At 68.8% G+C, this 55,558-nt stretch carries 51 protein-coding genes (2 of these 51 cut by a window edge); 23 read left to right on the top strand and 28 right to left on the bottom strand.

What is annotated here, in order from left to right; translation table 11 throughout:
- Nucleotides 1-45, bottom strand: the beginning of a protein-coding gene (locus tag A3AG_RS0121825) for a universal stress protein (protein WP_018007484.1). 798 nt of this gene lie to the left of the window's left edge; only the first 45 of its 843 coding nucleotides appear in the window; the start codon lies at nucleotides 43-45; its stop codon lies beyond the left edge, outside the window.
- A gap of 386 nt (nucleotides 46-431) precedes the next feature.
- Here A3AG_RS0121825 and A3AG_RS0121820 point away from each other — a divergent pair, with 386 nt between their 5' ends.
- From A3AG_RS0121820 to A3AG_RS0121810, 3 genes are read left to right on the top strand one after another with little or no spacing between them, the layout of a single operon-like run.
- Nucleotides 432-887 (top strand): universal stress protein, encoded by a 456-nt coding sequence (locus A3AG_RS0121820; RefSeq protein ID WP_018007483.1) that lies wholly within the window; start codon nucleotides 432-434, stop codon nucleotides 885-887.
- 19 nt (nucleotides 888-906) lie between these two features.
- Complete coding sequence (locus A3AG_RS0121815; RefSeq protein ID WP_018007482.1) at nucleotides 907-1,920, top strand: zinc-dependent alcohol dehydrogenase family protein; 1,014 nt, start codon at nucleotides 907-909, stop codon at nucleotides 1,918-1,920.
- Nucleotides 1,921-1,940: 20 nt separating this feature from the next.
- Nucleotides 1,941-3,263: a phosphoribosyltransferase gene (locus A3AG_RS0121810; protein WP_018007481.1), complete on the top strand. Its 1,323-nt coding sequence runs from the start codon at nucleotides 1,941-1,943 to the stop codon at nucleotides 3,261-3,263.
- Between the two features lie 245 nt (nucleotides 3,264-3,508).
- On the opposite strand, the gene A3AG_RS0121805 is transcribed toward A3AG_RS0121810, so the two are convergent.
- Nucleotides 3,509-4,432 (bottom strand): LysR family transcriptional regulator, encoded by a 924-nt coding sequence (locus A3AG_RS0121805; protein ID WP_018007480.1) that lies wholly within the window; start codon nucleotides 4,430-4,432, stop codon nucleotides 3,509-3,511.
- Between the two features lie 141 nt (nucleotides 4,433-4,573).
- Between A3AG_RS0121805 and A3AG_RS0121800 the strand changes: the two genes are divergently transcribed.
- From A3AG_RS0121800 to A3AG_RS0121785, 4 genes are all read left to right on the top strand, one after another.
- Nucleotides 4,574-5,662: a tartrate dehydrogenase gene (locus A3AG_RS0121800; RefSeq protein ID WP_018007479.1), complete on the top strand. Its 1,089-nt coding sequence runs from the start codon at nucleotides 4,574-4,576 to the stop codon at nucleotides 5,660-5,662.
- Nucleotides 5,663-5,819: 157 nt separating this feature from the next.
- Nucleotides 5,820-7,091: a glycerate kinase type-2 family protein gene (locus tag A3AG_RS0121795; protein ID WP_026164382.1), complete on the top strand. Its 1,272-nt coding sequence runs from the start codon at nucleotides 5,820-5,822 to the stop codon at nucleotides 7,089-7,091.
- 12 nt (nucleotides 7,092-7,103) lie between these two features.
- Nucleotides 7,104-8,522: a pyruvate kinase gene (gene pyk, locus A3AG_RS0121790; RefSeq protein WP_018007477.1), complete on the top strand. Its 1,419-nt coding sequence runs from the start codon at nucleotides 7,104-7,106 to the stop codon at nucleotides 8,520-8,522.
- 172 nt (nucleotides 8,523-8,694) lie between these two features.
- On the top strand, nucleotides 8,695-9,687 hold the full coding sequence (locus tag A3AG_RS0121785) for a Bug family tripartite tricarboxylate transporter substrate binding protein (protein ID WP_018007476.1): 993 nt from the start codon (nucleotides 8,695-8,697) through the stop codon (nucleotides 9,685-9,687).
- A 65-nt stretch (nucleotides 9,688-9,752) separates the two neighbouring features.
- On the opposite strand, the gene A3AG_RS0121780 is transcribed toward A3AG_RS0121785, so the two are convergent.
- Nucleotides 9,753-10,163: a VOC family protein gene (locus tag A3AG_RS0121780; RefSeq protein ID WP_018007475.1), complete on the bottom strand. Its 411-nt coding sequence runs from the start codon at nucleotides 10,161-10,163 to the stop codon at nucleotides 9,753-9,755.
- 75 nt (nucleotides 10,164-10,238) lie between these two features.
- Entirely contained in the window at nucleotides 10,239-10,679 is a 441-nt protein-coding gene (locus A3AG_RS0121775; protein WP_018007474.1) for a helix-turn-helix transcriptional regulator, read from the bottom strand.
- A 294-nt stretch (nucleotides 10,680-10,973) separates the two neighbouring features.
- On the opposite strand from A3AG_RS0121775, the gene A3AG_RS0121770 reads away from it, so the two are divergent.
- Nucleotides 10,974-11,456 carry a hypothetical protein gene (locus A3AG_RS0121770; RefSeq protein ID WP_018007473.1) on the top strand — a complete coding sequence of 161 codons (483 nt, stop codon included), beginning with the start codon at nucleotides 10,974-10,976 and terminating at the stop codon, nucleotides 11,454-11,456.
- Between the two features lie 33 nt (nucleotides 11,457-11,489).
- Here A3AG_RS0121770 and A3AG_RS0121765 read toward each other — a convergent pair whose 3' ends face one another.
- The 5 genes from A3AG_RS0121765 to imuA all read right to left on the bottom strand — a co-directional run bounded on the left by A3AG_RS0121765 (nucleotide 11,490) and on the right by imuA (nucleotide 19,281).
- Nucleotides 11,490-12,143, bottom strand: coding sequence for a YajG family lipoprotein (locus A3AG_RS0121765; RefSeq protein ID WP_018007472.1), 654 nt, complete (start codon nucleotides 12,141-12,143; stop codon nucleotides 11,490-11,492).
- An 11-nt stretch (nucleotides 12,144-12,154) separates the two neighbouring features.
- Nucleotides 12,155-13,108 (bottom strand): 5'/3'-nucleotidase SurE, encoded by a 954-nt coding sequence (locus A3AG_RS0121760; protein WP_018007471.1) that lies wholly within the window; start codon nucleotides 13,106-13,108, stop codon nucleotides 12,155-12,157.
- A 272-nt stretch (nucleotides 13,109-13,380) separates the two neighbouring features.
- Nucleotides 13,381-16,851 carry an error-prone DNA polymerase gene (locus tag A3AG_RS0121755; protein ID WP_018007470.1) on the bottom strand — a complete coding sequence of 1,157 codons (3,471 nt, stop codon included), beginning with the start codon at nucleotides 16,849-16,851 and terminating at the stop codon, nucleotides 13,381-13,383.
- Nucleotides 16,848-18,416: a Y-family DNA polymerase gene (locus tag A3AG_RS0121750; RefSeq protein WP_018007469.1), complete on the bottom strand. Its 1,569-nt coding sequence runs from the start codon at nucleotides 18,414-18,416 to the stop codon at nucleotides 16,848-16,850. The genes A3AG_RS0121755 and A3AG_RS0121750 overlap by 4 nt, the downstream gene beginning before the upstream one ends.
- A complete protein-coding gene (gene imuA / locus A3AG_RS0121745; RefSeq protein ID WP_018007468.1) occupies nucleotides 18,349-19,281 on the bottom strand; it encodes a translesion DNA synthesis-associated protein ImuA in 933 nt (310 codons plus the stop codon). Before imuA ends, A3AG_RS0121750 begins: the two co-directional genes overlap by 68 nt.
- Nucleotides 19,282-19,582: 301 nt before the next feature.
- Between imuA and A3AG_RS0121740 the strand changes: the two genes are divergently transcribed.
- The 3 genes from A3AG_RS0121740 to A3AG_RS0121730 all read left to right on the top strand — a co-directional run bounded on the left by A3AG_RS0121740 (nucleotide 19,583) and on the right by A3AG_RS0121730 (nucleotide 22,156).
- Nucleotides 19,583-19,870, top strand: coding sequence for a helix-turn-helix domain-containing protein (locus A3AG_RS0121740; protein ID WP_026164380.1), 288 nt, complete (start codon nucleotides 19,583-19,585; stop codon nucleotides 19,868-19,870).
- Nucleotides 19,867-21,186, top strand: coding sequence for a type II toxin-antitoxin system HipA family toxin (locus A3AG_RS0121735; protein WP_018007466.1), 1,320 nt, complete (start codon nucleotides 19,867-19,869; stop codon nucleotides 21,184-21,186). Before A3AG_RS0121740 ends, A3AG_RS0121735 begins: the two co-directional genes overlap by 4 nt.
- Before the next feature lie 61 nt (nucleotides 21,187-21,247).
- Nucleotides 21,248-22,156: a DMT family transporter gene (locus tag A3AG_RS0121730; RefSeq protein ID WP_026164379.1), complete on the top strand. Its 909-nt coding sequence runs from the start codon at nucleotides 21,248-21,250 to the stop codon at nucleotides 22,154-22,156.
- 25 nt (nucleotides 22,157-22,181) lie between these two features.
- On the opposite strand, the gene A3AG_RS0121725 is transcribed toward A3AG_RS0121730, so the two are convergent.
- From A3AG_RS0121725 to A3AG_RS0121710, 4 genes are all read right to left on the bottom strand, one after another.
- Nucleotides 22,182-24,461, bottom strand: a complete 2,280-nt coding sequence (locus A3AG_RS0121725; protein ID WP_018007464.1) for a xanthine dehydrogenase family protein molybdopterin-binding subunit — start codon at nucleotides 24,459-24,461, stop codon at nucleotides 22,182-22,184.
- A complete protein-coding gene (locus tag A3AG_RS0121720; RefSeq protein ID WP_018007463.1) occupies nucleotides 24,458-25,558 on the bottom strand; it encodes an FAD binding domain-containing protein in 1,101 nt (366 codons plus the stop codon). The genes A3AG_RS0121725 and A3AG_RS0121720 overlap by 4 nt, the downstream gene beginning before the upstream one ends.
- Entirely contained in the window at nucleotides 25,555-26,097 is a 543-nt protein-coding gene (locus A3AG_RS0121715) for a (2Fe-2S)-binding protein (RefSeq protein ID WP_018007462.1), read from the bottom strand. The genes A3AG_RS0121720 and A3AG_RS0121715 overlap by 4 nt, the downstream gene beginning before the upstream one ends.
- A 176-nt stretch (nucleotides 26,098-26,273) precedes the next feature.
- Nucleotides 26,274-27,242 (bottom strand): AraC family transcriptional regulator, encoded by a 969-nt coding sequence (locus A3AG_RS0121710; RefSeq protein WP_035849401.1) that lies wholly within the window; start codon nucleotides 27,240-27,242, stop codon nucleotides 26,274-26,276.
- A gap of 202 nt (nucleotides 27,243-27,444) precedes the next feature.
- Here A3AG_RS0121710 and A3AG_RS0121705 point away from each other — a divergent pair, with 202 nt between their 5' ends.
- From A3AG_RS0121705 to A3AG_RS0121690, 4 genes are read left to right on the top strand one after another with little or no spacing between them, the layout of a single operon-like run.
- Nucleotides 27,445-27,789 (top strand): hypothetical protein, encoded by a 345-nt coding sequence (locus A3AG_RS0121705; protein WP_018007460.1) that lies wholly within the window; start codon nucleotides 27,445-27,447, stop codon nucleotides 27,787-27,789.
- Nucleotides 27,779-28,438 (top strand): Dabb family protein, encoded by a 660-nt coding sequence (locus tag A3AG_RS0121700; protein WP_018007459.1) that lies wholly within the window; start codon nucleotides 27,779-27,781, stop codon nucleotides 28,436-28,438. The genes A3AG_RS0121705 and A3AG_RS0121700 overlap by 11 nt, the downstream gene beginning before the upstream one ends.
- Nucleotides 28,435-29,313: an SDR family NAD(P)-dependent oxidoreductase gene (locus A3AG_RS0121695; protein ID WP_018007458.1), complete on the top strand. Its 879-nt coding sequence runs from the start codon at nucleotides 28,435-28,437 to the stop codon at nucleotides 29,311-29,313. The genes A3AG_RS0121700 and A3AG_RS0121695 overlap by 4 nt, the downstream gene beginning before the upstream one ends.
- Before the next feature lie 5 nt (nucleotides 29,314-29,318).
- Complete coding sequence (locus A3AG_RS0121690; RefSeq protein ID WP_018007457.1) at nucleotides 29,319-30,317, top strand: NADP-dependent oxidoreductase; 999 nt, start codon at nucleotides 29,319-29,321, stop codon at nucleotides 30,315-30,317.
- A gap of 25 nt (nucleotides 30,318-30,342) precedes the next feature.
- On the opposite strand, the gene A3AG_RS0121685 is transcribed toward A3AG_RS0121690, so the two are convergent.
- The 7 genes from A3AG_RS0121685 to A3AG_RS0121655 form a co-directional block, all read right to left on the bottom strand.
- Complete coding sequence (locus A3AG_RS0121685; protein ID WP_018007456.1) at nucleotides 30,343-30,966, bottom strand: 2-hydroxychromene-2-carboxylate isomerase; 624 nt, start codon at nucleotides 30,964-30,966, stop codon at nucleotides 30,343-30,345.
- Complete coding sequence (locus A3AG_RS31855; RefSeq protein WP_051073553.1) at nucleotides 30,963-32,285, bottom strand: MFS transporter; 1,323 nt, start codon at nucleotides 32,283-32,285, stop codon at nucleotides 30,963-30,965. Before A3AG_RS31855 ends, A3AG_RS0121685 begins: the two co-directional genes overlap by 4 nt.
- Nucleotides 32,286-32,327: 42 nt before the next feature.
- Nucleotides 32,328-33,107 carry an aldolase gene (locus tag A3AG_RS0121675; protein ID WP_018007454.1) on the bottom strand — a complete coding sequence of 260 codons (780 nt, stop codon included), beginning with the start codon at nucleotides 33,105-33,107 and terminating at the stop codon, nucleotides 32,328-32,330.
- A gap of 115 nt (nucleotides 33,108-33,222) precedes the next feature.
- Nucleotides 33,223-34,116 (bottom strand): LysR family transcriptional regulator, encoded by an 894-nt coding sequence (locus tag A3AG_RS0121670; RefSeq protein WP_018007453.1) that lies wholly within the window; start codon nucleotides 34,114-34,116, stop codon nucleotides 33,223-33,225.
- A gap of 196 nt (nucleotides 34,117-34,312) precedes the next feature.
- Nucleotides 34,313-34,792, bottom strand: a complete 480-nt coding sequence (locus tag A3AG_RS34595) for a hypothetical protein (protein WP_240619921.1) — start codon at nucleotides 34,790-34,792, stop codon at nucleotides 34,313-34,315.
- A 179-nt stretch (nucleotides 34,793-34,971) separates the two neighbouring features.
- Nucleotides 34,972-35,478, bottom strand: a complete 507-nt coding sequence (locus A3AG_RS33545; protein WP_081610759.1) for a hypothetical protein — start codon at nucleotides 35,476-35,478, stop codon at nucleotides 34,972-34,974.
- A gap of 574 nt (nucleotides 35,479-36,052) precedes the next feature.
- Nucleotides 36,053-39,619 carry an indolepyruvate ferredoxin oxidoreductase family protein gene (locus tag A3AG_RS0121655; protein WP_018007450.1) on the bottom strand — a complete coding sequence of 1,189 codons (3,567 nt, stop codon included), beginning with the start codon at nucleotides 39,617-39,619 and terminating at the stop codon, nucleotides 36,053-36,055.
- 130 nt (nucleotides 39,620-39,749) lie between these two features.
- Between A3AG_RS0121655 and A3AG_RS0121650 the strand changes: the two genes are divergently transcribed.
- On the top strand, nucleotides 39,750-40,685 hold the full coding sequence (locus tag A3AG_RS0121650; RefSeq protein WP_018007449.1) for a LysR substrate-binding domain-containing protein: 936 nt from the start codon (nucleotides 39,750-39,752) through the stop codon (nucleotides 40,683-40,685).
- Between the two features lie 343 nt (nucleotides 40,686-41,028).
- Here the strand turns inward: A3AG_RS0121650 and A3AG_RS0121645 are convergent, their stop codons facing one another.
- On the bottom strand, nucleotides 41,029-42,129 hold the full coding sequence (locus tag A3AG_RS0121645) for a LysR family transcriptional regulator (protein ID WP_018007448.1): 1,101 nt from the start codon (nucleotides 42,127-42,129) through the stop codon (nucleotides 41,029-41,031).
- 284 nt (nucleotides 42,130-42,413) lie between these two features.
- On the opposite strand from A3AG_RS0121645, the gene A3AG_RS0121635 reads away from it, so the two are divergent.
- The 3 genes from A3AG_RS0121635 (at nucleotide 42,414) to A3AG_RS0121625 (ending at nucleotide 44,860) form a co-directional block, all read left to right on the top strand.
- Complete coding sequence (locus tag A3AG_RS0121635; protein WP_018007446.1) at nucleotides 42,414-43,442, top strand: GlxA family transcriptional regulator; 1,029 nt, start codon at nucleotides 42,414-42,416, stop codon at nucleotides 43,440-43,442.
- A gap of 143 nt (nucleotides 43,443-43,585) precedes the next feature.
- A complete protein-coding gene (locus A3AG_RS0121630) occupies nucleotides 43,586-44,344 on the top strand; it encodes an SDR family oxidoreductase (protein ID WP_018007445.1) in 759 nt (252 codons plus the stop codon).
- Nucleotides 44,345-44,359: 15 nt separating this feature from the next.
- On the top strand, nucleotides 44,360-44,860 hold the full coding sequence (locus tag A3AG_RS0121625) for an Ohr family peroxiredoxin (protein WP_018007444.1): 501 nt from the start codon (nucleotides 44,360-44,362) through the stop codon (nucleotides 44,858-44,860).
- Between the two features lie 27 nt (nucleotides 44,861-44,887).
- Here A3AG_RS0121625 and A3AG_RS0121620 read toward each other — a convergent pair whose 3' ends face one another.
- The 6 genes from A3AG_RS0121620 to A3AG_RS0121595 all read right to left on the bottom strand — a co-directional run bounded on the left by A3AG_RS0121620 (nucleotide 44,888) and on the right by A3AG_RS0121595 (nucleotide 50,338).
- Nucleotides 44,888-45,628 (bottom strand): GntR family transcriptional regulator, encoded by a 741-nt coding sequence (locus A3AG_RS0121620; protein ID WP_018007443.1) that lies wholly within the window; start codon nucleotides 45,626-45,628, stop codon nucleotides 44,888-44,890.
- Nucleotides 45,629-45,765: 137 nt separating this feature from the next.
- Entirely contained in the window at nucleotides 45,766-46,788 is a 1,023-nt protein-coding gene (locus A3AG_RS0121615; RefSeq protein WP_081610758.1) for a Bug family tripartite tricarboxylate transporter substrate binding protein, read from the bottom strand.
- Between the two features lie 57 nt (nucleotides 46,789-46,845).
- Nucleotides 46,846-47,868, bottom strand: a complete 1,023-nt coding sequence (locus A3AG_RS0121610; protein WP_018007441.1) for an Ldh family oxidoreductase — start codon at nucleotides 47,866-47,868, stop codon at nucleotides 46,846-46,848.
- Complete coding sequence (locus tag A3AG_RS0121605; RefSeq protein ID WP_018007440.1) at nucleotides 47,865-48,800, bottom strand: hydroxyacid dehydrogenase; 936 nt, start codon at nucleotides 48,798-48,800, stop codon at nucleotides 47,865-47,867. Before A3AG_RS0121605 ends, A3AG_RS0121610 begins: the two co-directional genes overlap by 4 nt.
- Entirely contained in the window at nucleotides 48,800-49,975 is a 1,176-nt protein-coding gene (locus A3AG_RS0121600) for a UxaA family hydrolase (protein WP_018007439.1), read from the bottom strand. Before A3AG_RS0121600 ends, A3AG_RS0121605 begins: the two co-directional genes overlap by 1 nt.
- 81 nt (nucleotides 49,976-50,056) lie before the next feature.
- Nucleotides 50,057-50,338, bottom strand: a complete 282-nt coding sequence (locus A3AG_RS0121595; protein ID WP_012355675.1) for a UxaA family hydrolase — start codon at nucleotides 50,336-50,338, stop codon at nucleotides 50,057-50,059.
- Nucleotides 50,339-50,626: 288 nt separating this feature from the next.
- On the opposite strand from A3AG_RS0121595, the gene A3AG_RS0121590 reads away from it, so the two are divergent.
- Nucleotides 50,627-51,595, top strand: a complete 969-nt coding sequence (locus tag A3AG_RS0121590) for a tripartite tricarboxylate transporter substrate binding protein (protein ID WP_051073552.1) — start codon at nucleotides 50,627-50,629, stop codon at nucleotides 51,593-51,595.
- Here the strand turns inward: A3AG_RS0121590 and A3AG_RS0121585 are convergent.
- Nucleotides 51,567-52,559 (bottom strand): LysR family transcriptional regulator, encoded by a 993-nt coding sequence (locus A3AG_RS0121585; protein WP_018007437.1) that lies wholly within the window; start codon nucleotides 52,557-52,559, stop codon nucleotides 51,567-51,569. The two genes, A3AG_RS0121590 and A3AG_RS0121585, sit on opposite strands and share 29 nt — an antisense overlap.
- 90 nt (nucleotides 52,560-52,649) lie before the next feature.
- Here A3AG_RS0121585 and A3AG_RS0121580 point away from each other — a divergent pair, with 90 nt between their 5' ends.
- The 3 genes in view from A3AG_RS0121580 to A3AG_RS0121570 are tightly spaced (each overlapping or abutting the next) and all read left to right on the top strand, a layout consistent with a single transcriptional unit that may run on beyond the window.
- Nucleotides 52,650-53,873, top strand: coding sequence for a CaiB/BaiF CoA transferase family protein (locus tag A3AG_RS0121580; RefSeq protein ID WP_026164374.1), 1,224 nt, complete (start codon nucleotides 52,650-52,652; stop codon nucleotides 53,871-53,873).
- Entirely contained in the window at nucleotides 53,870-54,880 is a 1,011-nt protein-coding gene (locus A3AG_RS0121575) for an NADPH:quinone oxidoreductase family protein (protein WP_018007435.1), read from the top strand. Before A3AG_RS0121580 ends, A3AG_RS0121575 begins: the two co-directional genes overlap by 4 nt.
- Nucleotides 54,877-55,558, top strand: partial view of a tripartite tricarboxylate transporter substrate binding protein gene (locus tag A3AG_RS0121570; RefSeq protein WP_018007434.1) — the 5' portion only. The gene runs 323 nt beyond the window's last position; 682 of the gene's 1,005 nt are visible here — the first part of the coding sequence; the start codon lies at nucleotides 54,877-54,879; the stop codon falls past the right edge of the window. Before A3AG_RS0121575 ends, A3AG_RS0121570 begins: the two co-directional genes overlap by 4 nt.

Below are 55,558 nucleotides of genomic sequence, written 5' to 3'. Positions count from 1 at the left end.
GGCAGCGTCTTCGCTGAGGTCGACCAGGATAGTCCTGAAGTCCATGATGGTTTCCGATCTTCGGTTCGTCTGAGCGGCCAGGCGGCGCGCAATGGTGCTTGCGGCGATCGTCGGCGCCACTCGGGGCGCAAACGTGCCCGTGCATCGCTGGCCGCAATCCGGCAACGCTGTCGCCAGCCATGCCCGGCATCCCGGTCCGCTACAGGACAGTCTAGGCAGCCGCGCGCGGCCGCGCTCGACGCAGATCAACAGGCCGGCTGTGCAGCCCCAAAGTCTCGTCACCATCACCCCACTGCTGGACGGGATCAAAGAGGAGGCGGCCGTGCCGCTTCAGATTGATGCACGTCAAACGCGCGGCCACGCCGGCATCTACGCTGGATGCAACGCCTCGCAACCGTCGGTTCCGCACATTTCCCACCAGGAGACTCATCATGTACAAGCGCATCCTGCTCGCCGTCGATGGCAGCCGCTCCTCGGACCTAGCCCTGAGCCAGGCCATCATCATCGCCAAGGCGACCGGCGCCGAGGTCAAGGCTCTGTTCGTAGCGGACGACACCGATGTCTTCTTCGAAGCCAGCTACTTCAACCCGAAAGAACTGGTCGACAGCATCATCGCGCATGGCCGCAAGGCACTGGATGCGGCCTCCGTCAGGCTCAGCGAGGCAGGCGTGCCGAACCTGGTGCAGCTGGATGAAAAGCCGGTGGCACCGGGCAAGATCTCATCGACCATTGTGGCCGACGCCGATGCCTGGAACGCCGACCTGATCGTGCTCGGCACGCACGGCCGCCGCGGGGTACGGCGCCTGCTGATGGGCAGCGTGTCGGAAGGCGTGCTGGCCAGGACGACCAAGCCGGTGCTGCTGGTCCGCAGCGAAGTCGAAGGCTAGCCCTGCGCGACCCTACCCCATGCCAGGCCCAACCATGCGAGCGATGGTCTTCGAAGGCGCCGGCTTGCCGCTGCGCCTTTGTCAGCTGCCGGTGCCGGAACCCGGCCCCGGCGAGGTCCGCATCGCCGTGACGGCCTGCGGCGTATGCCGGACCGACCTGCATATAGTCGATGGCGACCTGCGCCATCCCAAGCCGGCACTCATTCCGGGGCATGAAATCGTCGGGCAGGTCGATGCCTGCGGCGCCGGCGTCAGCGCCTTCCAGCCGGGTGACCGCGTCGGCGTGCCGTGGCTGGGACATGCATGCGGCGCGTGCCGCTATTGCCTGCGTCATCGCGAGAACCTGTGCAGCGCGCCGCTCTTCACCGGTTATACCCGCGATGGCGGCTATGCCGAGTATGCGATCGCCGACAGCGCCTTCTGCTTCCGCATCCCACCGGCCTACGACGACGAACACGCCGCGCCACTGCTGTGTGCCGGGCTGATCGGCTACCGCACCCTGCGCATGGCTGGCGCAGCAGGCCATGCGCGCCGCATCGGCATCTACGGCTTCGGCGCCGCCGCCCACCTGGTGACGCAGATCGCCGTGGCGCAAGGCCGCGAAGTCTACGCCTTCACCCGCGCCGGCGATACAGGCGCCCAGCAACTCGCCTTCCAGACCGGCGCGTGCTGGGCCGGCTCGAGCGAACTGCAGTCGCCCGTGCCGCTGGACGCCGCCCTGATTTTCGCTCCGGTGGGCGCACTGATTCCCAGAGCGCTGCGCGCCGTGGACAAGGGTGGCGTGGTTGTCTGCGGCGGGATTCACATGAGCGATATCCCGGGCATGCCTTACGAACTGCTCTGGGAAGAACGACGTCTCTGTTCCGTCGCCAACCTTACGCGCGCCGATGGCCAGGCGTTAATGGATATTGCCGCCCGCATTCCGCTGCAGACGCACACTACCGCCTATCCGCTGGAGCAAGCCAACGAGGCGCTGGCCGCACTGCGCGAGGGCCGCCTTGCCGGCGCCGCGGTGCTGAACCTATGTCAATAGATCGCCGGCAGGGCTTATCGATGAGCCGATACCAGACTCGTTTCCAGACGCGCGAACATGCCGGCGCGGAACTGGCCTCGGCGTTGCGTCCCTATCGCGGAACCGGCGCGCTGGTGCTGGCGATTCCACGCGGCGGCGTGCCGGTCGGACGCGTGGTGGCCGACGCCCTGGGCGCTGACTTCGACCTGGTGATGGCGCGCCGGATCGATGCGGGCGTGGCGCTGGACGGCACGGGCAAGGCCTGGCATACCAACGGCGCGCAGGCGAGCAGCGGCGCCGGCAGCCTGCGCGGCGCCCACTTCGACCAGCTGTGCCGGCAGCGCGCGGTCTATACACCGGTTCGCAAGCCGGCGGACCCGGGCGGGCGCGTGGTGATCGTCGTCGACGACGGCCTGGTGAGCGGCGCGACGATGCACGCCGCGCTGGCCAGCCTGCGCAAGCGGCACCCCGCGCGCCTGATATGCGCCCTGCCGATCGCCACCAGGGCCGGGCTGGACCAGCTCCGGGCGCTGGCCGATGAAATCGTCTGCCTCGATACGCCTGACCGCATCGAAAGCCTGGCGCACTTCTATCACGAGTTCCAGCTGGTCAGTGATGACCGGGTCCGGCAGCTGACCAGCATGGCATCCGCGCCAGCCCCGCGCCGCGCCGGGCGCGATGCGGTGGCAAGCGTGCCCGCGCTGAGCAAGGCCATGCTGATTCCCTGCGGCACAACCCGTCTGCGGGCCATGCTCGAATGCGCGCCCAACCCCATCGGCGTCGCGGTAATGGTGCATGCCGGTGGCGCGCAGCGGCGCGCCGCCCGTAGCCAATACCTGGCACGCAAGCTGCGCGCGAAAGGACTCGCGACGATGCTGGTCGACCTGAAGCCCGATAGCCGCAGCGACGACGCGCCGCCATCGGACGTCGATGAACTGGCGGCAAGGCTGGTTCGGACCCTGAGCTTCCTGCGTGCCGGCACCCCCTTCGCCGGCCTGCCCGTCGGCTTGCTCAGCGCCGGTACCGCCGCGGCGGCAGCCCTGCGCGCGGCCGTGGACAGCGCAGCACGACCTGGCGCCGTCGCCTGCGTGGCAGGTCGAACCGACCTCGCGGGCGACGCGGCCCTGCGGCGGCTCGAGACGCCTGCCTTGCTGATCTGCGCAAGCGGCAATCCGGAGAGCATCCGGATCAATCATCTTGCCTTCGAACAGATGCATTGCCCCCGGCAACTGAGGCTGGTGCCGGCCAGCGGATGCGGCTTCGACGATCGCAAGGCCCTGGAGGAGGTCGCGACGCTCACCGCCGACTGGTTCGAGCTGAACCTGGCGCAGCCATCGCGCCCGTGCCTGGGCTACAGCGGATGACAATGGCTTTCGGATGACGCCAGGTCGCGGCGCAAGGATGCCCGGCCTTTTGCGACGTAGCGCCGCGCTTGCGCTTGCAGTAGCCGGGATACTCCGGCGGACGCAGTGTGTCTGCCAACCCCTGCGCTTCATTGCGCGTGGCTGGCGATCCATTACCGCGAACGCTTGCGTAGCGCGACGATGCTCTCCTCGATCGCACGCACGGACGCATTCTATCGACCCGTTCGCGTGCCAGGCACACCGCCCTACTGACCGAATGCCGCGAACTTGTCGGCCAGGAACTCCACGAACAGCCGGATCCGCGACGACAGCTGATGCCGCTGTTGGTAAACGGCATAGATGTTCGCTTCCGGCGTCGCGTACTGCGGCAGCACCTGTACCAGCCTGCCGCTGCGCAGGTAGCGGTCGACATCCCATTCGGCGCGCAGCACGATGCCGTGCCCTTCCAGCGCCCAGTTGACCGCGATCTCGCCATCGTTGGTGGTCAGGTTACCGCGCACGCGGACCGCCTCGGTGCGCGCCCTGGCTCCCTTGACTGGGGTGAGTCGCCAGACGCCGTAGGCATCGCTGCCCTGGCGGATGCCGATGCAGTTATGGCGCGGCAGGTCCGACGGCGCCTGGGGGGTGCCGTGCCTGCGCAGGTAAGCCGGCGACGCCACCAGCAAGCGCCGGTTCGGCGCCAGCTTGCGCGCCACGATGCGGGCGTCCGGCGGCTCGCCGAAGCGCACGCAAACGTCGAACGCGTCCTCTGTCAGCGGCGGCGGGTCGGCTGACAACTGCAGTTGCACATCGACCTCGGGATACATGCGGCTGTAGTCCGAGATAACCGGCGCCACGTGCATGCGCCCGAAACCGAGCGTGGCGTTGACGCGCAGCAGCCCGCTGGGCCGTCCCTTGGCGCTGGTCAGCAATTGCTCCAGGTCGTCCAGCTCGCCCAGGATACGGCGCGCGTGCTCGAGCAGCACCTCGCCCTCCGGGGTCAGGCTCATGCGCCGCGTGGTGCGGATCACCAGCGGCATGCCGATGCGCGCCTCCATCTGCCCCAGCCGCTTGCTGACCGCCGCCGTGGTGATACCGAGGTCGCGTGCCGCGGCGCTCAGGCTGCCGGCCGTCGCCAGCGCGGCGAAGAAGCCCAGCTCCGAGGGCTGGATCGCACTAGTGGCCGCCATGTCTCACCTTCAACCCCAAGTTAATAATGGTTTAACTTTAGCCCCGATCCAACACCTCGTCCACCTACCAGAATCCCTCCAACGCTCACGGCGGCGATGCCGGGCACCCAACGGATTTCCAGAACTGACAGGAGACGAACGATGAAGACGTACAAGATTGCAACCATCCCCGGTGACGGCATCGGCAAGGAGGTCGTACCCGCCGGCCGCGAGGTCATGGAAGCGCTGGCCGCCCATGGCGCCGGCTTTCGTTTCGAATTCGAGAACTTCGACTGGGGTGGCGACTACTACCGCCGGCACGGCGTGATGATGCCGGCGGATGGCCTGGACGCACTGCGTGACAAGGACGCCATCCTGTTCGGCTCGGCCGGCGACAACCAGATCCCCGACCACATCACGCTGTGGGGCCTGCGCCTGAACATCTGCCAGGGCTTCGACCAGTACGCCAACGTGCGCCCGACCCGCATCCTGCCCGGCATCGATGGCCCGCTCAAGCGCTGCGCGCCGGAAGACCTGAACTGGGTGATCGTGCGCGAGAACTCGGAAGGCGAATACTCCGGCGTCGGCGGCCGCGTGCACCAGGGCCATCCGATCGAGGCCGCCACCGATGTCTCGATGATGACGCGGGTCGGGGTCGAGCGCATCCTGCGCTTCGCGTTCAGGCTGGCCCAGTCGCGTCCGCGCAAGCTGCTGACGGTGATCACCAAGTCCAACGCGCAGCGCCATGCCATGGTCATGTGGGACGAAGTCGCGGTGCAGGTGGCGAAGGACTTTCCCGATGTCACCTGGGACAAGGAACTCGTCGACGCCGCCACCGCGCGCATGGTGAACCGTCCCGCGACGCTCGATACCATCGTCGCCACCAACCTGCACGCCGACATCCTCAGCGACCTGGCCGCCGCGCTGGCCGGCAGCCTCGGCATCGCGCCCACCGGCAACATCGACCCGGAGCGCCGCTATCCGTCGATGTTCGAACCGATCCACGGTTCCGCCTTCGACATCATGGGCAAGGGCCTGGCCAACCCCGTCGGCACGTTCTGGTCGGTGGTCATGCTGCTGGAACACCTGGGCGAGCACGCCGCCGCGCAACGCGTGATGGCGGCAATCGAAGCCGTGACCGCCAATCCGGCGCTGCATACCGGCGACCTGGGCGGCCAGGCCAGGACGGTTGACGTGACCCGGGCCGTGTGCGACTTGCTGGCGGCAAGCAGTCAGCCCAAGGCCGCGTAAGGGGTCCCGCCCGGCGGCCTTGCCGCCTGCCTTTCCCGCAGCCCCCTGGCGCCCCGGTTCCGGCCGGGCCGCCGGCAGGCGCGCCGCTGCATCGATCGCAGAGCGAATGCCGCGCTGCCGATGCTCACCCCGGACCGACGCATCGACGCCAATGACGATGACCCTCCCTACACCAGCCGCCTCGGCCCTGTTGCGCCGCATGTTCGACGCCGCCGTCGCCGCCGCGCAGCCAGCGCGGGTCATGGCGCACCATTTGCCCGAACGCCCGCCGGGCCGCACCATCGTGATCGGTGCCGGCAAGGCATCGGCAGCCATGGCGCAGGCTTTCGAAGCCGCCTGGCCGTGGGCGCTGGAGGGTCTCGTCGTCACGCGCTACGGCCATGCCGTGCCGTGCGAGCGCATCGAGGTGGTGGAAGCCGCGCATCCGGTGCCGGACACCGCCGGGCATGACGCCGCGCGGCGCATGCTGGAGCGGGTGTCCGGCCTGACCGGGGACGACCTGGTGGTCAGCCTGGTCTCGGGCGGCGGGTCGGCGCTGCTGCCGCTGCCGCTGGCGGGCCTCTCGCTCGAAGACAAGCAGGCCGTCAATCATGCGCTGCTCAGGTCCGGGGCCACGATCGCGGAGATGAACTGCGTCCGGCGCCACCTGTCGGCGATCAAGGGCGGGCGCCTGGCCGCGGCCTGCTACCCCGCGCGGGTGTGCAACCTGCTGTTGTCCGACGTGCCGGGCGATGACCCCATCGACATCGCCTCGGGTCCCACCGTGCCGGATCCCACCACCTGCCAGGACGCGCTCGATATCGTTCGCCGCTACGGCCTGGCGGTGCCCGCGCACGTCATGCGCGTGCTGGAGCACGAAGTCGCTGAAACCATCAAGCCCGGCGATGCGCGGCTGCCGCGCATCGACACCACCTTGATCGCCACGCCCCGCATGGCCCTGGAGGCGGCTGCCGCCGTCGCGCGCGAGGCGGGATTCCGCGTGTACCTGCTGGGCGATGCCATCGAGGGCGAGGCGCGCGATGTCGGGCTGGTACTCGGCTCGCTTGCCCTCGAATCGGCCCACCACCAGCTCTTTCCCGCCCCGTGCGTGCTGTTGTCCGGCGGCGAGACCACCGTCACCGTGCGGGGCACGGGACGAGGCGGCCGCAACGTCGAATTCCTGCTCGCGCTCGCGCTGGCACTGCGTGGCGACGGCCGCATCCATGCGCTGGCGGGCGACACCGATGGGGTCGACGGCCAGGAACAGATTGCCGGCGCCATGGTGACGCCCGATACCCTGCAGCGCGCCTGGGCCTTGGGCCTGCGCGCGCAGGACGCCCTCGCGAACAACGACGGGCACGGCTTTTTCGAAGCACTGGGCGATGCCGTCATCACCGGCCCGACCCTTACCAACGTCAATGATTTCCGCGCGATCCTGATCGCACCCTGATGGAGCATCACCATGAGACGCCTTCGCAATGCGAAGATCGTGGCCACGCTGGGGCCCGCCAGCACCTCGGCCGGGATCATCGAAGCCCTGTTCGACGCCGGCGCCGATGTGTTCCGCCTGAACTTCAGCCACGGCAGCCACGATGACCACCGCCAGCGGCTCGACACGATCCGGGCCATCGAGCGGGAACGTGGCCGCCCGATCGGCGTGCTGCTGGATCTGCAGGGCCCCAAGCTGCGCATCGGCACGTTTGCCGAGGGCCCGGTCCGGCTGGCGGCGCAGGCCCCGTTTCGCCTCGACCTGGACCACGACCTGCCCGGCTCCGCTACGCGCGTGAGCCTGCCCCATGCGGAGATTTTCGCCGCGCTGCGCGAAGGCACCGAACTGCTGCTCGACGACGGCAAGATCCGCCTGCGCGTGGACCGTTGCGGCAGCGACTTCGCCGACACCACGGTCGTCGATGGCGGCACGCTGTCCGACCGCAAGGGCGTCAACGTGCCCGGCGTGGTGCTGCCGCTCTCGGCCATGACCGACAAGGACCGCCGCGATCTGGAATTTGGCCTGGCGCTCGGCGTGGACTGGATTGCACTGTCATTCGTGCAGCGCCCCGAAGACATCCGCGAGATCAAGGCGGTCGTGCAGGACCGCGCCGGCATCGTCGCCAAGCTGGAAAAGCCGGCCGCGATCCACAGCCTGGATGCCATCGTCGCCGAAGCCGACGCGGTGATGGTGGCACGGGGCGATCTCGGCGTGGAAATGCCGGCCGAGCAAGTGCCGTCGCTGCAGAAGCAGATCGTGCGCGCCTGCCGCAAGGCGGGCAAGCCGGTCATCGTGGCCACGCAGATGCTGGAGTCGATGATCGCCGCCCCGGTACCCACGCGCGCGGAAGCCTCCGACGTTGCGACGGCCATCTACGACGGCGCCGATGCGGTGATGCTTTCCGCCGAATCGGCCTCGGGCCGGTACCCGGTCGAGGCCGTGAAGATGATGAACGGCATCATCACGCGCACCGAATCCGACCCGCTCTACCACGAGGCGATCCAGGCCTCGCACACGCCGCCGCGCGCCGAGGCGGCCGACGCCATCGGCTACGCCGTGCGCCATGTGGCGGGTCTGCTCGGGGTGCCGGCGACGGTCGCCTACACCAGCTCGGGCTATTCCGCGCTGCGCATGGCGCGCGAACGCCCCGAGGTGCCGATCCTGGGCATGACGCCGCGCATGGCCACCGCCCGCCGGCTGGCGCTGGCGTGGGGCGTTCACGCGGTGCTGTGCCATGAAGTCGTCGACGTGCTCGAAATGACGGAACTGGCAAGCCGTACCGTGCTCAAGGAATGCTTTGGCGAACGCGGCCAGTCGATCGTGATTTCGGCCGGGTTGCCGTTCACCGTGGCCGGCACCACCAACCTGCTGCGCATTGCGCAAGTTCAGTGAGGGACGCGCCATGCCAGTGATCCACCCGGCGCGCCGCTACGGGAGCGCCGCTTCACGCGGCAATCGTGCCGTGGCCGCCCGGTGCTGCCGGCCGACGGCAGCAGGGAGCGCAGCCCGGGCATCGACATAGCCCCCCTCACGCACTACGCCACAAAAAACCAAGGAGACAACCATGCAACGTTTCACCACCCGGACCATCCGCCGCCTCTGCGGCCTGTCGGTCTTCACCGTCGGCCTTTGCGGCGCGGCCGCCGCGATGGCGCAGGACTGGCCGGCCAAGCCCATCAGCCTGGTGGTGCCGTTCCCATCGGGCGGCACCACGGACGTCCTGGCGCGCGCGCTCGGCGACCAGCTGTCGCGGTCGCTGGGCCATCCGGTCATCGTCGAGAACCGCCCCGGTGCGGGCGCCACCGTCGGCGCCGACTATGTGGTGAAGGCGAAGCCCGATGGCTATACGCTGCTGATCGGCGCCGTCCACCACACCATCGCCACCTCCGTCTACAAGAAGCTGCCCTACAGCTTCCAGAAGGACCTGGCGCCGGTCTCCACGCTGGCGATGGTGCCCAATGTGCTGGTCATCAACAGTGCCAGGACGCCGGCGAAGAATGTCGCGGAACTGGTCGCGCTGGCAAGGAAGGCGTCGCCGGAACTGTCATACGGCTCCAATGGCAACGGCACCGCCCAACACCTGATCGGCACGCAGTTCCAGGCAACCGCCGGCGTGAAGTTACTGCATGTGCCCTACAAGGGAAGCGGCCCCCTGACCACCGACCTGCTCGGGGGCCAGGTATCGATGTCCTTCGACACACTGACCACGGTGCTGCCCCATATCAAGGGGGGCAAGCTCAAGGCGCTGGCGGTGACCACGGCCAAGCGCTCCACCGCGTTGCCGGACGTACCGACGCTGGAAGAGTCCGGGCTCAAGGGCTTCGATATCGGCACGTGGTTCGGCGTGCTTGCCCCCGCCGCCACGCCAAAGCCGGTGGTCACGCGCCTGAATGCCGAGATCGTCAAGATCGTGAATTCGCCCGATTTCCGGCAGCGCATGCTGGCCGCGGGTGCGGAGCCCATGTCGAGCACGCCCGAAGCGTTTGCCCGGCGCATCAACGACGAGACCAGCAAGTTCGCGGTGCTGGTCAGGGATGGCAAGGTCACCATCGAATAACCCGATCGCTCCGCAATGCCCTGGGGCGCAAGTCCCGCGGGCCGGCGTACAGCCGGCGCCTCGGCTTATTGCAGTTGCTGGATGCGGATCATGTTGCCGGCCGGATCGCGCACCGCGAAGTCGCGCACGCCGTATGGCTGGTCGGTCGGCTCTTGAACGATCTCGGCGTCGCGGTCCTGCAGCCGCTGGAACACGGTGTCCAGGTCTTTGGCGCCAAGCAGCAGCATGGCGAACGTCCCCTTGGCCATCATCTCGGCAATGGTGAGCTTTTCCTCGTCGGTGACGCCCGGGGTAGCGTTTGGCGGGTACAGGACGATGGAGGTGTCGGGCTTGTCCTGCGGCCCGACGGTGATCCAGCGGTAGCCGCCGAAGGCGACGTCCTTGCGGATCTCGAAGCCCAGGGCGTCCCGGTAGAACACCAGCGAGGTCTCCGGATCCGAATGGGGAAGAAAGGTCGAGTGAATGGTCAGGTCCATGATCAGTCTCCGTGATGGTAAGGAAGCGGTGGCCGCGGCCGCCGCCGCGCGGATGCGGAATCCACGCCACGCAGTCTAATCAGGCAACGGCTGCGGCGCTTCTCGATTCCTGATCGGTCGCGTCACCTGCCGCGCGACGCAGGACGGGATGCCCTCGGCCTGGCGCGCGCAATCGCGCCGGTAGATGCTCGGCGAGACGCCAACAAGTTCGGTAAACCGCGAACTGAATGAGCCCAGCGACGAGCACCCGACCTCGAAGCAGACTTCGGTCACGGTCAGGTCGCCCCGTCGCAGCAGCGCCATCGCGCGCTCGATGCGCCGGGTCATCAGGTAGGCATAGACCGACTCGCCATAGGCCAGCCGGAACTGCCGGCTGAGATGGCCCGCCGACATATGGGCGTCGCGTGCGAGCGCCTCGACATCCAGCGGGTGGGCATAGTCGCGGTCAATGCGGTCACGGACCCGGCGCAGGCGGGCCAGGTCGCGCAGCACGGTATCGGGGGTCGCGGCAGGCATCGGCGTATCCTGCCATGCCGGGCGAGCAGGCTCAACCCCGGCGCCGGCCACGCCGGATGCCTGAGGGAAGCCGTGCGTATGCGGTGGCGCGCTATCGGCGCGTCATCGTCCCCGTCGCAACAGTCAGGTCTGTGCGTCAAGGTTTCAGCGCGTCTTCACACCGGTTTCCGCGGCTCGATGGCCGTGCCGCAAGCTCAAGTCGGCGCTCGAAACAGCCGATATCCGCCTGGAGCCGGCAGCTTCCGAGGACGCATTGCCCAACGCCGGCGAACCAGGAAAAGTACCACCGTGACGATGATCGAACCGATTGCAGCCGGGGCAGCCGCTGCCGTGTCGATGGATGCCCCCGCGGCAACCCCTGCCACCTCCACCAGCGAAAACGCAAGCGAAGCGCCGGGGATTCGTACCCGGCCGGCGGCCAGTGCCGAGATCCATATCTCGGCCCCGGGCCAGGCGCTGGCCGGCGGCAACCAGGCCGCTTCAGTGCGCGACCACAGCGATGTCGACGACAGCGGCCTGCCCGATCAGGCCAAGGATGCGATCAAGCGCCTGCGCGAACTGAGCGCGCAGCTGGCGCGCAAGCTGCAGGAGCTGGAAGCGGCGAAGAACGCCCCCACCGGCACGCCGGACCAGAAGCGCATCCGCATCGCGGTGCTGCAACAGGAAATCGCCAGCCTGGGCGCCGCCATCACCACCACGACCGCGACGCTGAACCGGGCCATCCGCGAACTTCCTTCGGAGCAGCAAATGCTGGCCGGCAGCCTGGCAATGCGCTAGCACGCCAGGCTGCATCGCTCGGTCGGGCATCGCTCAGTCGCGATAGGCCCACAGGTCCACCACGCGGGCGCCGTCGTCCGCGATCAGGCGGAATGCGGCCGGCTGGTAGTCGGCGTCGATGGCGAGCACCCCGGTGGCGCTGGCGGGCAGCGTGCCGCAGGCCGACGTGGACAGCTTCAGGCCCAGCGTATTGGGCATGGCCTGCGCGGCCAGCGTTCCCGACAGCTGGCATGCCGAAGCGCCGGGCACGATCTTGCCTTCTGCGGTGACGGTGAAGGTGGCACTGGCGCCGGCAGGCAGCACCGTGGTGTAAGTGCCGGCCACGCTGGCAAGGTCGACGCTTGCGGCTGGCACCGCCGCCTGGCTCAGCAGCCTGACGCTGGCAGCCGCGTCCGCGCCCGGTGCGGCGACCCAGCTGCCGCCCTTGTCGCGACGGTAGATGGCGGTGGCCTTGTCTTCGGCATCGGCCAGGGCCAGGTAGCGGCTGCCGTCCGAGCCGGCGTAGTACTTGCCGACGGTCGGGTTGTCGGCATCGCCCACGCTGACGACATAGGCGCCGGGCTCCAGGTCGGTGACCGACAATGTCGCGCTGGCGGGCGGTGCGCCGTTGTCGGGCGTGTCGTTGCCGCCGCAGGCGGCCAGCCCCAGCACGGCTGCCAGGGGAAACAGGGAAATCAGGCGTTTCATCGGGACCTGCCTCACTGGCCGAACAGTTCACCCAGGCGCAGGCGCAGCCATTGCTGGCCGGCGGGACGCTGGTCGAAGCCGATCTGCATGGCGGTCACTGCCGTCCTGGTCTTGTAGACCACGGACTCGTCCTCGGCCTGCGCGGCCGTGGGCGTGCCGGTGCCGGCGCCGATGCCGAGCCCGTACGGCGCCGTGCCGCTGAACTTCAGCGCATAGGCGTCGAAGGTGCCATGCCGCGAGAACGCGAACGGCGTGGCCGCCGTCGGCGCGTTCGGGAAGTTGACGTTCAGCGCCAGGCCCGCCGGCAGCAGCGGGCCGCCGTTGGCCTTGGCCTGCAGCGTGCCGAGCAGCTTGATGGTCAGCTGCGCGACCACGCCGGATACCGGGCTCGCCAGGCCGGCATTGTCGACCGAGTCCGTGCCCGCGCTCAGCGCGATGGACGGAATGCCGCGCGCCGCGCCGAACTGCGCATTGCTGACGGTCCCCGAGCTGTTGACGATGCGGCCGACGTTCTGGCCTTCGTTGGGACCGGACAGCACCAGGTCCGGGGCCTTGCCCCAGCGTGCCGGCGCCAGCACGTCCAGGCCGTACATGGTCGCCATCACCGGCGTGCCATGGGCGTAGTGGTAATCGCCGTTGGTGTAGCCCGCCTTGGTGAAGGGCCCGACCGCCGGCTCGCCGGTCTTGGCCGCGCCGTTGTGGCAACCGCCTTCGGCCTCGACCTGGGTCTTGTCGTTGTCGGGCACGATGACCGTGGTGCTGTACATCACGATGCCGGCGCCGCGGCCGCTCTGGCCGGTGCAGGGAACGCTGACGATGACGTTGTGGCCGGCGCCCTTGAGCGCGTCGTACAGCGCCTTCAGGTTGCTGGTCAGGCCATCGTCATTGGTCAGCAGGATGTTCAGGGCGAAGGCAGGACTCGCCGTGGCGGCCAGCAAGGCCGCGGCGATCAGGCGGGTTTTCATGTCTGTGGCAGGTCTGGGTAGTTCAGGAATGCGGGCGAAGCGTGCCCGCGCGGCAGGCAAGATACTGCGGGCAGCCCGGTGAGGCTGGCGGGGCGCATGCGCCGGCAGCGCCGATGTAGGTGGCGCGGGCCGGGCGCAGCGCCCTGTGTCGTCCGTGGTGGACGGACGCTACCTTAACCGCGCTTGATGACAGTTGCGTGAACAACAAAGGCCGCCGCGCCGGGGATTGGCGAATGCGCCGCGGCGCCGCCAGGGGCCGCACCGCCGGCACGTCAATGGAAATCGCGGCTCCCCACCAGCAGCCGGCCCAGCATCGGGCTCAGGTCCACCAGTTCCTTGGCCACCAGGTGGCGCACCTCGCCCTGGCGCTGCCAGGTGCCGACCACGCCCAGCAGCGTGGCGCCCAGCACCTCCTTGCGCTGGCGCTCGACCAGGTCGGGCCACAGGATCAGGTTGATGCTGCCGGTCTCGTCCTCGATGGTGGCGAAGATGGTGCCGCTGGCGGTGGACGGGCGCTGGCGCACGGTGACGATGCCGCAGGCGCGCACGCGGCGGCCGTTGGCGCAGCGTTCGAGCTGGCTGGCGGTGACAAAGCGCATCGCCGCCAGCTTGTGCCGCAGCAGCGCCAGCGGGTGCGACTTGAGCGACAAACCCAGGCTGGCATAGTCCGCGGTCACGTCTTCGCCCAGGCGCGGCGCGGGCAGCGCCAGCGCGGCTTCGGCGGGCGGCGCCTGGTACAGCAGGTCGCGGTGCGCGGCATGCGCGGCCGCGGCGCGGGCCTGCCAGCGAGCCTGGCGGCGGTTGCCGGCGAGCGGCGCGAGCGCGTCGGCGGCGGCCAGCACGTCGATGTCGTGGCGGTCCAGGCCGGCGCGCAGCGCCAGGTCTTCGACGCTGTCGAAGGCACGCTGCGCGCGCGCGGCCTCGATGCGCAGCGCCGCGGCCTCGCGCATGCCCTTGACCCGGCCCAGGCCGAGGCGCACGCGCGGATGCCGGGGCCGATCCTGCCGAGTGCTGACCGCGTTGGCCGCGTTGGCCGCATCGGCCTCCGCCACCGGCTCCAGCGTGCTGTCCCAGCGGCTGATGGTGACATCCACCGGCAGCACCTGCACATCATGGCGGCGCGCGTCCTGCACCAGCTGCGAGGGCGAATAGAAGCCCATCGGCTGGCTGTTCAGCAGCGCACACAGGAAGGCCGCCGGATGGTGGCACTTGAGCCATGAACTCACGTACACCAGCTTGGCGAAGCTGGCGGCGTGGCTTTCGGGGAAGCCGTATTCGCCAAACCCCTCGATCTGCTTGCAGATCGCCAGCGCGAAGGATTCCGGATAGCCCTTGCCGGTGAGCGCGCGCACCAGTGCGTCCTGGTGCCTGCGCAGGTCGCCGCGCCGCCGCCATGCCGCCATCGAGCGGCGCAGCTGGTCCGCCTGCCCGGGCGAAAAACCCGCCGCGTCGATGGCCAGCTGCATCACCTGCTCCTGGAAGATCGGCACGCCCAGGGTGCGGCCCAGCACCTTCTCGATCACCTGGTTGAAGTAGACCGGCGGCTTGCGCGTGCGGCGGAAAGCCTCGCGCCGCTTCAGGTACGGATGGACCATGCCGCCCTGGATCGGGCCCGGCCGCACGATCGCCACTTCCACCACCAGGTCGTAGTACTCGCGCGGCTGCAGCCGCGGCAGCATCGATTGCTGCGCGCGCGACTCGATCTGGAACACGCCGATGGTGTCGGCCTTGCAGATCATGTCGTAGGTCGGCTTGTCCTCCTTCGGAATGTCCTCCATGCGCGCCGGCAGGCCCGCGCGCGCCGGATCGGGGCTGGGGTTGGGAATCATCTCCAGCGCGCGCCGGATCGCCGACAGCATGCCCAGCGCGAGCACGTCGACCTTGAGCAGCCCCAGCGACTCCAGGTCGTCCTTGTCCCACTGGATCACGCTGCGGTCGGCCATGGCCGCGTTCTCGATCGGCACCAGCCGCGACAGCTTGTGGCGCGCGATCACGAAGCCGCCCACGTGCTGCGACAGGTGGCGCGGAAAGCCGCGCAGCTGCGCGGTCAGGCTGGCCCACTGCTGCACCGCCGGGGACTCGGGATCGAGCCCGTAGCGGGCGATCTTGTCGACGAAACCCGGGCCGCCGTCCCACCATGCCTGGCCCTTGACCACCTGCTCGACCACGCTGGCGTCGATGCCGAGCGCGCGGCCCACGTCGCGCAGGGCGCTGCGCGAACGATAGGTGATCAGCGACGCCGCCAGCGCGGCGCGATGGCGGCCGTATTTGTCGTAGATGTACTGGATCACCTCTTCGCGCCGCTGGTGCTCGAAATCCACGTCGATATCGGGCGGCTCATCGCGCTCGCGTGACAGGAAGCGGCCGAACAGCAGGTTGGCCTGCTCGGGGCTGACCTCGGTCACATACAGGCAGAAGCACACCAGCGAATTGGCGGCGGAGCCGCGCCCCTGGCACAGGATGCCGCGCGAGCGCGCAAAGCGCACGATGTCGTGCACCGTGAGGAAGAACGGCTCGTAGTGCTTTTCCTCGATCAGTTCCAGCTCTTCTTTCAGCTGCGCTTCCCACTCCGGCTTGAGGCCGTTGGGAAAGCGCTCGTGCTTGCCACGCTCGACTTCCTTGCGCAGGTAGGAGATCGGTGTCTCGCCGGGCGGCACCAGTTCCTCGGGATACTCGTAGCGCAGCGTGGCCAGCGAGAAATCGCAGGTCTGGGCAATCTTCAGCGTCTGCGCCAGCGCCTCGCGCGGGTACAGGCGCGACAGCACCTGGCGCATGCGCAGGTGCTGCTCGGCATTGGGCGCCAGCGCCATGCCGCATTCGGCCAGCGGCTGGCCCAGCCGGATCGCGGTCAGCACGTCGGACAGCGGCTTGCGCGAGCGCACATGCATGGTGACCGCGCCGGCCGCGGCCAGCGGCACGCCGGTCTGCGCCGAAACCGCTTCCAGGCGCGCGCGGTGCAAGGCATCGGCATGGCCCTGCAACTGCTCCAGCGCGATCCAGGCGCGCTCGCCAAACACTGCGCGGCACCACTCGGCCTGCGCCAGCAGCCGTTCCGGCTCGGCGCAGTAGTCGGGCAGCAGCAGCGCCACGCAGCCGGGCATGCCGCGCAGGTGGGCGGTGTCGCCAGCCGGCGCGGCGAGGTCTTCGGGATGGAGCCGGTAGCTGCCTTTCTGTGCGCGCCGGCGCCCCAGCGTGATCAGCTCGCTCAGGTTGCCGAAACCTTCGCGGTGCTGCGCGATCAGCACCAGCCGCAGCGGCGCCTGCTCCGGTCCATGGGCCGGGGTCAGGCTGAAGCGGCTGCCGATCAGCAGCGAGAAGGCATCGGCGGCGCGGGCCAGCGCCTGCAGCCGCTGGTGGCGGCTGGCATGGAAGCCGGGATCGTCGTCGCCGCTGCCGAAGGCATCGCCGTCGTCGAGCAGCGGTTCGTCGATGCCATCGGCGCCGTCATCGACACCTTCCGCGCCGCCCTGCGCGCCCCGTGCCGCGCTGCGCGCCACCGCGTCGTGCAGGCGCTTGCGCAGGGTCTCGATGGCATCGTGCGCGCGCGCGGTGCCGGCCACCGAGCATTCATCGGTCAGCGCCAGCCCGCTGTAGCCCAGGCCGAAGGCGCGCTCGATCAGCTCGCCGGGGTGCGAGGCGCCGCTCAGGAAGGTGAAGTTGGAGATGCAGTGCAGCTCCACGTAATCCGGCAACGCCGGCACCAAGGACGCCGGCAACGAGGGTGGCAAAGGCGGCGCGCTCATGCGAACAACCCATGCAGGAACCAGCGGTACTCGCCGCCATCGTCGTGCGCGGCATGGCCCGGACGCTCGCGGAAGATCCAGCAGCGCAGGCCGTCGGCGCGCTCGGCGATAAAGTAGTCGCGCGTGGCCAGGGCCCCGTCCCACCAGCCGGCCTCGATGCGCTCGGGCCGGCTCAGCAGCGCCAGCGGGCCGCCGTGGCAGGGGCGGTGGCGCTGCACCGGCAGCGGCTGCGGCTGCGGCAGCAGCCACAAGGGGCGCTCCGGCGGCGGCGCCGGCAGGCTGGCGGGCTTGCCGGCGGGCTCGTCGACCGGGCCCCAGCGGTTGGCGCGCTCGGGCCGGTGGTCGGCCAGCGGCCGCGGCTGCAGCACGTTGTCGCGGCCCAGCCGCGCCATCAGCGTATCGAGCAGGCGCCCCAGGTCTTCCGGCGTGCCGCCGGGCTCGGGGAACAGCGCCTCGCTTTGCGGCACGTACGCGGCCATGGCCTCCACGCGCAGCGCCAGGCCGGTCACGGGGGCATGGAAGCTGAGCTTGTCGAGCTTTTCGCGCAACAGCCGCGACAGGTGCGCGGGATCGCGGCTGGGCTGGGCCAGGCCCAGTGGCACCGCGGTGCCTTCGGTCGCCGCGTCGCGCCGGTAGCGCTCATGCTCCAGCACCAGCACGCAGCGCGTGACGCCGGCCTGCTGCACCGCCAGCCAGCCCGCCAGCGCCAGCAGCAGCCGCTGCGCGCCGGCCAGCACGGCTTCGGCCGATTCGATGCGGCCCGGCAAGTCCATGCGCTGCGCAAACGCGGGTGGCGCCACAAACCAGACAAAGCGCGCCGGCGCCTCGCCATAGGCCTGGTCCAGCCGCGCCAGCAGCGCCGGGCCCAGCCGGCGTGTCAGCCCCGCGCGCGGCAGGCGCCGCACCTCGCCCAGCGTGCGGCAGCCGATGCCGTCCAGCCAGGCCGGATCGGCCAGCGTATGCAGCGCCTCCACCGGCAGGCGGTCCAGCAGCCGGTGCAGGCGCGCCATGCCCACCGCCCGGCGGCCGGGCCGCACCAAGCCGCGCCGCGTGCGCCGCACCGGCTGGCGCGCCAGCCACGCGGCGCCGTGCGCGGTCGGGCCGCAGCCCATCTGGGCCACGGTGCCGAGCTGGCGCACGCAGGCCCGCACCGCGCGGCACAGCGCGCGATGGCCGCCGAACAGGCGCAGGCTGGCGCTGACATCGAGCATCAGGGTGGCCGACTCCGGCTCCTCGTCGACGGTCACGCCTGGCGTGAAACGCAGCAGCGCCAGCGCCACCGCCTCCATCAGCGCGGCTTCGGCGGCCGGGTCCCGCTCCAGCTGCACGATATCGGCCGACAGCGCCTGCACGCCGCCGCGGCGCATGCCATAGCGCACGCCCAGCTGCATGGCCGGGCCATTGGCCAGCACTACCTGCTCGCGCGCCATCACCGCCACCGGCAGCGCATGGTGCAGGGTGGCGGCGGCGGCAGGCGGGCTCGCGGCGGGCGCCAGCTCAGGCCAGTTGGGCTGCAGGGCGTCCAGGGGCAGGCGCGGCAGGTGCACCGCGATCCAGTACGGCATCGGAAGAAAGCTGAGAAGACTGCGCCAGCGGTTCGGGCCCTGCGGGCGCGCCCGCGGTGGCTGCTGCAGGTGCGCCTGCCGGGACCGGCCAGGCGGCCGCGCGCGTGGCCGCCGCCATGCCGTCCAGGCGCAGCAGCAGCGGCGTGTCCCGCACCGGCCCGCGGCGCTTGTGGAAGGTGATCGACAGCATGTTGCCGGGCAGCGGCGCCAGCAGCAGCCGCAGCACCGCGGGCGACGACTCGCGCAGCGCCGCGGCCGGGCGCAATGCCCATGCCACCGCGTCGCCGGCCTGCGCCAGCACCTGCAGCCGCCGCAGCGCCTCGGGACGCGCCGCCGGCAGCCACACCAGCACGCCGCCAAAAGCCTGGCTGCGCAGCACCTGTTCGGCGGCCCACAGCATGTCGGCCTGCTGCGCGGCCCTGGCCGCTTCGGCGGGAGCACGCACCCAGTAGCACTGCCGCGCCGGCAGCCCGGCCGCGGCCAGCGCCATCGCATTGGGCAGGTAAGGCGGCGCCACCAGCGCAATGCGCCGCCCCGCCCCGGCCAGCGTGCGCAGGGCCGGCAGCAGCAGGCGCATTTCGCCGGCGCCCCCCTGCGTGGTCAGCAGTTCGGTCAGGCCGCCGGCCGGCCAGCCGCCGCCGGGCAGTTCCGCCGAGAGCGCGTCATACCCCGTCGGGCACACCGCGGTCCCGCCGGCGCGGCCCAGCTGGCCGGCCCGCCACAGCCCGGGATAGCGCTGCTCGAGCGCCGACAGGGCCTGCTGGCGCCCGGCCGCGGCAGGCCAGGCAGACCCTGAGGCCGCCGGCGCAGGGAAAGGCAGATCCTCCGCCGCTCTTGGCGCGGCTGCGTGCGATGGCGCAGTCATGTGAAGTTAGCGTCGCTTGCCGACAGCGACGAGAATTTAGGATAGTTACGATGACTGTATATTTATACAGTATCGGTGACAAGGCAAGGGGTAACGGCAGGGGGTGGAGGCAGAGGCACTGCGGGCGTCTCGACGACGCGCCGGCACGCGCTTCATTGTCTGTCTTTGGCCATGCAGCCTGCCATGCACTATCATTCCATAGAATGATTTCCTGCTAAAAAAGCTTCCATCGAATCATAGGCACAAGACCCGCCAAGGCAGCTATCATTCCAAAGAATGATTTTTCCCATTGACTAATGCCATGTCATTAATCTCCCAATGCCGCCAGATGCGGGAAGCCAGGGGCAAGAGCCTTGGCGACCTGGGCCGCATCCTCGGCATGGCGGCGCAAAACCTCTCGGCCATCCTGCTCGGCAAGAAGGACAGCCGCGCCTCCACGCTGGAAGCATTGGCTGCCGCGCTGGATGCGCAGTGGGTGCTGGTGCCCAACGAACGCCTCGCCGAAGTCCGCCAGGTACTCGAAGGCAAGGGCAGCGGCCCCGACCGCAGCGCCCGCGCCGCGCTCGACATCTTCCTGGACCAGGAATGAGCTACGCCCTGCATCCCCGCTTCCTGGAGGTACGGCTCTATGACCGGCTGTGCGGCTACCTGTGCGAGGCCGGCGGCAATGTCCGCTTCGTACCCGCCGATGAATTCCGCGGCGACCCGGACCGCCCCACGCTGAGCCTGTCGATCACCGTGCCGACCGAAGCCGGCCGCCGTGCCACCGCCGAGGTGCTGGACAACCCCTTCCATCCCGCGGTCTACAGCACCGGTCATGAACTACCGCCCTACTTTGCCGGCCTGCTGCCCGAAGGCGAGCTGCGCAAGCGGCTCGAAGCCACCCGCAGCCAGCCCGAAGACAAGGACGACTTCGGCATCCTGGCCTCGGCCGGCAACGACCTGCCCGGGGCCGTGGTGGTGCGGCCGGCGGACATCGGCGCGCTGCCCGCCTATGCCCGCGCCTATGGCGTGACCGGCGGCGCCGACAACCTGGAGATCGCCGTGGTCGAAGGTGCCACGCAAGGGGCCGCGTCGGTGTCCGGCGTGCAGAACAAGCTGGCCCTGTCGACAGTGCAGGACGGCAAGCGCTACACGCTGCCGAGCCACGGCAAGCTGTCCGACATCATCGCCAAGCTGCCGGCGAGGAACGACGACGCGCAGGTGTTCAACGAATCGGTCTCGATGCAGCTCGCGGCCGCCGCCGGCGTGCATGTCGCGGCCACGCGCGTGCTGCCCATGTCGACCATCGCGGTGGAGGGGCTGGCCGAGGCCCTGGGCGAAGACCTGCATTACCTTGCCGTCGACCGCTTCGACCGCACCCCGGCCGGGCGCGTGCATGCCGAGGACGGCTGCCAGATGCTGGGCCGGATGCCGGCCCGCAAGTACGCCAGCATCGACGGCTACGTGCAGCTGGTTGCCACGCTGTACCGCCTGAGCCCGAGCGGAGTCGAGCATGTGCGGCAGTTCTTCCTGCGCCAGGCGGTCAATACGCTGATCGGCAACAGCGACGCGCACCTGAAGAACTTCTCGGTGACCTACCCCAACGGCGTGCTGCCGGTGCTGTCGCCGGCGTACGACATCGTCTGCGTGGCCGCGCTGCCCGGCTTTGCCTCGTATGGACAGAACGTCGCCATCGACCGGCTGCAGCGCGAGGAAACCCTGGCCATGTACGAGGCGATCGCCGAGAAAGCCGGCGTGCCGCGCCGCATCGCCACCGCCGCGGTCAGGGAAGCGGTGGCGCTGGCGCATGCGCGCTGGCCGCGGCTGCTGGACGAACTCGACGCACCGCCGGCCATCCGCGAGGTCGTCAGCGGGCGCCTGGCAACGCTGCCGCTGGCGCGAGCCGGGCGCTCGGGCCGGTGAGTGCCCGGCACCGAAAACACCGCCATCGCGGATAATGCGCCATCATCGATCGAACTTCCCCATGTCCGCCAGCAGCCCCAGCACCCGACGCCTCGACTGGACCACCCTGTTCCTGCTGACCTTTCCGCCGCTGAGCTGGGCCGGCAACGCCATCGTGGGCCGGCTTGCCGCCGGCACGGTGCCGCCGGTCGCGCTGAACTGGGCGCGCTGGGTACTGGCCGGCATGCTGCTGGCACCATTTGCCTGGCGCGGCGTGGTCGAGCACCGCGCGGTGCTGCGCCGGCATGCGGGCGTGATCACCGCCATGGGCATGCTGTCGATCGCCAGCTATAACGCACTGCAGTACCTGGCGCTGACCAGCTCGACGCCGATCAACGTGACGCTGATCGGCGCGTCCACGCCGCTGTTTCTGATCGTGATCGGCGCGCTGTGCTTTGGCGAACGGGTCCGGCCCTGGCATGTCGCCGGCGCGCTGCTGTGCATGGTCGGCGTGACCTTCGTGCTGGTGCGCGGCGAACTGGCGCGGCTGGCACAGCTGGACCTGGTGCCGGGCGACCTGTTCATGCTGGCGGCCACCATCGCCTGGAGCGCCTACACCTGGCTGCTGCGCAAGCAGCGCCCCGCGCTGCCCTTGCCGGTGCTGCTGTTCGCGCAGATCGTCACCGGCGTGCTGGCCAGCGCGCCGGTGACCGCATGGGAACTGCTGACGCTGGAGCAGCCGCTGCAATGGAACGGCAAGGTCGCGGGCATCCTGCTCTATGTCGCGACCATCCCGTCGCTGCTGGCCTACTTTGCCTGGGACCGCGCCATCGCGCGCGCGGGCGCGCAGCTGCCGGTGTTCTTCATCACGCTGACGCCGGTCTTTGCCGCGCTGCTGTCGACGGTGCTGCTGGGCGACTGGCCGCGCTGGTACCACGGCGTCGGGCTGGCCGCGATCGCCGCCGGGATCTGGCTGGCGCAGCGGCGCTGACGGCGGCCGCCCCACCGGCGCCCCCTCAGCGGGCCATGACCTTGTCCGGCGTCATCGGCGTGCTGCGCAGCCGCCTGCCGGTGGCGTGATAGATCGCATTGCTGATCGCGGCGGCGACGCCCACCAGCCCGATTTCGCCCACGCCCTTGGCGCCCAGGCTGCTGACCACGCGGTCGTCCTCGTCGAGGAAGATCACCTCCAGGCCCTGGATATCGGCATGCGAGGCGATGTGGTACTCGGCCATATTGCGGTTCATGAAGCGGCCGAGCGCATGGTCGCTGTGCGTTTCCTCGTGCAGCGCCTGGCCAATGCCCCACACCATGCCGCCCAGGATCTGGCTGCGCGCGGTGTTCGGGTTGATGATGCGGCCCGCCGCCACCGCGCTGACCACGCGCGTCACGCGTACGGTGCCCAGCGCCTCGTCCACGCGCACCTCGCAGAACACGGCGGAGTGCGCGGCGCGCGTGTATTGCTTCTGTTTGAACAGGTTGGGCAATTGCAGGAACGAGGCCTCGATCTGCTCGCGCCGGGCCGCCGCAAGGATGCCGGTCAGCGGCAACGACACGCCGGGGCTGGCGCGCAGGCTGACCCGGCCGTGCGCGAACACCAGATCCTCGTAGCGGGCCTGCTCGAAGCCGGCACCCTGCATGCGCCGCGCCATGTGCCACAGCATCCGGCGCAGCTTGTCGCACACGCCGTCGACCGCAGTGCCGACCGTGGCCACATGCGACGAGCCGCCTTCGACCGGCGCCAGCGGCAGGTCTGAATCGCCCAGCACGAACGTCACCTGCTCCAGCGGCAGGCCCAGCGACGCGGCGGCGATCTGGCTCATCACCGTCAGCGTGCCGGTGCCGATATCGGTGGCGGCGCTGGATACCTCGAGCCGGCCGTCGGCGCGGAACACCGCGCGGGCGCGGCTCAACATCTGCAGCGCATCCCAGGTGCCGCTGGCCATGCCCCAGCCGATCAGCTCGTGGCCCGCGCGCATCGAACGCGGCTGCGGCGGCCGCGCGGCCCAGCCGAACCGTTGCGCGCCCTGCGCGTAGCATTCCCGCAGCGCCTTGCTCGAGAACGGCAGGCCGCTGGCGCCGTCGCGCTCGGCGTAGTTCCTGAGCCGCAGCGCGAGCGGGTCCATCCCCACCGCATAGGACAACTCGTCCATCGCCACCTCGATCGCATGCACGCCGTGCGCGGCGCCCGGCGCACGCATGTCGGCCGGCGTGGGCTGGTCCAGGTCGACCAGTTTGTAGTCCTGCCGGCTGTTCTCGGACGCATAGAGCTGCGTGGACCAGTTGACCACCACCTCGACGTAGTGCTCCATGCGCGAGGTCTCGGCCACGGCTTCATGGATCAGGCTCACCAGCCTGCCATCGGCGTCGGCACCCAGCCGCACGCGCTGCCAGGTCTCGGGCCGGTGGCAGAAGGTGAACATCTGCGGCCGCGTCAGCACCACGCGCACCGAGCGCTCCAGCGCCAGCGCCGCCATCACCGCCAGGATCAGCTGGTACTGCGGCCGCAGTCCCGAGCCGAAGGCTCCGCCCACGTATTCATTGCGCACCGTGACCTTGCGCTTGGGCAGCCCGAACACGCGCGACACCATCCAGCGCGAATTCTGCGAGCCCTGGGTCTTGTCGTAGACGGTCAGGTGGCCGTCGCCGCCGCGGATCACCGTGGTGGCGTGCATCTCCATCGGGTTGTGGTGCTCGACGCCGCTGTAGAACTCGGCGTCGACCTGGCAAGGCGCGCGCGCGAAGGCGGCGTCGGCATCGCCGCGCGCCCTGGGCGGGCCGGAATAGCCCGCCTTGAAGCGCATTGGCTTGCCGGCGCGGCCCAGGTGGTCCAGCAGGCTGGTCTGGTGCTGCCACGCCTGGTAGCGCACGCGCACCAGCGTGGCGGCATGGCGCGCCGCCTCGAAGGTCTCGGCCACCACCAGCGCCACCGGCTGGCCGCTATACCAGATGCGCGCATCGTGCAGCGGCTTGAACGGCGAACCGGCGGGCGCGACCATGTCCTTGTAGAACAGGTCGAGCGAACGCACGCGCGGGCGGCGCTCATGGGTCAGCACGTCGAGCACGCCTGGCACCGCCAGCGCCGCGCTGCAATCGATCGACAGGATGCGTCCGCGCGCAATGGTGCTGTTCACCACCACCCCGTGCGCGAGGTCGAAGGCCGGATGCTCGGCGGCATAGCGCGCCGTGCCGGTGACCTTGGCCACGCCATCGAGGCGCGCGACCGGCGTGCCGATGCCGACCGGGCCCGTGCCGGGTCGTGCGCGCGGCGCGCATGGCGGGATCGGATCGTTCATGGCTGGTCCTCCTCGCTGAAGGCGTCTTCGCCGGTATTGCTCAGCACGCCGGCCACTGCCATTTCCAGCGCGCGCACGATGGCGCGCTCGGCCAGCGCAATCTTGAAGCTGTTGCCCGGCAGGCTCTCGGGCACGGCCGGGCCGCCCCAGGCGCGCGCATCGCGCAGCAGGAAGCGGGCCGCGGCGGCAAAGTGCTCGGCGGTGGCGGGCCGGCCCTGCAGGTGCGCCTCCGCCTCGGGATCGCGCCACGGCTTGTGGGCCACCCCGCCCAGCGCCAGCCGCGCCGCGCGCACGGTGCCATCGTCGGCGAGGTCCAGCGCGGCAGCCACCGACACCAGCGCGAACGCAAACGACGCGCGCTCGCGGATCTTCAGGTAACAGGCATGGCGCGCGAACCCGGCGGCGGGCGGCAGCACGATGTGGGTGATCAGTTCGTCAGGGCGCAGCGTGGTGTCGATGTGCGGGCGATCCTCCGGCAGCCGATGGAATTCATGAAACGGAATCTCGCGGCGGCCGCTCGCCGATGCCACGTGCACCACCGCGCCCAGCGCCGCCAGTGCCACGCACATGTCGGAGGGATGGGTGGCGACGCAATGCTCGCTCGCGCCGAGGATGGCATGCTGGCGCGCCAGACCGGTCGCCGCCGGGCAGCCGCTCCCAGGCTCGCGCTTGTTGCACGGCACGCCCGGATCGTAGAAGTAGTAGCAGCGCGTGCGCTGCAGCAGGTTGCCGCCGTTGCTCGCCATGTTGCGGATCTGCGCCGAGGCCCCGGCCAGGATCGCGGCGCGCAGCAGCGGATACTGCCCGCGCACCAGCGGGTGCTGCGCGGTATCGGCGTTGCTGGCCAGCGCACCGAGCCTGAGCCCGCCTTCCGCGGTGGCCTCGATCATGCGCAGCGGCAGCTGCCTGACATCGACCAGCGCGGCCGGATGCATCAAGCCGCCCTTCACCAGGTCGATCAGGTTGGTGCCGGAAGCCAGGAAGTGCGGCGCGTGGTCGTCGCCAAGGCTTTGCACGCCGGCGTCCCGCTGCGCCGCGGCGATCGACTGCAGCGCCGCTTCCACCGTGGCCGCGCGCTCATAGCGGAACGGGTTCATGACGGCTCCTGGTCGGCGCCCGCCAGCCCGGCGACTTCGGCGATCGCCTCGACGATCTGCGCATACGCGCCGCAGCGGCACAGGTTGCCGCTCATGCGCTCGCGGATCTCCTGCCGGCTCGCCGGCGGATGCTCGTTCAGCAGGCCCAGGGCGGAGCACAGCTGCCCGGGCGTGCAATAGCCGCACTGGAACGCGTCGTGGTCGATAAAGGCCTGCTGCAACGGATGCAGCGCGCCCGTGTCGCGATCGGCCAGACCCTCCACGGTGGTGATGTCGGCGCCGTCGTAGGATACCGCCAGGCACAGGCAGGACTTGATGCGCCTGCCGCCGACCAGCACGGTGCAGGCGCCGCATTGGCCGTGGTCGCAGCCCTTCTTGGTGCCGGTGAGCTGCAGTTGCTCGCGCAGCAGGTCCAGCAGGATCACCCAGGGGGCCAGCAGCAACTCGTGGGTGATGCCGTTGATGTGCAGCGTGGTGGGGATCTGTTGCACTGCGCCGGCCTGGGATGCCGGGGGGGCAAGCGGGTCTTCCAGTGCCATGGGCGCCTCCGCTGGGTTACGTTCCTGGGGGAATGGAACGAAGGCTGCAAGCGTCATGCCATCGGCTTCGCCGGCTTCATCACGTTGCCTCCGGCGAGCGGCGCGTGCCGCCGTGCCGGCCGGCTTTGCACATATTGCCGCCGGCGCCTTGCACGAATTACCGCAGTGCCGCCGGCTTACCCTGTGGCCTTGCCCTGGCTGGCGCGCCTGAACTGCGTTGGCGCATGCCCGGTCCAGCGCTGGAAGGCACGGCGAAAGGCTTCCTCGCTGGCAAAGCCAAGCTGCTCGGCGATCCTGGCCACGCTCCAGCGGGTGGTGCGCAAGCATTGCTCGGCGTATTCCTGCAAGCTGCGCTCGCGCAATTGCCGGTAGCTGCTGCCGTCCGCGGCGAGCCGGCGGCGCAGCGTCGGTTCGCTGACATCGAAGCGGACTGCCAGCTCGGCCAGCGTCGGCAGCCGGGCGCCATGCACCAGCGCCGCGTGCAGCGTGCCGCGCACTTGCTGGCTCAGCGACACCACCTCGACCGGCGCGCCGACCAGCCGGTAAGGCAGATCCTTCAGGAAAGCCTCGAGCTCCGCAGCCTGCCGCACCACCGGCCGGTCGAGCAAGGCCGCGTCGAATTCGAAGCCGTAGGCCGGGTTGCCGGACGTCACCGGCGCATGGAACAGGCCGAGGAACGGCAAGGCGTCGTCGCGCCGCGGATGCGCCAGGCTGACCCGGGCCGGTCGTATCGGCTGCCCCACCAGCCAGCCGAACAGCAGCAGATAAAAGAAGAGTCCCGTCAGGTCCACCAGGCAGGCGGCCGACGATTTCACCCGCCGCAGCGAATCCATCTGAAACACCGCCTGGCCCGCGCGCTCATCCAGGCTGAGAGCGCCCGCGCGCGGATACAGCATCGCGCAGAAATCCGCCGCGGAGTGGATCGCCTCGCGCAGCGTCTGGCAACTCAACACGCAGCGGCACAGCAGATCCACTTCCTGCTTGCACATGGGCGGGTGGCCGTCGCCTTTGGCGACCAGCGCTTCCAGCCGCTCGATTGCGGCGCGATAGAGCGCGGTGAACTGTGCGGGCCGCGGCGGTTCGGTGCCGGCATCCGGCACCTCGACGCCCTGCCGTTTCAGCTCGTCCAGCAAGCGCTGCACCATGCCGTGCGGAACAGGGACGGGATTCCCCGGGATGTGGGCATTCATGGGCGCTGGTCGTGATTGCTTCGGTAGCGGTGATTGATCGTCCGGGTAGGGGTGGGTCGCCAACGGGCCTTCCATAATCGTCCCGGCGGCCATGGAGGTTGCCATGCGCGCAACGCCATGCCTATACGGGACAACCCATGAAAGAACCCACACAGCCATGATCCACGTACTCGATGAAATCGTGCTCGCGCCAGGCCAGCTACCCGCGGTGCTTGACCTGCTGGAATCCCGCTACCTGCCCGGCAGCGCTGCCAGGGGCCTGATGCTGCTGCATCGCTGGGTGTCGCCACCCGTGGCGCTGCCAGATGCGCCCAATACGTTGTGGCTGCTGTGGCAAGTGCCGGATGCGCCAGCCTATTACGCCATGCGCGCCGGCATTGATGGCCCCGCCCTCGCTTTCTGGTCGACGGTCGGCTCCCTGTGCGAATCCCGCCGGCGCCATGTGATGGCCGCCGCGACACCCGTGCTGCCGCGGCCGAAGGAGCATTGCGATGCGCCTTGAGACTGCGCAACTGCGCCTGCACGCCGCCATTTGCGATGGAATGCCCGACCCGGTGCCAGCCCTGCTCGACCGCGTTGAAAGGCTGCCCGGCCTGCACCGGGTGGCGCTCGGCCGCAACCTGACGGGAAGCTGGGGCGCCGGCGACTACACGCTCGATCTGCAATTCAAGCCCTACTCGCCAGGCGCGCAGGCTAATGCCGCCGGCCTCGCCGCGGCGCTTGACGGCATCGCAACGGTCGATCACGTCGCCTATCGCGCGATCGCGGACGGCATGCGCGCGCCGCAACTGCGTGACGGCACCTGGCGTACGCTGATGTTCCGGGTCCGCCCTGACGCGCCGCCGTGGCAGGTCCACGCGCTGGAGCAGGATCTGCTGCGGATGCCGGCGTACATGCCCGCCATCCGCAACTGGCGGCTGGCCCGCGTGCTGTGGCCGGGCACATGGACCCATGTCTGGCAGCAGGAGTTCGCCAGCGCGGACGACCTGCTGGGCGAATACCTGATGCACCCGTTCCATTGGGGACGGGTCGACCGCTGGTTCGACCCGGAGTTTCCGGAATGGACGGTCGAGGCGATATGCCATGCCTTCTGCCCGCTCGCGACCAGCCTGATTGCCAGCCACAACCATAAGGAGGAAAGCGCATCATGACCGCACACGGAACACTGGCAGGAAAGATCGCACTGGTGACCGGCGCCAGCCGCGGCATCGGCCGTGCCATCGCGCAGCGCTTCGCGGCGGAAGGCGCGCTGGTGGTGGCCAGCGCACGGCGCATCGGCAACTCCGGGGACGATCCTGGCACGTTGGCCGAGACCGTGGCGCTGATCACGCAGCAAGGCGGCCGCGCCATGGCGCTGGCGGCGGATCTGGAGGATCCCGCGCAGCGCGACCATCTTGTGTTGCGGGCCGCCGAGGCCGCTGGTGGGCTCGACATCCTGGTCAACAATGCCGGCCTGGCGGAATACAGCGCCATCGACGCGATGCCGCTGGACACCTTCGACCGGACCGTGGATCACTACCTGCGCATTCCGTTCGTGCTGAGCCGCGCCGCGATACCGCTGATGCGAGCGCGCGGCGCGGGCTGGATCCTGAACCTGGGCTCGGTCACCGCGCTGTCGCCGGCGCGACCCTACCAGGACTTTGACCGCACCGGCGGCGTCACCGCCTACGCTGCCGTCAAGGCGGCCATCAACCGGTTCACCGAAGGCCTGGCCGCGGAACTGGAGGCCGATGGCATCGCCGTCAACTCCGTGGCGCCGAGCACCGCGGTCCTCACGCCGGGCAGCGAGCGCTATATTCCCGACGGCTATCCCACCGAGCCCGTGGAATACCTGGTGGAAACCGCGCTGACGCTGTGCAGCGTGCCGGCACGACTGCACACCGGCCAGATCGCCCATAGCCTGCACTTCCCGCTTGCGCACGGACTGCAGGTCCGCGCGCTCGACGGCAAGGGCATGCTGCCGCCGCCCGCCATCCCGGCCTGGGCGCATCCGGCGCTGGGCCAGCCCGAACCGTCGGCGAGGTAAGCCTCATGCAAGAAATGATGCGCGCGGTTTTGATCGACCGTCACGGCGGCCCCGAGGTCATCCGGCTCGGCCAGGTCGCAAGGCCGGAGCCGGCTGCCGGCGAAGTGCTGATCCGCGTCGCCTGCGCCGGCGTGAATCCCGCCGACTGGAAATGCCGCGAGGGTTATCTGAGCGACTTCATGCAGGCCGGCTTTCCCTTCGTGCTCGGCTTTGATGCCAGCGGCGTGGTGGCCGCGGTCGGCGCCGGCGTCACGGGCTTCGTGCGTGGACAGCGGGTGTTCGCGCAAACCGGGGTCGGCGCCGGCCAATGGGGATCGTATGCGGAATACGTAGCCGTCGGCCAGGATTGCGTGGTGCCGATTCCGGACAACGTCGGATTCGCCGAAGCCGCGGCGGTGCCGACCCCGGCGCTGGCCGCCTGGACCGGGCTGTTCGACGATGGCGGACTGCGCCCGGGCCAGACCGTGCTGGTGCACGGCGGCGCGGGCGCGGTCGGCACGTTCGCCGTGCAGCTGGCCAGGGCCGCCGGCGCCACCGTCGCTGCCACCTGCAGCGCGCCCCGCCGCGACGCGCTGCTGGAGCTTGGCTGCGACCTGGCCATCGATTACCGGGCAAGCGATATCGGTGCCGCCGTGCGGGCCTGGGCGCCGGCCGGCGTCGACCTGGTGCTCGACGCGGTGGGATGCGGCACCCTGCCGATGGGGCTGGACCTGCTCAGGCCCGGCGGCATCCTCGTCGCCATCCTGACGCTGGTCAGCGGCGACCACGGCTCCGATCCCGCCAAGGCCGCGCGGCGCGGCGTGCGCACCGCCGTCGCGTTCAGCAAGATGCCAAGCGGCGCGCGCCTGGGCGAGATCGCCGCGCTGATGAACGACGGGCGTTTGCGGCCACCGCGCATCGAATGCCTGCCGCTGGAGCAGGCCGGGCAGGCGCTCGAGCTGGTACGGTCGGGCCAGGCGGCGAGCAAACTGGTGCTGCGTGTCGCCGGGCCGTGGAACTCGTGAAGGATCGAGCGGGCGCGTGCCGCCGCTATCCGGTCCGGGCGCGGTTTCGCGCCCGGACCGCGTCCTCGAGCATGTCGAGCCGGTCCTGGCCCCAGAACAATTCGCCTTCGAACACATAGGCGGGCGATCCGAACACGCCGGCGCCGACGGCCTCATCGGTGTAGCGCCGGTACCGCATCCCCGCTTCGCTGGCGCGCGCCAGTTCCATCACGCCGCTGCCGTGCAGGCCGAGGCGTTCGAGAATGGCTTGCAGGGTCGGCTCGGCCGAGATGTCCAGGTCCTCGCACCATTCGGCGCGGAGAATTGCCTTGTACAACGGAAGCACGGGCAAGCCCAGATCATCGGCGGCGATCACGATACGAGAGGCGAGTTCCGCGTCCGGACACATGTATTTGGGCGTGGGGTTCACGTAGATCCCCAGCTTCCGGCACCATCGCTCCAGCTCGACGATCCGATAGCGCTGTCGCTCCGGTGAACGCTGCCCCAGCAGCACGCCGCCCGTCCGCGCATACACCTCGGGAAGATCGACCGGCTTGTGCCGAATTTCCACCCCCGTGCGGCGCGCCAGCGCATCGAGCCTGTCGGCGCCCAGGTACGCCCAGTCGGAATTGAGCCAGAAGTAGTAGTCGATATGCGCACCGGCGTTCATACCCGCTCTCCCTTTGCCAGCGGGACCGCGTGCCCGGCCTTGTTCACATCGCGCATCAGTGCCGTACTGGCAAAGGCGATCACGCTGAGCGCACCCAGGTACCAGACGATGTATGAGGGGTCGCCGCCGCCATGATTCAATAGCGACGTGGCCACGATGGGCGCCAGTCCCCCGCCGATCGCACCGGACACCTGCACCGCGATCGAGATGCCGCTATAGCGCACCTCGGGCGGAAACTGGGCGGAGAACAGGCTGCCTTCCGGTCCGTACAGGCAGGCGTAGACGAGACCGATCGCAATCGCCATGGCGATCGTGACGTTGCCCGCATCGAGCGTTTGCAGCAGCGCGAAGAACTGCGGCGCAAAGACCAGGATCCCCACGGTACCGGCCATGAATACCCACTTGAAGCTGAAGCGGTCACCCAGGATGCCGAACAGCGGCATGGTGAACATCGCAACCGCGGCGCCCCAGACCGTGGCATCGAGCATCACGGTCTTGGCTATGCCGAGCGTGCCCGTGGCGTAGGCCAGGGCAAAGGTCACCACGGTGTAGAACCACGTGACTTCCGCCAGGCGACCACCGACCACGGTCAGGACCTGGCGCGGATAGCGGCGCAGCACCACCAGCGCCGGCATCTCGACCTTGTCGCCAGACTTTTTCATCTGCTCGAAGTCCGGGGACTCGCTCACCTTCGCCCGGATGAACCAGCCTACCGCCAGCAGCACCACGCTTGCCAGGAACGGCACGCGCCATCCCCACGTCAGCATGTCCTGCTCCGGCAGGGTCGCGACCATCCCCATCGCCAGCGAGGACAGGATCAGGCCCGGTGCCACTCCGGCCTGCGGCAGGCTGCCAAAGAAGCCCTTCTTGCCTTCGGGTGCGTGCTCGACGGCCATCAGTACCGCACCGCCCCACTCGCCCCCGACCGCGACGCCCTGCAGGAAGCGCAGCAGCACGAGCGCAACCGCGGCCCAGTAGCCGATGCTGTCATAGGACGGGATCAGGCCGATCAGGATGGTCGGGATGCCCATCATGAACAGCGTGATCAGCAGCATGGACTTGCGTCCGACCCGGTCGCCGAAATGGCCGAAGACGATCCCACCCAGCGGGCGCGCGAAGAAGCCGACCGAGTAGGTGGCGAACGCCGCCAGGGTCCCGGTCAGAGGATCGAACGCGGGAAAGAAAATCTTGTTGAAGATCAGGGCCGCGGCGGTGCCGTAGAGGAAGAAGTCATACCATTCGATGGTCGTGCCCATCATGCTGGCGAGGCCCGCCGTGATGTAGTGGCGGCGCGAGCGCATGCCTGGTTGCGTGGTCATCGTCTTGTCTCCTTGTCTGTTCTGATGCGTGCTGCCAGCGCTTCACGGCTTGACGTATGGCGCGATGCCGTGCGTCTGGCGCGCCCAGTACGCGAATGTCGAGTTGACGATGGACGGCTTCAGCAGGTAGTCATGAGCCGCCCTGGCCAGCTCGTCATCGACCGGCGTGAGCGGACCGAATGCCTGCGCACGGATCTGCATGCGCGCAGCGCGCTCGAGATAGACGGACAGGTAGGTCGCCTCTTCACAGGTCTTGCCCGCGGTCAGATAGCCGTGGTGCGCGAGGATGATCGCGCGCTTGTCACCCAGCGCTTCCGAGATGATCACGCCCTCCTGGTCCGCGATCGGAACTCCCGGCCAGTCGCCGAGGAACGCGCAGTCGTTGTGCAGCGGAGTCATGTCCATCTGCGCGATGACCAGAGGCTGGCGCGCGGCCGCGAGGGCGCTGGCCCACGGCGAATGGGTATGGATGATGGCGTTGACGTCCGGCCGGGCGTCGTAGACCCACAGGTGGAAACGCGTCGCCGGGTTGGCCATGCCGCCGCCGGCGAGCGTGTTGAGATCGCGATCGACCTCGATAAAGTCCGCCGGCGTCGCTTCGTCGAAGCCGAGCCCGAAACGCAGCGTCCAGTAAGCGCCCGGCCGTTCGGAACGGACACTGATCTGGCCCGCCAGGCCTGCCTCCTGCTCCGTCATGGCCAGGATGCGGCAGGCATAGGCCATGGTTTCCTGCGTGCTGCGCCACTGGTTCGGCAGATGCTTCGCCATGTCGCTGGACGCGCGCTGGTCGAAATACGACTTGTCTCTGAGGGGGGCGTTCATACTGGTGTTCTCCGGGTTTTCCCTGCGACGAGAGGTCGAAAGGATCGGGATCCAGTATGAAATCGGGGTTTCAGGCGAGCTACGGAGCCGGCCTCATAGCAGCTATGTCATGGCTTCACGTGTCCAGCGCCTTGGCAACCTGGAGCGCACATGAAAGCAGCGCGGCGGCCAGCGGCAAGGGTTGGCGCTCGGGGTGCGCCACCGCCACCATGCGCCGTTTCAACAGCGGCGTATGGATCTTCACCTTGCACAGGCCGTACTCGGCCAGCAGCTTGTCTGGCAGGCGGCTCGGCAGGATGCAGGACCCTACCCCGGCGGAAACCAGCTTGAGCATGGCGTCCACCGTCTCCGCCTCCGCGACATAAGCGCCCTTCAGGCCGGCGCTATCGAGCATCCGTCGCAGCGCATAGCCATGCGGGAAGGCAACCAGGCGCAGGTTCCGGCCGCCCAGGTCGACGCCGGGATCGTCCGCAGCCGGCGCAATGCTGCCCTGCTCCACCAGGCACATCGTATCGTCGAAGAGCGGATAAACCGCCAGCGCGGCGGTGTCCACCGCGGTATCGTAGGCCACGCCCAGATCCGCCTTGCCGCTTTCCACCAGCGCCACCACCTCCGGCGAGCTGCGCCCCATCATCGACAGGTTGACCCCCGGATGCGCACTGACGAAACTCGCCACCACATCGCCGATAAAGTAGTAGCTGACAGTGTGGACCAGGGCCAGCCTGACCGTCCCTTCGGTACTGCCATGCGCGTCGCGGATGGTGTCGACGGCGTGGTCGATGGCGCGATAGGGCCCTTCGATCGCTTCCTGCAGCTTTTGCCCGGCTTCGGTCAGGGCAACGCCGCGCCCCGTTCGTGTAAACAACGCCTTGCCGAGGTGGGCTTCGAGCGCCCCCAGTTGCTTGCTGACGCCGGACTGCGTCTGGTTCAGGTCATCCGCAGCCTTCGACAGCGACTTCAGCGAGGCAATACGCAAAAAGCTGCGCAGCAGGCGGTCTGGCGTTTCCATGTCGGGGGCAGGTAGTTTTGCTGCCATTCTGCATGGGGCGTGGCCCTGGCCGCAACCGCAACCGGCGCCGACGCGGCAGCGTGTGCAAGCGGCCACGACTCCCCTGGCCTCACGCCGCAGTGAGGACCCTTCCGTCTGCCGGCCGCGGGAACAGGCGCGTTACAGGCGACCGCCGGGCTCTTCAGGGCAACCGCCACTAACGCTGGCTTACCGTGACCGGAACGATTTGCTCGAGCCTGTCCAGCAGCAATTCTTTTTGCTGCTCGGGTAGCCTGACCAGGCTGGGATACATGTTGATCAATGCCATCCGTTGCGCGGGTGACCGGGTACGCAGCAGCATGAGCAATCCTGCCTTCTCACGGTCCGACAGCGATGACAGGTGCGGTAGCGCGCCAAGTTGCACAAGTTCGGGGGAATCCGCCGAAGGTACGGCAGTTTCGTCCGTCACTGCCGACGGTGCCGGGGCTTCGCTCGCACGCGGCATGCCTTGCGCGGCGAACGGACTCTGTGCCGCCGGCGCTTGCTGCACAGCGGTCGTGGCTACCGGTGCCGGGTCCCCTCCGCCGCATCCGGCGAACAACAGGCCCGACAACAGCATCCATCCGGCATGCAGGAAATGGTGCGGCGCATGTGGGACCGCCCGCACGCGGTCACTGAGTTGAACGTCTTGTCGCATGGCGAATCATCCGATGACTCAGGAAAACACGGACTGGTACCGCATGCAATGACAGCACCAGCCCTCACCGATGGCGGCGCGCCGGTGCTGCCGGCACGCTCGCCCAGTGGCTCAGGACGCTTTCGCCGGTGTCGGATGTTCCGGTATCAGCCGAATGTGCCGAAGCCCGTGCCAGGGAATCAAGGACTGACGATGCTGATATACGGCTGGGTGAAACCGGCGAAGGTGACCGTGTACACGAAACTCGTAAGGGTCGGCCCCCCTAGCAGCACTTTGGTCCAGTTTCCGTTGGGGCAGACCGCTGAAGCCACCAGTTCCTGGGCGGTCGGCGCCGTCGTGCTGAGCGGAGGCACCACCAGTTGGCCGTTCCGGGAAGGCCTCAGGGTACCGGACGACGTTGCCTCGGTGGTCTGGGTTTTTACGTCGACAATCTGGCCGCCATGGTTCCGGCACTGCACCGTGCCGGAGTAAGTCGCGGACAGGATCGCTGTCGCATTGGTATTGCCGACTCCGCCGATAGTGGTGCCGGTACAGCTGACGTCCTGGGATGAATCTATCGTGCAGACCGGCTCGGAAGAGCCGTTTGCGTAATGTGCTCCACTTGGCCCGTTGGCGGCGATGGTAAGGGCCCATGCAGCGGGAGCGGCCAGCACTGCAACCAAGGAAAGCCGGGCTAGATTCTTCATGTTGGTCTCCAGAGAGAATCTATCAAGCCCCCGGATGATAAATGATCGGCTTGCTGTTTACGTTGCTCTCCTTTAATCGGCCAAGGAGTTCGCAGTATTTTCGATACCGAGCCTGTTCTGTAATTACCTAATACCAAATAATGTTTCCCGCGAGTCATTATCCTTGGCCACAGGCGCAGGATCCGGATCGTGTGCTGATGCGCTGCGCGCACGCAGGACTGGCAGGCGCCATGACGAGGCCGGCAGCGCTGGTACAGCCAGTACAAAATGCTTCAGGGAAAATGACTTGGCCGGCGAGGGGTTATCCGATAATCTCTGGCGCGCCCCTCGCGACGTCCGAAAGTATAGTTAGAGCGGGGCCTTTGGCCGGGGATTTTTTCTTCTCATTGTGTGCATTTTCGCACCGAAGTTTGGCGCGCGCCGCCGCCACGCCGTCTATGCCTGGATTCTTTGGCCGCGCGTCGTCCAGCAGGCGCGGGACACGGTGGACGATGACGTCGCCTGCCGAATCATCCCTGCTCGGGCACGCCCGTGGACGTGCCCCCGTCGCCGGACCGACGCGCTGCCTCGGCGCTCAGGCCGCATCCCGCCGCGCCGCCCCCCGATATTGCGCCAGCAGCGCCTCGCGCCGCACCGCCGCCGCGGCCATGCTGGCCTCCTTCACGTGACCGTAGCCGCGGATATCGTCCGGCAGCGCGGCCAGCGCCAGCGCGGTGTCGAGGTTGTCCGCGCTCAGCGAACCCGCGAACTCTTCGACCATGGCCAGGTAGTCGCTGACCAGCGCGCGCTCGGCGCGGCGCTCGGCGGTCTTGCCGAACACATCCAGCGCGGTGCCGCGCAGGCCCTTCAGGCGCGCCAGCAGGCGGAATGCCGTCATGGTGCGCGGACCGAAGCGACGCTTGAGCAGATGGCCCTTGGCGTCGGTCCTGGCCAGCAGCGGCGGTGCCAGCCAGAAATTGAGCTGGTAGTCGCGGCCGGGCTCGCCTTCGAACTGCGCGCGCAGCTTGTCGAGGAAGGCGGGGTCGGTGTACAGGCGCGCCACCTCATACTCGTCCTTGTACGCCATCAGCTTGGCCAGGTTGCGGGCCACGGCCTCGGTCAGCGGCAGCTTGCGGTCGATGCCCAGCTGCTGCTCGGCGGCGCGGATGCGCGCCACGGCGTCGCGATAGCGCGCGGCATAGGCAGCGTTCTGGTAGTCGGTCAGCATCGCCTCGCGCTTGCGGATCAGCGAGTCGAGCGTCTGCGGCATCGAAACGACCTGTGCGGCAGCGGCTGGCGCAGTGGGCAGCAGCGCCCTGACCGCGGCCTCGCCGTGGTGCGCGAGGTAGCGGCCCCATTCGAAGGCGAGGCGGTTCTTCTCGATCGAGACCCCGTTGAGCTCGATCGCGCGCACCAGGCTGGCGTGCTGCAGCGGGATCCAGCCCTTCTGCCAGGCATAGCCCAGCAGCAGCGGGTTGGAGTAGATCGCGTCGGCCAGCAGGGTCACCGCCCAGGCGCTGGCGTCGAAGAAGGCGCAGGCCTCACCCACGCTGGCGCGCAGGTCCTGCTCGGCGCTGGCGCCGGGGAACTTCCACTTCGGGTTCTTGATGAACTCCGCGGTGGGGGTGTTGGCGCTGTTGACCACGGCGGCGGTCAGGCCGTGCCGGACCTTGGACAGCACTTCGGCCGAGGCCGAGACGATGGCGTCGCCGCCGATCACCAGGCGCGCCTCGCCGGTGGCGATGCGGGTCGCATGCAGGTGTTCCGGGGCCGGCGCGATCTGCACGTGGCTGATCACCGCCCCGCCCTTCTGCGCCAGGCCGGCCATGTCGAGCACGGTCACGCCCTTGCGCTCCAGGTGCGATGCCATCCCCAGCAGCCCGCCGATGGTGACCACGCCGGTGCCGCCCACGCCGGTGACCAGCACGCCGTAAGGACGCTCCAGCGCAGGCAGCCGCGGCTGCGGCAGCGCCGCGAAGTCGGCGCCGCTGCCCTTGCCAGCCGCCGCCGCGGGCTTGCGCACCTGCGCGCCCTCGGCGGTGACGAAGCTCGGGCAGAAGCCGTTGACGCAGGAGAAGTCCTTGTTGCACGACGACTGGTTGATGCGGCGCTTGGTGCCGAGCTCGGTCTCGAGCGGCTCCACCGACAGGCAGTTGGACTTGGCCGAGCAGTCGCCGCAGCCTTCGCACACCGCGTCGTTGATAAAGGCGCGCCTGGCCGGGTCCGGATAGGTGCCGCGCTTGCGGCGGCGGCGCTTTTCGGTGGCGCAGGTCTGGTCGTAGATCAGGATGGTGACGCCTTCGGTGTCGCGCAGTTCCAGCTGCACGGCATCGAGCTGGTCGCGATGGAGCACCGCCACGCCCGACGGCAGCATCGCGCCATCGCCATACTTGGCGGGCTCGTCGGTGACCACCACCAGCTTCTTCGCGCCCTCGGCCAGCACCTGGTGCGCGATCTGCGGTACCGTCAGCACGCCGTCGATGGGCTGGCCCCCGGTCATCGCCACCGCGTCGTTGAACAGGATCTTGTAGGTGATGTTGGCCCTGGCCGCGATCGACGCGCGGATCGCCAGCAGCCCCGAGTGGAAGTACGTGCCGTCGCCGAGGTTGGCGAACACGTGCTTGTCGTCGGTGAAATGCATCTGGCCGGTCCACGCCACGCCCTCGCCGCCCATCTGGCTGAAGGTCTCGGTATTGCGGTCCATCCACAAGGTCATGTAGTGGCAACCGATGCCAGCCAGCGCGCGCGAGCCTTCCGGCACGCGCGTGGAGGTGTTGTGCGGGCAGCCCGAGCAGAACCACGGCTTGCGCTCCACCGCGATGCGCGGCTGCGCCGCTTCGCGCTCCTTGGCCTCGATCAGCGCCACGCGCGCGGCAATACGCGCGCGCACCTCGGCCGGCAAGTCGAAGCGTTCCAGCCGCCGTGCGATGGCCTTGGCGATCAGCGCCGGCGACAGCTCGTAGTGCGCCGGCAGCAGCCAGTCGCCGCGCGGCACCGACCATTCGCCACCGTCGTTGCCGCGCTGGTCGAACTTGCCGAAGACCTTGGGCCGCACATCCTCGCGCCAGTTGTACAGCTCTTCCTTGAGCGCGTACTCGAGGATCTGGCGCTTTTCCTCGACCACCAGGATCTCTTCCAGGCCGGTGGCGAACTCGCGTGCGCCGTGCGCCTCCAGCGGCCACACGCAGCCCACCTTGTAGACGCGGATGCCGATGCGCGCGCAGGTGTCGTCATCCAGGCCGAGGTCCACCAGCGCCTGGCGCACGTCCAGATACGCCTTGCCGGCGGTCATGATGCCGAAGCGCGCGTTGGGGGAATCGAGCACCACGCGGTTCAGGCGGTTGGCGCGCACGTAGGCCAGCGCCGCATACCACTTGTGGTCCAGCAGCCGCGCTTCCTGCTCCAGCGGGGAATCGGGCCAGCGGATATTGAGGCCGCCCGCCGGCATGGCAAAGTCCTGTGGCAGCGCGACCTGCACGCGGTTTGGGTCGATCTCGACCGAGGCGGTCGACTCGACCACGTCGGTGACGCACTTCATCGCCACCCACAGGCCGGAATAGCGGCTCATGGCCCAGCCGTGCAGGCCGTAGTCCAGGTATTCCTGCACGTTGGCGGGATACAGCACCGGGATGCCGGCCGCCTGCAGCACGTGCTCGGACTGGTGCGCCACGGTGGAAGACTTGGCTGCATGGTCGTCGCCGGCCAGCAGCAGCACGCCGCCATGGCGCGACGAGCCGGCCGAGTTGGCGTGCTTGAGCACGTCGATGGAGCGGTCTACGCCCGGCCCCTTGCCATACCACATCGAGAACACGCCATCGCGCCTGGCGCCGGGGAACAGGTTGACCTGCTGGCTGCCCCATACCGCGGTGGCGGCCAGGTCTTCGTTGACGCCCGGCTGGAACACCACGTCGCTGGCCGCGAGATGCTGCTTGGCCTTCCACAGCGCCTGGTCGACGCCGCCCAGCGGCGAGCCGCGGTAGCCCGAGATAAAGCCGGCGGTATTGAGCCCGGCGGCGCGGTCACGCGCCTTCTGCAGCATCGGCAGGCGCACCAGCGCCTGCACGCCGCTCAGGTAGACACGGCCCTGGTCGAGGGTGTACTTGTCGTCCAGGCTCGCGCTGGCCAGGGCTTCGAGCAAGGCGGGATTGAGCGGGGCATTCACGATGTGGGTCTCCGGGCTTCGTTCTGGTTGCTTTATTTGCTGTCCGAAGGAGTGTAGAAATCGGCGCGGTCATCGTAAAATCATCAATTCCAACACCTGATATCTGTAAAACGGATACCTCGGAGACACCATGTTCAAGGCGCGCGAAGGGTCGGAAAGACTGGCAAAGGAAGTCACGCTGCGGCAGTTCCGCTATTTCGTCGCGGCGGCGGAAACCGGGCAGTTCTCGATGGCGGCGACCGCCGAGCACGTGTCGCAGTCGGCCGTTACCAATGCCGTGCTGGCGCTGGAGCAGCGCCTGGGCGTGCGCCTGTTCGAGCGGCGGCCGCACGGCGTGACGCTGACGGCCGAAGGCCACCTGTTCTTCCAGCACGCCCGCCAGATCCTGGATTCGGTCGAAGACGCGCTGCGCGAGCCGCGCTTCCAGGTGCACGGGCTGCAGGGCAGCGTGCGGCTGGCGGCGTCCTACACCGTGCTGGGATACTTTTTGCCGGGATTGCTGGCGCGCTTCCGCACCAACTATCCGGATATCGAACTGGACCTGCTCGACATGGACCGCCCCGACATCGAGCGCGCGGTGCTGGCGGGCGAGATCGAGTTCGGCATCGCGCTGCTGTCCAACCTGGAGAAGCCGCAGCGCTTCCAGCGCCATACGCTGATGCGGTCGCGGCGCCAGCTATGGACCTCGGCCAGCCATCCGCTGCTGGAGGTGGAGCGGCCCTCGCTGCGCGATATCGCGGCGTATCCGTACCTGCTCATCACCGTCGACGAGGCCGAGGACTCGACGCTGCGCTACTGGCGCAGCCACCGGCTCGCGCCCAATATCGCCTTCCGCACCGGCTCGATGGAAGCGCTGCGCGGGCTGGTGGCGCATGGCTTCGGCGTCACCGTGCTGTCCGACATGGTGTATCGGCCCTGGTCACTGGAAGGCAAGCAGATCGAGGCCCGGCCGATTGCCAACGCGGTGCCCGACATGGAGGTCGGCATGCTGTGGCAACCCGGCCGCAAGCTGGGCAAACCCGCCGACGCGCTGCGCGAATTCCTGATCCACGCTTGCGGCAGCTGACGCGCGCAAGATGCGGCACGGCGGGCTGCCCAGGTTCGGGCAGACACATCGGCGCGACGTGGAACCCACGGCCCACGGCCAGCCCGACGGCCCGCAGACCCCGTTGGAAAAAATCGTCCAGCGACATCTGCCGGCAACGCCGGTGACGCCGGCCCGCCCGGTTCCAGGCGATCTATGGGGAACTGGTGTCGTTCAAGGACTTGCAGCGGCGCTATGCCAACGGCAAGTCCTGACCAGCACATGGCAGATCCAGGTGAACGCCCCGTATCAGCAGTTCTCATAAAAAAAAGCCGCCCCATTGCTGAGGCCCAAACCGGCGAGTCATAGGGTACCGCTGCCGGCGTCAGCCGCCCGGACCCGCTTTCGCATGATCCATGCCGAGTCCCCCAAGGCAATGCAGGTTCTGCGCGCGGATGGCTTCCGTCATGAAGTCGATGAACACTCGGATGCGCGACGGCAGGTGCTGACGGCTGAGGTAGCACAGGTAGTGGCCGCGGTCGTCGGGCGCGTGGCGCCCCAGCGCGGTGACCAGCGCGCCGCGGGCGATGGCGTCGCACACCTGGTAGCCCGCCATCTGCGCCAGGCCGCGGCCATCCAGCACCGCCGACAGTACCAGCTCCGGGTCATTGAAGGTCAGCCCGGCGTGGGGCACGATCCTGCGCAGGTGCCCGTTGACCTTGAACTCCCACTCCAGCACGCGCGCGCCGCCGACACGGGTATTGATGCATGCATGCTGGTCGAGATCGTCCAGCGTCGCCGGCAGGCCGTGCCGCGCGGCATAGGCCGGCGACGCGCACACGGCCATCTGCATCGGGATCAGTTGCCTGGCGATGATGCTGGAATCCTCGATACGCCCGTTGCGGAACGCCACATCGATCTTCTCCGCCGCGAAATCCAGCGGGCGGTCGTCCAGCAGCAGGTCGAGCGAGATTTCCGGATAGGCTGCCGAGAACCGGCCCAGCAGCGGTGCCACCACCTTGCGCCCGAAACCCGTCGCCGCGCTGATGCGCAGCAGGCCGCTGGGCGGCCCCTGGCGCAGCGCCAGCATGTCGTTCATGGCCTCGACGATCTGCGCCACGCCCTGGTGGCAGTTCTCGAAGAAGCGCTCGCCCTCGCGCGTCAGCCGGGTCGAACGCGTAGTGCGCAGGAACAGCCGCGTGCTCAGTTGCGCTTCCAGCTTCTGCACGTTGCGGCTGACCGCGGAGCGGCCGATGCCCAGCCGCTCGCCCGCCTTGGAGAAGCTGCCTTCGGTGGCGACCGCCATGAAGGCGATGATGCCGGCGTAGCTGGCTGCGAAGCTGGCGGACAAGCCGTCGGCGCGGTCGGGCGCGCCCTCGCTCCGGCCGTGCTGCTGCCCCCGTTGCAACAGGCCGGGTGTGCCCGTGTCCGGGCCGGCGCGCCTGGCGGGGGACGCCGGACGGAGATCGGGAACGACGATGTCCATGTCAATGCCTTTCGGCGCAATGCCAGGGTTCAGGTCCACGCTGCGTGGCGCATGACCATGCCGGGATCTTAATGAGCCGCCGCGGGCCCGGTAAATGCCAGATGCCCCTCGATTTCTGCCAGCCGGCCGCTGCGACACGCAACAATGCAGACATGGCGCTGCGCCAGACCCTGGCCGCAGCCGCTTCGTGGCGCAGGCGTCGCACGCCCCGCGACAGCGGCCGTCGTGCCTTGCCGCGCATCGCGCGCCTGGCATAACATCGACCGACTTTCGCGATCCTTGCCATGGCCCCTTCCGCATCCGCGCCCGCCGCACACGACTCTGCCCTGCCGTTCGGCCACCAGCCGCGCGGCCTGCTGTTCGTCGCCTTTCCCGGCATGAGCATGCTGGACCTCACCGGGCCGCAAACCGCGTTCTGGGCGGCGTCGCGCTACGCGCGCGAGCGCGGCCTGCCCGGCTACCAGATACATCTGGCCAGCGAGCAAGGCGGCCTGACCGCCTCGGCCGAAGGCACGTCCATGGATACCCTGCCGCTTGCGGCCATCGACCTGCGGCGCATCGACACCATCGTCCTGCCGGGCGCGCCCGAGATGATCGCCCTGCTGGACAGCGCCACCTCCCTGGTCGCCTGGTTGGAGCAGGCTGCCGCCCAGGTGCCCCGCGTCGCGTCGGTCTGCAGCGGCGCCTTCCTGCTGGCGCAGGCGGGCCTGCTCGACGGCAAGCGCGCGGCCACGCACTGGGCCATGCACGAGGCGTTCCGCGCGCGCTTTCCCGCGGTCACGCTGGACCAGGATGCCATCTTCGTGCGCCAGGACCGCATCTGGACCTCGGCCGGCGTGACCACCGGCATCGACATGGCGCTGGCGCTGGTCGAAGACGACTACGGCCACGACATCTCGCTGAGCGCGGCGCGGGAACTGGCGGTGTTCATCAAGCGACCCGGCGGCCAGCCACAGCTCAGTGAAATGCTGCTGACGCAGAGCCGGCAGGTGCCGTTGTTCGAGGCCCTCCATCTCTGGATCGTCGAGAACCTGTCGCGGGAAACGCTCTCGGTCGAGCAGCTTGCCGAGCAGGCCGGCATGAGCCCGCGCAACTTTGCGCGGGTGTACAAGCAGCAGACCGGCCGCACGCCCGCCAAGGGGGTGGAGCATTTCCGGCTGGAAGCCGCGCGGCGGCTGCTGCAGGATCCCCACCGTCCGGTCGACCAGATCGCCAGGCAGTGCGGCTTCGGCAGCGAGGAACGGATGCGGCTGACGTTCCAGCGCCACCTTGGCCTCTCGCCGAGCGCGTACCGCGCCGGGGTGACCGGCTGAAAACCTCCTTGCCGCAGCCTGGCGATTGGTGCGGGACGGGAAACAGCGTGCATCCGCCCGCGGCGCTACCGCGTCGATCCTCGCTCACCTAGCATGGGACATGGGTCGACGGCCCATCCCTTCCAACCGAACCGAGGTGCGTGATGAAGATCGTTGTGATTGGCGGTACCGGACTGATCGGCAGCAAGGTCGTGGCCCGGCTTGCCGCGCAGGGCCATGAAGTGGTGGCGGCATCGCCCCAGACGGGCGTGAATGCGCTGACCGGCGAAGGCCTCGGGCAGGCGCTTGCCGGCGCAAAGGTGGTCGTGGACGTGGCCAATTCTCCGTCGTTCGCCGACGATGCCGTGCTGCATTTCTTCGAGACCTCGGGCCGCAACCTGGCGGCGGCGGAGAAAGCCGCAGGGGTCAGGCACCATGTGGCGCTGTCGGTGGTCGGCACCGACAAGCTTGCCCAGAGCGGCTACTTCCGCGGCAAGATCGCGCAGGAAGCGCTGATCCGCAATGCCGGCATCCCATACACCATCGTCCGTTCCACGCAGTTCCTCGAATTCCTCGGCGGCATCGCCGAATCCGGCGCCGACGGCGACGCGATCCGCCTGTCGTCCGCATCGATCCAGCCGATCGCTTCCGATGACGTGGCCGACGCCGTCGCCGACCAGGCCCTTGCCGATCCCGTCAACGGCATCGTCGATATCGCCGGGCCGCAGCGCTTTGCGCTGAGCGAACTGGTGCAACGCTATCTCGAAGCCACCGATGATCCGCGCAAGGTGGTCGTCGACGCCGGGGCCCGCTATTTCGGCGCAGAGCTGGACGATGGCACGCTGGTGCCCGAGGGCCCCGCGCGGCTGGGCAAGACCGACTTCGAGGCATGGCTGCGACAGCGCCAGCAAGCGCGGACCTGACCTCAGGGCCGGCGCATGGCGAACCGGAAGCTGCAGGCCCCGCCGTTGAGCCTGCTCGACAAATACCGCGGGCCCGGCTTCGATCCGCTCTACACCACCACCGTCACCGTCACGGGCGGCGAAACCGGACATGGGCGCGCCTCCGGCGTGGCCCGCTCCGATGACGGCAACCTCGTCATCGACCTGCGGCTGCCGGCCGCGCTGGGAGGTCCGGGCAACGGCACCAACCCGGAACAGCTGTTCGCCGCGGGCTATGCCGCGTGCTTCCACGGCGCCCTGCACTTGCTGGCCCGGCGCGCCGGCCTCCACATCGACCACATCGCCGTGGAAGTCGAAGTCGCCTTCGGCCGCGACCCGGTGGACGGCGCCTATGCGCTGTCCGCGGACGTCCGCGTCAGGATGCCGGGCGTGGCCCGGGCGCTGGCCGAAGAACTGGTGCGCAATACCGAGCGCTTCTGCCCCTATGTGAAGATGGCCCGACAAGGCATTGCCAGCGTCGTGGCGGTGGTGGAATGAGCCTGGCCACCGCTACCCGGCAGCCCCTCACGGCTGCGACAGCGCGAACTCGTAATCCGAAGTATCCAGCCTGGAGACGCGGTACTCGACGCGCTCGTTCTGGTAGGACGACGCCACCCGCAGGATCTTCAGCATCGCGGTGCCGACGGGGATGCCCAGCAGTTCATGGTCTTCCTCGTCGGCCAGCGTGGCGCGCAGGCGCTCTTCGGTGCGGATGATGTTGATGCCGAAGACGTCCTGGTAGAAGTTGTAGAGCGTGTTCGGCCGCTCGCGCAGCAGCTTCTCAGTCAGCGTCCGGAAGCGTTCCGCCGGCACGGTGATGGCGTCGATCATGACCGCGCGCCCTTCCAGCGACAGCACGTTGGTGAAGCGGAACACGGCTTCGCCGAGCGGCAGGCCCAGCGCCGCGGCTTCTTCCTTGTCGGCCTTGGCGCGGCGGAACTTTGCCAGCTGCACCGTCGGAAACTCGCGATACCCGTCCTGGCGCACGATGCGGAAGAAGCGGAAGAAATGGTCTTCCTGCCGGTGTGTCGCGACGAAGGTTCCCCGCCCCTGGTGACGGATCATGATGTTCTCGGCCACCAGTTCGTCGATGGCCTTGCGCAGCGTGCCGATGGAGACGCCGAAGCGCTCGATCAGCTTGCGCTCCGGCGGAATCGCCTCGCCCGGCTTCCACTCGCCCTCGGCCAGGGCGGCCAGGATGGCGTGCTTGACGTCCTTGTACAGCACGCCGCCGATGGCTGCGCCGGCATCGAATCTGGAACCCACGTTAGTGTCCTTTGCAACGCCGCCTGCGGGGCGGCCGGCCGATCCATGACTGACTCATATAGATAATACGAATCATACTAAAGCCGGCCGCCACGCCCGCACGCCGGCCTCCCGGCTCGCGGCGGCGCGACGCGCCGCTATTCGACCCGGATCTGCTTCTCCTCGATCAGCCGGGCCCAGCGCGTCACCTCGCCGCTGAAGTAGTCGGCAAACGCCGGCCCGCCGGCCGCCGGGCTAAAACCCGCGCTGACGATGCGCCCGCGCACCGACTCGGTGGCCAGCATGCGTGCCACCGAAGCCGCCACCTTGTCGACGATGGGCCGGGGCGTGCCGGCCGGCATCATCAGGCCGGTCCAGTTCTCGACGATCAGCTCCGGATAGCCGGCCTCGGCCACGGTGGGCACGTCAGGCAGCAGCGGATGGCGCTCGCGCGTGGTCACGGCCAGCGCGCGCAGCTTGCCGCCCTTCACATAGGCGAGCGACTCGGGGAAGTTGGAGAACACCACGTCGATCTGGCCGCCGATCAGGTCGGTCATCGACGGCGCGCCGCCCTTGTATGGCACATGGGTGAAGCTGGTGCGGGTCTGGCTTTCGAACAGCGCCAGCGTCAGGTGCGGCGGCGTGCCATTGCCGCTGGAGCCCGCGTTCAGCTTGGACTTCTGTGCCGCCGCGGCCAGGTCCTTCATCGATTTGATCGGCGAGCTGGCCGGCACCACTACCATCATCGGCGACGAGGCGATCCGCGCCACCGGCACCAGGTCTTTCTGCATGCTGAACGGCAGCTTGGGAAACAAGGTCACGTTGGACGCGTGCGTCAGCGTCACCGCCAGCCAGGTGTAGCCGTCGGGCGGCGCCTTGGCGACCTGCTCCGCGCCGATATTGGCATTGCCGCCCGGCCGGTTATCCACCACGATGGGCTTCTTCCACTCTTCGGAGAGCTGGTGGCCGACCATGCGCGCCATGATGTCGGTCAGGCCGCCGGCCGCGAACGGCACCACGTACCGGATCGGCTTGCCCGGATAGTCCGCGGCGGCGGCATCGCTGCCGCCCTGCGCCGCGGCAGGCCGGGGCGCCAATGCAGCGAGGGCCGATACAACTGACAAGGCAAGCAGCACGCGGTTCAGGTGCCTGCGCGCGCCGCACATCAAGCGTCGATCCATGGTTTGTCTCCGGTAGTTATGGCCGGCCCATCTGAGCGTGGGTCCGTTGTGAGGAAATCAATGCGGCGCGCCAACCTCCTCGCCCGCAAGCAATTGCAGTTCACGCCACAGCGCGTCAGGCATGTCGACGCCATGCGCTGCCGCCTGCGCCTGCGCGGTTACACGGCGGTCGCCCGGCACCCGTGTGCCTTCGTCGTCCAACATCGCCGCAAGCAGCGCTTCCACGCGCGCGGCGTAGACCTGCGAACCGGCGAAGGCACCGGGGTCCAGCACGAAGAACAGCTGGCCGATGCGCGGACGGTTGCCCGCATCGCTGAAGAAGGAATCGGCCTCGGCGCCGAACTGCGCGCCGGCCAGCGACGTCACCAGCAGCTCCACCAGCAGCGCCAGCATCGCGCCCTTGACGCCGCCCGCCGGCAGCATCGAGCCGCGCAGCGCGGCCTGGGCGTCGGTGGTCGGCTGGCCGGCCTCATCCAGCGCCCATCCGAGCGGAATCGGCTTGCCCTGCTTCGCCGCCACCATGATCTTGCCGCGCGCGACTTCCGACAGCGACAGGTCGATCACCACCGGCGCATGGCCCTGCCGCGGGAATACCGCCGCAATCGGGTTGGTGCCGAACAGCGGCCGCTTGCCGCCCCACGCCGGCATGGCCGCGGGCGAATTGCCCATGGCGATGCCGACCATGCCGGCGCGCGCCACGGCCTCCAGCGGCAGCGCCGCGGCGCCGAAGTGATGGCTGTTGGTGACCACAGCGACGCCGACGCCGGTCGCGCGCGCGCGTGCCATGGCTTCGGCGATGGCCAGGTCGCACGCCGCAAAGGCAAAGCCGCAGCGCGCGTCGACCAGCACTGCGCTGACGCGCGTGCCCTGCACCGCCGGCTCGGCATTGCCGTCGACCCGGTCATGGCGCAGGTGCGCCACGTACATCGGCACGCGCGAGACCCCGTGCGACGGCAGCCCCGCGGCATCGGCCCGCACCAGCGCCGCTGCCGTCGCCCGGGCCTGCAGCGCGCTGGCCCCGGCCCGGCGCAGGCCCGCGGCGGCCACGCGCTCCAGCTCCTGCAACGCGATCCAACTCATGGCATCTGCTCCAGCGATTGCCGCACCTCGCGGGCGATCATCATCGATACGCGCGCATTGGCTTCGCGCGTCACGCCACCGACGTGCGGTGTCAGGATCAGGTTGGGCACGCCCCGCAGCCCGCTGCCCGCGGGCAGCGGCTCGCTGTCGAACACGTCCAGCGCGGCGCCGGCCAAATGCCCGGCCCGCAGTGCATCGGCAAGCGCCGCCTCGTCGACCACGCCGCCGCGCGCGGTATTGATCAGCACCGCGCCGGACTTCATCGCCGCCAGGCGGCCGACATCGATCAGGTTGCGCGTGGCGGCCACCAGCGGCACATGCAGGCTGACCGCGTCGGCCTGCGCCAGCAGCGCGTCGAGCGGCACGCAGGCCACCCCGGTGGCGGACCAGACCGGATCGTCTGCCGGCAACATCGGATCGCTGGCAATGACCTCCATGCCGAAGGCGCGCGCCAGCGCAGCGGTCTGCCGGCCGATGTCGCCAAAGCCGATCAGGCCCAGTGTCTTGCCCAGCGCCTCCCGGCCCTCCGACAGCCTGGCCCGCGGCCACTGGCCGTCCGCCACCTCGGCGCTGGACAGGTAGGCGCCGCGCAGCAGCACGGCGGCCGTGGTCACCACGTACTCCGCCACCGAGCGCGCATTGGCCCCGGCCGCGGGAATCACGCGGATGCCGCGTTCGCGGCAGGCGGCGACGTCGATATTGTCAAGCCCCACGCCGAGCCGCCCCACCACCCGCAAGGCCGGCGCGCTGGCGAGCAGCGCCGCATCCACCTGGGTGCGGTTGCGCACCACCAGCGCGTGCGCCCCGTCCAGGACCTCGAGCAGCTCGCCGCGACGGTCCACCCAGCCGGGCTCGTAGCGCAGGTCGAAGCCGGCGCTCAGCGCCTGCACCGCGACCGGGTCCATGAACTCGCTGATGCAGATGCGCTTCATCATGCCGACTCGTGGATGCGGGTCAGCACGAACTCGCGGTGACCGAGCGCCTCGGCCGCGGTCCAGCGGCCGTTGATGGTGGCCAGCATGCATTCCAGCAGCTTGTCGCCGGTCTGGTCCAGCGTCTGCTCGCGCTGCAGCAGGCCCGAGCAGTCGACGTCCATGTGCTCGCTCATCAGGCGCACGGTGCGCGGGTTGGCGCACAGCTTGATCACCGGCACGATCGGGTTGCCGATCACGTTGCCCTGCCCGGTCGGGAAGAAATGGACCACGTAGCCGGCCGCCGCGCACAGCGTGACCATCTCGGCCGCGGCCGAAGACGAATCCATGAACCACAGCCCCGGATGCGTCGGCGCCTCGGCCTTGTCGAGCACGCCGTCGACGGTGCACTTCTTGCCGATCTTCTGGATATTGCCCAGCGCCTTCTCTTCGATGGTGGTCAGGCCGCCGGCGATATTGCCCTTGGTTGGCTGCGACTCAGACAGGTCGGAAGTCTTCCAGCGGTCGATCATGCCCTGGTAGCGCTCGAACATCGCCATGAACTGGTGCCGCACGTCGTCGTTGGCGCAGCGCGCCGCGACGATATGCTCGCCGCCGGTCAGCTCGGAGGTCTCGCCGAACACCAGCGTGGTGCCCAGCGGATGCAGCTTGTCGAAGGCGTTGCCGACAGTCGGGTTGGCGCCGCAGCCCGAGGTCGTGTCCGATTCGCCGCACTTGGTCGACACCCACAGCTCGTTGATCGGGCACTCCACGCGATGCAGCGCGGTGGCGTACTGAACGAACTCCCGCGCGGCCTTCGAGGCGCGCATGATGGTGTCATGGTCGCCGTGGCCCTCGATGCCGAAGCCGACCACCGGCTTGCCGGTCTGCGCGATGCCGTCGACCACTTTCTTGGTCCAGCCATCCTCGATGCCGATCACCACCACCGCGGCGACGTTCGGGTTGCTGCCCGCGCCAATCAGCGTGCGGAAATGCAGGTCCAGGTCCGGCCCGAACTGCAGGCGGCCGTACGGATGGGGAATCGCCATGGTGCCCTTGATCGCGGCGGCGACGGCCTCGGCGGCGGCGTTGGACAAGTCGTCCAGCGGCAGGATGATGACGTGGTTGCGCACGCCGACGCGGCCGTTGTCGCGGCGGTAGCCCCAGAAGGTGGTGTTTTGGTCGATCACGGACATGACGTGGATCCTTGGATGCGCGATGGAAGCGGAGTTGAAGCGGAATGAAGGCGAATGGAACGCAGGCGCGGCGCGCCCGGCTTACCAGCGCTTGGTCTTGATGTTGTGGACGTGGGCGTGCTGCCCCGCCTTGATCGGCGCCACCACCTTGCCGATGTCGATGCCGTACTTGTAGACCGTCTCGTTCACATCCATGTCGCGCAGCGCCACCTTGTGGCCGATGGGAATCGGCTGCAGCGCGGTCACGGTCACGATCTTGTCTTCGTCCATGATCCAGGCATTGAGCTGGGTGCCGGGCTGGATCCCCTCCACCACGGCCACCGCGACGGTGTCCTTGGCGTCATGAAGCACTACGTGAATCATCGTTGTCTCCTCTCTGTGGGTCTTGCGTGAAAATCATGGTAGGCGCTGGATTCATCCATGTCAACCAACTCATATATATGAATTTGAATTGTCGATGCCGCGTCTGGCAGATATGGAGACGTGGGTGTAGAAGGCTCGTCAGTCACATAGCACCCGTCCGTAGAGCCGGATGCGTGACAATGTCGGCACAGCGCCCGGGTCAGGGAACGGGACGGCTAAGGCCGGAAGCGATGCCGCTACCTGACTGCCTGTGTGTGTTCAACCCCGAAACGGAGACATGACTTGACGATGAAAAACCGATTTGCTTTGGGCCTGCTGGCATCGGCGGCCTGCCTTGCAGCATCGACCGCCAACGCACAAGACCCCTGGCCCGCAAAGACCGTCCGCTTCGTCGTGCCGTTCGCCGCGGGCGGCGCCAATGACCTGATGGCGCGCGCGGCCGCCGAAGGCGCCAGCAAGGCGCTGGGCCAGACCGTGCTGGTCGAGAACCGGCCCGGTGCGGGCGGCACCGTTGGCGCCGACCTGGTGGCCCGCAGCGCGCCGGATGGCTACACCTTCCTGATCAGTGCCGCCGGCGTGATCTCCAACAGCATGATCAAGAAGTCAATGCCGTTCAAGGACGACGCGCTGGTGCCGGTGGCGATGATCGGGCTGGCGCCGTCGGTGATCGTGGTGCCGAAGAACGCGCCCTACAAGGAACTGCGCGACTTCGTCGAGGCCTCGAAGAAAGGCACCGGCTTCAATTTCGCCACCGCCGGCACCGGCAGCACCCCGCATTTCGTTGCGGAAATCCTCAATGTGAAGTACGGCGCCAAGCTGCAGCCCGTGCCGTACAAGAGCGGGTCGGAAAGCACCACGGCCGTGCTGGGCGGCCAGGTGGAAGGCACCTCCGAGGCCAGCATCATTGCGTTGCCGCATATCCTGCACGACGGCAAGTTCAAGCCGCTGGCTACCACGTGGACGCAGCGCATCTCGGCCTACCCGCAACTGTCCACCGCGGTGGAGCAAGGCTTCGCCGACCTGCAGATCGCGCACTGGGCCGGCGTCCATGCGCCGAAGGGCACGCCCGACGCCATCCTCGACACGGTCGCCGCGGCGGTCGACAAGGCCATGAAAGACCCCACCGCCGCTGCCAAGCTCAAGCAAGTGGGCATCGAGCCGATCGGCGGCACGCGCGCGGACTTCATCAAGTTCGTCGACGCGGAACGCCGGCGCCTGGGCGAGATCGTCAAGGCGGCGAAGATGCAGGAGAGGTAGGCGGGGTTGCTGCCTTGCCACGGCTGGGCGGGGGCACATTGCGGCGGCCCCAGTTCTCGGCCTGCCGCTCGAGGTGCTGGCGGATAAAGTCCATCAGCGTGCGCGTGGCCAGGGTCGGAAAGCGGTTGGGCGCGGTCAGCATGTAGACGCTGTCGCCCACGCCTTCGGCTTCGCACTCGGCCAGCACCTCGCGCATCTGTCCCGATTGCAGTTGCCGCCAGACCGCATACCGCGGCAGCAGCGCCACGCCCAGTCCGCCCATTACCGATTCGAAAAGGAACGGATAGTCGCCTGACTGGATCCGCGGCGACACCCGCAACGTCATCGGCGTGCCGGCCAGCCATACCTTCAATGTAAAGCGGCGCCCCAGCGATGCCGGCGCAATCATGTCGCATCGTTCGAGGTCCGCCACGGTGCGCACCGGCCCATGGCGGTCCAGAAACGACGCCGATGCGCACAGGCACCAGCCCACCTCGCAGATGCGCCGGGCCACATGGTCGTCGGGCGGCTGCGAAGTGATCTTCAGCGCAACGTCGACCTCGGCCGGAATCAGGTCGCCAATGTTGTCGTTGATCACCACGCGCAGCGAAATCTGCGGATAGCTGCGCGCGAATTCCAGCAGCAGCGGCGTCAGGTAGAGGTGGCCCAGCCCCGTCGGCAGGCGGATCCGCACATCGCCGCGCACCACCTTGCCAAGGCTGTCGATGGCGGTATTGGCGGACTGCAGTTCATCCAGCATGCGCAAGCCATGCGCATACAGCAGCTGCCCCGCTTCGGTCAGCTCGACATGGCGCGTGGTGCGGCGCATCAACTGCGCGCCCAGATGCTGCTCCAGCAGCTTCAGCCGGCGCGACACGTTCGAGCGCGTCATGCCGCTGCGCTGCGCCGCCGCCGTCAGCGTGCGCGACTCCACCATGGTGACGAAGAGCCGCACCAGGTTCAGATCGAAATCATTGTCAATCATCAGTCAACACCATTGGCACAAATCGAGGGATTGTTTCGGCGGGAGCCCAACCCTAGCATAAAGCTCGTGTTTATCCCTGCCGACGAGCTCATGCCCTCACCCTCCACCACCAGACCTGACGACACCGACCTGCCCTTTGCCGGCCTGCGCGTGCTGGACATCAGCCAAGGCATTGCCGGCCCGTATTGCGCCCACATCCTGTGGCAGCAAGGCGCGGAAGTCGTCAAGATCGAGCCGCCCGCGGGCGACTGGGGCCGCAAGGTCGGTGTCGTGCGCGGCGATACCAGCGCGCTGGCGCTGGCCTATAACGGCGGCAAGCGCAGCGCCTGCATCGATGCCACCACCGATACCGGCAAGGCAGTACTGCTGGCCCTGGCGCTGCAGGCCGACGTGCTGGTGCAGAACTTTCGCCCGCAGGTGGCCGAGCGGCTGGGCGTGGGTTATGCCGCGCTGGCCGCGCAACGTCCCGAGCTGGTCTATGTGTCGATCAGTGGCTATGGCCCGGACGGTCCGTATGCCGACTATCCGGCGTCGGACTCTGTCATGCAGGCGGATTCCGGATTGATGTTCGCCAACCGGAACGCCGACGGCAGCGCGCGCCGCATCGGCATGCTGCTGGCCGATGCCGCCACCGGCCTTTATGCCGCGCAGGCGTGCGCCGCGGCACTGTGCCGGCGCTATCGCAGCGGGCGCGGCGGCCATGTCGAGCTGAACCTGTTCGAGGCCTGCTGCGCGCTGCAGGCCAACAACCTGCTGGAGCACGCCATCGGCGGCCCGTCCGCCGCAGGTCCGGTCAGCGCGCCCAACGGCGTCTATGCCAGCCGCGACGGCAGCCTGACGCTGCTGGCGCTGAACGACGCGCAGTTTGGCAAGCTGTGCCGGGCGCTGGACCATGCCGACTGGCTCGAAGACCCGCGCTTTGCCGACAACGCTGCACGCATGGCCCATGCCGCGCTGCTCGACCAGCTGGTGGCGAGCTGCATCGCCACGCGCACCACCGCGCAATGGCAGGACATCCTCAGCCGGCATGACGTGCTGCATGCCCCGGTGCGCACCTATGATGACGTGCTCGCGCATCCGCAGGCCGCGCATCGGCAAACCTTCCAGGCCATCGCGCAGCCCGGGCTGGGGCCGCTGCCCTTTGCCGGCATCCCGGCGCGCGGCTTGCGCCGGGATGCCGGCCCGGCGCCGGCCAACGGCGAACATACCGTCGAGATCCTGCGGGAGGCGGGATTCAGCCGGCTTGCCATCGACGACTGGCTGCGCCAGGGCGTGGCGCTGCAGGCCCCAGCGGCCGGGGCAGGTGTCCAATGAAGGCGCTGGTGTGTGAACAATTTGGCAGCGTGCACGACGTCTCCGTGCAATCCATTCCCGAGCCGGCGCTGGCTGACCCGCATGCGGTCACGATCGCGGTCGAGTATGCCAGCGTAAGCCACGCCACCGGCCTGATGATTGCCGGGCAGTACCAAAGGCGCCCGCCGCTGCCTTTCGTGCCCGGGACCGAGGCCGTCGGACGCGTGATCGCCTGCGGCGATGCCGTCACGCGACTGCGTCCGGGCGACCGCGTGGTGGCGATCGCGGACTGGGGCTGCTTTGCCGAACGGGTCACGGTGCCCGAATACACGGTCTATCGCGTGCCGGACGCACTGCGTTCGACGGTCGCGCTACCGGTTCCGATTTCGTACGGCACCGCCTATTGCGGGTTGGTGTGGCGCTGCACGCTGTGCCCCGCCGATACCGTGCTGGTGCTGGGCGCCGGCGCGGGCGTGGGCCTGGCCGCGGTGGAGATTGCGCGCGAACTCGGCGCCACCGTAATCGCCTGCGCCAGCACCGAGGCCAAGCGTGCCGACGCGCTGCGGCGCGGCGCCACGCACGCAGTGGCGCCGGCGGACCTGGCAAGCGCGGTCAAGGCACTGACCGGCGGCCGCGGTGCCGACGTGGTGGTGGACCCCGTTGGTGGCGAGCTGTTCCAGCAGGCGCTGCGCGCGGCGGCGGCCAACGCCCGCATCCTCAGCATCGGCTTTGCCAGCGGCACCATCCCGCAGGCACCGGTGAACCTGCTGCTGGTCAAGAACCTGACGCTGCACGGCTTCTTCTTTGGCCGCTATATCGGTTGGACGCCCGCCAACGAGCGCGCACAGCACGCCGCGGCGCTGCAGGACGTCATGGCAACGCTGTTCGACTGGGCCGCGCAGGGCAAGCTGGCGCCGACCGTGTCCGCGACGTATCCGATCACCGGCCTGGGCGATGCCCTGGCCGCGCTGGAATCCCGCCAGGTGGTGGGCAAGGTAGCGATAAAAATCAAGGAGACAGAGACGTGAACACCCGATATCCGAAACCACATGCAATATGGACGCGGCTAAGCGCGGCGCTGGTACTGTCGGCCGCGAGCGCGCTGCTGCCCGCTGCCGCCGGCGCGGAGGAATTTCCGCAACATCCTGTGCGCATGGTGCTGCCCTACCCGGCCGGCGGGCCCACCGACCTGCTGGCGCGCGTGGTGGCGGTCAAGATGGGCGAAAGCCTGGGCCAGGGCGTGGTGGTCGACAACAAGCCCGGCGCCAGCGGCATGATCGGCGCCGAAGCCGTGGCGCGCGCGGCCGCTGACGGCTACACCATCCTCGCCAATGCCTCGCTGCATGTGATTAACCCCAGCATCCAGCCGAAGATGCGCTATGACGCGTTCAAGGATTTCGTGCCAATCACGCAGCTGGCCGACGTACCGCTGGTGCTGGTGGTCAACAACGCCTCGCCGGTGACGACCGTGCAGGACCTGATCGCCTATGCCAGGCGCGAGGGCGGCGCGCTAAACTTCGGCTCGGCGGGCAATGCCTCGGCCCAGCACCTGGCCGGCGAATCGTTCAAGCTGGCGGCCAGGGTGCCGATGCAGCATGTTCCATACAAGGGCAGTGCGCCTGCGCTGACGGACCTGATGGGCGGCCAGATCCAGTTGATGTTCGATTCCATGCCGTCGGCCATGCCGTTTATCAAGTCCGGCAAGC

It is taken from the genome of Cupriavidus neocaledonicus, assembly GCF_000372525.1.
Taxonomy (GTDB): Bacteria; Pseudomonadota; Gammaproteobacteria; order Burkholderiales; family Burkholderiaceae; genus Cupriavidus; species Cupriavidus neocaledonicus.
The sequence above is the reverse complement of the archived record's forward strand: the minus strand, read 5'-3'. Positions and strand labels throughout refer to the sequence as shown.

Coding starts and splice junctions, on each gene's coding strand:
- A3AG_RS0121785 (WP_018007476.1), top strand. CDS start 8,695: ATGCAACGTTTCACCACCCGGACCATCCGCCGCCTCTGCGGCCTGTCG.
- A3AG_RS0121715 (WP_018007462.1), bottom strand. CDS start 26,097: ATGGCACTGGAAGACCCGCTTGCCCCCCCGGCATCCCAGGCCGGCGCA.
- pyk (WP_018007477.1), top strand. CDS start 7,104: ATGAGACGCCTTCGCAATGCGAAGATCGTGGCCACGCTGGGGCCCGCC.
- A3AG_RS0121725 (WP_018007464.1), bottom strand. CDS start 24,461: ATGAACGATCCGATCCCGCCATGCGCGCCGCGCGCACGACCCGGCACG.
- A3AG_RS0121695 (WP_018007458.1), top strand. CDS start 28,435: ATGACCGCACACGGAACACTGGCAGGAAAGATCGCACTGGTGACCGGC.
- A3AG_RS0121815 (WP_018007482.1), top strand. CDS start 907: ATGCCAGGCCCAACCATGCGAGCGATGGTCTTCGAAGGCGCCGGCTTG.
- A3AG_RS0121635 (WP_018007446.1), top strand. CDS start 42,414: ATGGCCCCTTCCGCATCCGCGCCCGCCGCACACGACTCTGCCCTGCCG.
- A3AG_RS0121605 (WP_018007440.1), bottom strand. CDS start 48,800: ATGAAGCGCATCTGCATCAGCGAGTTCATGGACCCGGTCGCGGTGCAG.
- A3AG_RS0121755 (WP_018007470.1), bottom strand. CDS start 16,851: ATGAGCGCGCCGCCTTTGCCACCCTCGTTGCCGGCGTCCTTGGTGCCG.
- A3AG_RS0121585 (WP_018007437.1), bottom strand. CDS start 52,559: ATGATTGACAATGATTTCGATCTGAACCTGGTGCGGCTCTTCGTCACC.
- A3AG_RS34595 (WP_240619921.1), bottom strand. CDS start 34,792: ATGCGACAAGACGTTCAACTCAGTGACCGCGTGCGGGCGGTCCCACAT.
- A3AG_RS0121740 (WP_026164380.1), top strand. CDS start 19,583: ATGTCATTAATCTCCCAATGCCGCCAGATGCGGGAAGCCAGGGGCAAG.
- A3AG_RS0121810 (WP_018007481.1), top strand. CDS start 1,941: ATGAGCCGATACCAGACTCGTTTCCAGACGCGCGAACATGCCGGCGCG.
- A3AG_RS0121595 (WP_012355675.1), bottom strand. CDS start 50,338: ATGATTCACGTAGTGCTTCATGACGCCAAGGACACCGTCGCGGTGGCC.
- A3AG_RS0121820 (WP_018007483.1), top strand. CDS start 432: ATGTACAAGCGCATCCTGCTCGCCGTCGATGGCAGCCGCTCCTCGGAC.
- A3AG_RS0121615 (WP_081610758.1), bottom strand. CDS start 46,788: ATGGATCGACGCTTGATGTGCGGCGCGCGCAGGCACCTGAACCGCGTG.
- A3AG_RS33545 (WP_081610759.1), bottom strand. CDS start 35,478: ATGAAGAATCTAGCCCGGCTTTCCTTGGTTGCAGTGCTGGCCGCTCCC.
- A3AG_RS0121690 (WP_018007457.1), top strand. CDS start 29,319: ATGCAAGAAATGATGCGCGCGGTTTTGATCGACCGTCACGGCGGCCCC.
- A3AG_RS0121645 (WP_018007448.1), bottom strand. CDS start 42,129: ATGGACATCGTCGTTCCCGATCTCCGTCCGGCGTCCCCCGCCAGGCGC.
- imuA (WP_018007468.1), bottom strand. CDS start 19,281: ATGACTGCGCCATCGCACGCAGCCGCGCCAAGAGCGGCGGAGGATCTG.
- A3AG_RS0121610 (WP_018007441.1), bottom strand. CDS start 47,868: ATGAGTTGGATCGCGTTGCAGGAGCTGGAGCGCGTGGCCGCCGCGGGC.
- A3AG_RS0121735 (WP_018007466.1), top strand. CDS start 19,867: ATGAGCTACGCCCTGCATCCCCGCTTCCTGGAGGTACGGCTCTATGAC.
- A3AG_RS0121710 (WP_035849401.1), bottom strand. CDS start 27,242: ATGGTGCAGCGCTTGCTGGACGAGCTGAAACGGCAGGGCGTCGAGGTG.
- A3AG_RS0121730 (WP_026164379.1), top strand. CDS start 21,248: ATGTCCGCCAGCAGCCCCAGCACCCGACGCCTCGACTGGACCACCCTG.
- A3AG_RS0121775 (WP_018007474.1), bottom strand. CDS start 10,679: ATGCCTGCCGCGACCCCCGATACCGTGCTGCGCGACCTGGCCCGCCTG.
- A3AG_RS0121600 (WP_018007439.1), bottom strand. CDS start 49,975: ATGTCCGTGATCGACCAAAACACCACCTTCTGGGGCTACCGCCGCGAC.
- A3AG_RS0121675 (WP_018007454.1), bottom strand. CDS start 33,107: ATGAACGCCCCCCTCAGAGACAAGTCGTATTTCGACCAGCGCGCGTCC.
- A3AG_RS0121625 (WP_018007444.1), top strand. CDS start 44,360: ATGGCGAACCGGAAGCTGCAGGCCCCGCCGTTGAGCCTGCTCGACAAA.
- A3AG_RS0121700 (WP_018007459.1), top strand. CDS start 27,779: ATGCGCCTTGAGACTGCGCAACTGCGCCTGCACGCCGCCATTTGCGAT.
- A3AG_RS0121750 (WP_018007469.1), bottom strand. CDS start 18,416: ATGCCGTACTGGATCGCGGTGCACCTGCCGCGCCTGCCCCTGGACGCC.
- A3AG_RS31855 (WP_051073553.1), bottom strand. CDS start 32,285: ATGACCACGCAACCAGGCATGCGCTCGCGCCGCCACTACATCACGGCG.
- A3AG_RS0121780 (WP_018007475.1), bottom strand. CDS start 10,163: ATGGACCTGACCATTCACTCGACCTTTCTTCCCCATTCGGATCCGGAG.
- A3AG_RS0121575 (WP_018007435.1), top strand. CDS start 53,870: ATGAAGGCGCTGGTGTGTGAACAATTTGGCAGCGTGCACGACGTCTCC.
- A3AG_RS0121765 (WP_018007472.1), bottom strand. CDS start 12,143: ATGAAACGCCTGATTTCCCTGTTTCCCCTGGCAGCCGTGCTGGGGCTG.
- A3AG_RS0121720 (WP_018007463.1), bottom strand. CDS start 25,558: ATGAACCCGTTCCGCTATGAGCGCGCGGCCACGGTGGAAGCGGCGCTG.
- A3AG_RS0121670 (WP_018007453.1), bottom strand. CDS start 34,116: ATGGAAACGCCAGACCGCCTGCTGCGCAGCTTTTTGCGTATTGCCTCG.
- A3AG_RS0121685 (WP_018007456.1), bottom strand. CDS start 30,966: ATGAACGCCGGTGCGCATATCGACTACTACTTCTGGCTCAATTCCGAC.
- A3AG_RS0121705 (WP_018007460.1), top strand. CDS start 27,445: ATGATCCACGTACTCGATGAAATCGTGCTCGCGCCAGGCCAGCTACCC.
- A3AG_RS0121590 (WP_051073552.1), top strand. CDS start 50,627: ATGAAAAACCGATTTGCTTTGGGCCTGCTGGCATCGGCGGCCTGCCTT.
- A3AG_RS0121760 (WP_018007471.1), bottom strand. CDS start 13,108: ATGAAAACCCGCCTGATCGCCGCGGCCTTGCTGGCCGCCACGGCGAGT.
- A3AG_RS0121630 (WP_018007445.1), top strand. CDS start 43,586: ATGAAGATCGTTGTGATTGGCGGTACCGGACTGATCGGCAGCAAGGTC.
- A3AG_RS0121580 (WP_026164374.1), top strand. CDS start 52,650: ATGCCCTCACCCTCCACCACCAGACCTGACGACACCGACCTGCCCTTT.
- A3AG_RS0121795 (WP_026164382.1), top strand. CDS start 5,820: ATGACCCTCCCTACACCAGCCGCCTCGGCCCTGTTGCGCCGCATGTTC.
- A3AG_RS0121770 (WP_018007473.1), top strand. CDS start 10,974: ATGATCGAACCGATTGCAGCCGGGGCAGCCGCTGCCGTGTCGATGGAT.
- A3AG_RS0121805 (WP_018007480.1), bottom strand. CDS start 4,432: ATGGCGGCCACTAGTGCGATCCAGCCCTCGGAGCTGGGCTTCTTCGCC.
- A3AG_RS0121650 (WP_018007449.1), top strand. CDS start 39,750: ATGTTCAAGGCGCGCGAAGGGTCGGAAAGACTGGCAAAGGAAGTCACG.
- A3AG_RS0121800 (WP_018007479.1), top strand. CDS start 4,574: ATGAAGACGTACAAGATTGCAACCATCCCCGGTGACGGCATCGGCAAG.